The organism is Bartonella sp. AP88HLJMH, from assembly GCF_042195605.1.
GTDB lineage: Bacteria > Pseudomonadota > Alphaproteobacteria > Rhizobiales > Rhizobiaceae > Bartonella.
Window position 1 is genome coordinate 1 of the sequence record NZ_JBHIOR010000015.1, and the last position, 50,550, is coordinate 50,550.

The 50,550-nt window shown below is 35.8% G+C and carries 38 protein-coding genes, 1 tRNA gene and 6 pseudogenes; 33 read left to right on the top strand and 12 right to left on the bottom strand.

The window, feature by feature from the left end; genetic code table 11:
* Positions 1-2: 2 nt before the first annotated feature.
* Together ACFIMA_RS07245 and ACFIMA_RS07250 are read right to left on the bottom strand one after the other, a co-directional pair.
* Positions 3-464, bottom strand: a complete 462-nt coding sequence (locus tag ACFIMA_RS07245) for a hypothetical protein (protein WP_375693292.1) — start codon at positions 462-464, stop codon at positions 3-5.
* Positions 465-567: 103 nt separating this feature from the next.
* Positions 568-1,014: pseudogene (locus tag ACFIMA_RS07250) on the bottom strand (DUF488 family protein).
* Between the two features lie 125 nt (positions 1,015-1,139).
* Between ACFIMA_RS07250 and ACFIMA_RS07255 the strand changes: the two are divergent.
* The 7 genes from ACFIMA_RS07255 to ACFIMA_RS07285 all read left to right on the top strand — a co-directional run bounded on the left by ACFIMA_RS07255 (position 1,140) and on the right by ACFIMA_RS07285 (position 9,761).
* Entirely contained in the window at positions 1,140-2,468 is a 1,329-nt protein-coding gene (locus ACFIMA_RS07255; RefSeq protein WP_375693291.1) for a filamentous hemagglutinin, read from the top strand.
* The gene (locus tag ACFIMA_RS07260; protein WP_375693290.1) at positions 2,465-2,869 is read left to right on the top strand and encodes a hypothetical protein; all 405 of its coding nucleotides are present in this window, start codon (positions 2,465-2,467) and stop codon (positions 2,867-2,869) included. Before ACFIMA_RS07255 ends, ACFIMA_RS07260 begins: the two co-directional genes overlap by 4 nt.
* Positions 2,857-3,021: a hypothetical protein gene (locus ACFIMA_RS07265; RefSeq protein WP_375613522.1), complete on the top strand. Its 165-nt coding sequence runs from the start codon at positions 2,857-2,859 to the stop codon at positions 3,019-3,021. Before ACFIMA_RS07260 ends, ACFIMA_RS07265 begins: the two co-directional genes overlap by 13 nt.
* Positions 3,022-3,046: 25 nt before the next feature.
* Positions 3,047-3,406, top strand: a complete 360-nt coding sequence (locus ACFIMA_RS07270; RefSeq protein WP_375693289.1) for a hypothetical protein — start codon at positions 3,047-3,049, stop codon at positions 3,404-3,406.
* A 684-nt stretch (positions 3,407-4,090) separates the two neighbouring features.
* On the top strand, positions 4,091-5,926 hold the full coding sequence (locus ACFIMA_RS07275; protein WP_375693288.1) for an outer membrane beta-barrel protein: 1,836 nt from the start codon (positions 4,091-4,093) through the stop codon (positions 5,924-5,926).
* 249 nt (positions 5,927-6,175) lie between these two features.
* Positions 6,176-9,091 carry an isoleucine--tRNA ligase gene (gene ileS, locus ACFIMA_RS07280; protein WP_375693287.1) on the top strand — a complete coding sequence of 972 codons (2,916 nt, stop codon included), beginning with the start codon at positions 6,176-6,178 and terminating at the stop codon, positions 9,089-9,091.
* A gap of 178 nt (positions 9,092-9,269) precedes the next feature.
* On the top strand, positions 9,270-9,761 hold the full coding sequence (locus ACFIMA_RS07285) for a hypothetical protein (protein ID WP_375612104.1): 492 nt from the start codon (positions 9,270-9,272) through the stop codon (positions 9,759-9,761).
* A 648-nt stretch (positions 9,762-10,409) separates the two neighbouring features.
* On the opposite strand, the gene ACFIMA_RS07290 is transcribed toward ACFIMA_RS07285, so the two are convergent.
* On the bottom strand, positions 10,410-10,856 hold the full coding sequence (locus ACFIMA_RS07290; protein ID WP_375632591.1) for a nucleoside deaminase: 447 nt from the start codon (positions 10,854-10,856) through the stop codon (positions 10,410-10,412).
* Positions 10,857-11,125: 269 nt separating this feature from the next.
* Here ACFIMA_RS07290 and ACFIMA_RS07295 point away from each other — a divergent pair, with 269 nt between their 5' ends.
* From ACFIMA_RS07295 to lpxK, 8 genes are all read left to right on the top strand, one after another.
* Complete coding sequence (locus ACFIMA_RS07295) at positions 11,126-12,526, top strand: pseudouridine synthase (RefSeq protein ID WP_375693286.1); 1,401 nt, start codon at positions 11,126-11,128, stop codon at positions 12,524-12,526.
* Positions 12,507-13,073 carry a 16S rRNA (guanine(966)-N(2))-methyltransferase RsmD gene (gene rsmD / locus ACFIMA_RS07300; RefSeq protein WP_375632593.1) on the top strand — a complete coding sequence of 189 codons (567 nt, stop codon included), beginning with the start codon at positions 12,507-12,509 and terminating at the stop codon, positions 13,071-13,073. Before ACFIMA_RS07295 ends, rsmD begins: the two co-directional genes overlap by 20 nt.
* A gap of 544 nt (positions 13,074-13,617) precedes the next feature.
* Positions 13,618-14,067: a hypothetical protein gene (locus ACFIMA_RS07305; protein ID WP_375632594.1), complete on the top strand. Its 450-nt coding sequence runs from the start codon at positions 13,618-13,620 to the stop codon at positions 14,065-14,067.
* A gap of 1,196 nt (positions 14,068-15,263) precedes the next feature.
* Positions 15,264-16,595, top strand: a complete 1,332-nt coding sequence (locus ACFIMA_RS07310; RefSeq protein ID WP_375612375.1) for a TldD/PmbA family protein — start codon at positions 15,264-15,266, stop codon at positions 16,593-16,595.
* Positions 16,582-17,388, top strand: a complete 807-nt coding sequence (locus ACFIMA_RS07315) for a 3'(2'),5'-bisphosphate nucleotidase CysQ (RefSeq protein ID WP_375612376.1) — start codon at positions 16,582-16,584, stop codon at positions 17,386-17,388. Before ACFIMA_RS07310 ends, ACFIMA_RS07315 begins: the two co-directional genes overlap by 14 nt.
* Positions 17,389-17,434: 46 nt before the next feature.
* A complete protein-coding gene (locus ACFIMA_RS07320) occupies positions 17,435-17,680 on the top strand; it encodes a DUF4170 domain-containing protein (protein WP_375612377.1) in 246 nt (81 codons plus the stop codon).
* 1,371 nt (positions 17,681-19,051) lie between these two features.
* A complete protein-coding gene (gene waaA, locus ACFIMA_RS07325) occupies positions 19,052-20,374 on the top strand; it encodes a lipid IV(A) 3-deoxy-D-manno-octulosonic acid transferase (RefSeq protein ID WP_375693285.1) in 1,323 nt (440 codons plus the stop codon).
* Positions 20,364-21,404, top strand: coding sequence for a tetraacyldisaccharide 4'-kinase (gene lpxK / locus ACFIMA_RS07330; RefSeq protein ID WP_375693284.1), 1,041 nt, complete (start codon positions 20,364-20,366; stop codon positions 21,402-21,404). The genes waaA and lpxK overlap by 11 nt, the downstream gene beginning before the upstream one ends.
* Before the next feature lie 19 nt (positions 21,405-21,423).
* On the opposite strand, the gene ACFIMA_RS07335 is transcribed toward lpxK, so the two are convergent.
* Both ACFIMA_RS07335 and mutL read right to left on the bottom strand, forming a co-directional pair.
* Positions 21,424-21,660: a DUF2093 domain-containing protein gene (locus ACFIMA_RS07335; protein ID WP_375612380.1), complete on the bottom strand. Its 237-nt coding sequence runs from the start codon at positions 21,658-21,660 to the stop codon at positions 21,424-21,426.
* 109 nt (positions 21,661-21,769) lie between these two features.
* On the bottom strand, positions 21,770-23,623 hold the full coding sequence (gene mutL / locus ACFIMA_RS07340; RefSeq protein ID WP_375613514.1) for a DNA mismatch repair endonuclease MutL: 1,854 nt from the start codon (positions 23,621-23,623) through the stop codon (positions 21,770-21,772).
* 238 nt (positions 23,624-23,861) lie between these two features.
* Between mutL and ACFIMA_RS07345 the strand changes: the two genes are divergently transcribed.
* Positions 23,862-24,950: a 2'-deoxycytidine 5'-triphosphate deaminase gene (locus ACFIMA_RS07345; RefSeq protein ID WP_375677978.1), complete on the top strand. Its 1,089-nt coding sequence runs from the start codon at positions 23,862-23,864 to the stop codon at positions 24,948-24,950.
* A 1,152-nt stretch (positions 24,951-26,102) separates the two neighbouring features.
* Positions 26,103-27,254 carry an FMN-dependent L-lactate dehydrogenase LldD gene (gene lldD, locus ACFIMA_RS07350; protein ID WP_375632491.1) on the top strand — a complete coding sequence of 384 codons (1,152 nt, stop codon included), beginning with the start codon at positions 26,103-26,105 and terminating at the stop codon, positions 27,252-27,254.
* A gap of 1,148 nt (positions 27,255-28,402) precedes the next feature.
* Here lldD and ACFIMA_RS07355 read toward each other — a convergent pair.
* Positions 28,403-28,528, bottom strand: coding sequence for a hypothetical protein (locus ACFIMA_RS07355; protein WP_375612384.1), 126 nt, complete (start codon positions 28,526-28,528; stop codon positions 28,403-28,405).
* Between the two features lie 342 nt (positions 28,529-28,870).
* On the opposite strand from ACFIMA_RS07355, the gene ACFIMA_RS07360 reads away from it, so the two are divergent.
* Positions 28,871-29,200, top strand: coding sequence for a hypothetical protein (locus ACFIMA_RS07360; RefSeq protein WP_375672074.1), 330 nt, complete (start codon positions 28,871-28,873; stop codon positions 29,198-29,200).
* A 730-nt stretch (positions 29,201-29,930) separates the two neighbouring features.
* Positions 29,931-30,364 (top strand): annotated as a pseudogene (locus tag ACFIMA_RS07365) (integrase); the annotation flags it as partial.
* Positions 30,365-31,001: 637 nt separating this feature from the next.
* On the opposite strand, the gene ACFIMA_RS07370 reads toward ACFIMA_RS07365, so the two are convergent.
* A complete protein-coding gene (locus ACFIMA_RS07370) occupies positions 31,002-31,229 on the bottom strand; it encodes a hypothetical protein (protein WP_375612386.1) in 228 nt (75 codons plus the stop codon).
* Positions 31,226-31,888: a lysozyme gene (locus ACFIMA_RS07375; protein WP_375612387.1), complete on the bottom strand. Its 663-nt coding sequence runs from the start codon at positions 31,886-31,888 to the stop codon at positions 31,226-31,228. The genes ACFIMA_RS07370 and ACFIMA_RS07375 overlap by 4 nt, the downstream gene beginning before the upstream one ends.
* Positions 31,889-32,914: 1,026 nt before the next feature.
* On the opposite strand from ACFIMA_RS07375, the pseudogene ACFIMA_RS07380 reads away from it, so the two are divergent.
* Positions 32,915-33,116 (top strand): annotated as a pseudogene (locus ACFIMA_RS07380) (helix-turn-helix transcriptional regulator).
* 91 nt (positions 33,117-33,207) lie between these two features.
* Here the strand turns inward: ACFIMA_RS07380 and ACFIMA_RS07385 are convergent.
* Positions 33,208-33,280 (bottom strand) — tRNA-Thr (locus ACFIMA_RS07385).
* A 454-nt stretch (positions 33,281-33,734) separates the two neighbouring features.
* Between ACFIMA_RS07385 and ACFIMA_RS07390 the strand changes: the two genes are divergently transcribed.
* Positions 33,735-33,911 carry a SlyX family protein gene (locus ACFIMA_RS07390; protein WP_375612388.1) on the top strand — a complete coding sequence of 59 codons (177 nt, stop codon included), beginning with the start codon at positions 33,735-33,737 and terminating at the stop codon, positions 33,909-33,911.
* A 528-nt stretch (positions 33,912-34,439) separates the two neighbouring features.
* Here ACFIMA_RS07390 and ACFIMA_RS07395 read toward each other — a convergent pair.
* Positions 34,440-34,778, bottom strand: a complete 339-nt coding sequence (locus ACFIMA_RS07395) for a hypothetical protein (protein WP_375613811.1) — start codon at positions 34,776-34,778, stop codon at positions 34,440-34,442.
* A gap of 164 nt (positions 34,779-34,942) precedes the next feature.
* Between ACFIMA_RS07395 and ACFIMA_RS07400 the strand changes: the two genes are divergently transcribed.
* The 7 genes from ACFIMA_RS07400 (at position 34,943) to ACFIMA_RS07430 (ending at position 40,823) form a co-directional block, all read left to right on the top strand.
* Positions 34,943-36,370, top strand: a complete 1,428-nt coding sequence (locus ACFIMA_RS07400) for an amino acid permease (protein ID WP_375653033.1) — start codon at positions 34,943-34,945, stop codon at positions 36,368-36,370.
* 40 nt (positions 36,371-36,410) lie between these two features.
* Complete coding sequence (locus tag ACFIMA_RS07405) at positions 36,411-37,091, top strand: energy-coupling factor ABC transporter ATP-binding protein (RefSeq protein ID WP_375612389.1); 681 nt, start codon at positions 36,411-36,413, stop codon at positions 37,089-37,091.
* Entirely contained in the window at positions 37,088-37,744 is a 657-nt protein-coding gene (locus tag ACFIMA_RS07410) for an energy-coupling factor transporter transmembrane component T family protein (protein WP_375653021.1), read from the top strand. The genes ACFIMA_RS07405 and ACFIMA_RS07410 overlap by 4 nt, the downstream gene beginning before the upstream one ends.
* Positions 37,745-38,302, top strand: a complete 558-nt coding sequence (locus tag ACFIMA_RS07415) for a biotin transporter BioY (protein ID WP_375653025.1) — start codon at positions 37,745-37,747, stop codon at positions 38,300-38,302.
* A gap of 257 nt (positions 38,303-38,559) precedes the next feature.
* Positions 38,560-39,126 carry a biotin transporter BioY gene (locus ACFIMA_RS07420; RefSeq protein WP_375693283.1) on the top strand — a complete coding sequence of 189 codons (567 nt, stop codon included), beginning with the start codon at positions 38,560-38,562 and terminating at the stop codon, positions 39,124-39,126.
* Between the two features lie 780 nt (positions 39,127-39,906).
* Positions 39,907-40,044 carry a hypothetical protein gene (locus ACFIMA_RS07425; protein ID WP_375693282.1) on the top strand — a complete coding sequence of 46 codons (138 nt, stop codon included), beginning with the start codon at positions 39,907-39,909 and terminating at the stop codon, positions 40,042-40,044.
* 323 nt (positions 40,045-40,367) lie between these two features.
* The gene (locus ACFIMA_RS07430; RefSeq protein WP_375693281.1) at positions 40,368-40,823 is read left to right on the top strand and encodes a hypothetical protein; all 456 of its coding nucleotides are present in this window, start codon (positions 40,368-40,370) and stop codon (positions 40,821-40,823) included.
* Between the two features lie 383 nt (positions 40,824-41,206).
* On the opposite strand, the pseudogene ACFIMA_RS07435 reads toward ACFIMA_RS07430, so the two are convergent.
* A pseudogene (locus ACFIMA_RS07435) lies at positions 41,207-41,690 on the bottom strand (hypothetical protein).
* 1,096 nt (positions 41,691-42,786) lie between these two features.
* On the opposite strand from ACFIMA_RS07435, the gene ACFIMA_RS07440 reads away from it, so the two are divergent.
* From ACFIMA_RS07440 to ACFIMA_RS07460, 5 genes and pseudogenes are all read left to right on the top strand, one after another.
* A complete protein-coding gene (locus ACFIMA_RS07440; protein WP_375693280.1) occupies positions 42,787-44,694 on the top strand; it encodes a DUF637 domain-containing protein in 1,908 nt (635 codons plus the stop codon).
* A 64-nt stretch (positions 44,695-44,758) separates the two neighbouring features.
* The gene (locus ACFIMA_RS07445) at positions 44,759-45,328 is read left to right on the top strand and encodes an SMI1/KNR4 family protein (protein WP_375693279.1); all 570 of its coding nucleotides are present in this window, start codon (positions 44,759-44,761) and stop codon (positions 45,326-45,328) included.
* Between the two features lie 105 nt (positions 45,329-45,433).
* Positions 45,434-47,984: pseudogene (locus ACFIMA_RS07450) on the top strand (DUF6990 domain-containing protein).
* A gap of 86 nt (positions 47,985-48,070) precedes the next feature.
* Entirely contained in the window at positions 48,071-48,421 is a 351-nt protein-coding gene (locus ACFIMA_RS07455; protein ID WP_375618707.1) for an HNH/ENDO VII family nuclease, read from the top strand.
* Between the two features lie 270 nt (positions 48,422-48,691).
* Complete coding sequence (locus ACFIMA_RS07460; protein WP_375679327.1) at positions 48,692-49,162, top strand: SMI1/KNR4 family protein; 471 nt, start codon at positions 48,692-48,694, stop codon at positions 49,160-49,162.
* A 960-nt stretch (positions 49,163-50,122) separates the two neighbouring features.
* On the opposite strand, the pseudogene ACFIMA_RS07465 reads toward ACFIMA_RS07460, so the two are convergent.
* Positions 50,123-50,498: pseudogene (locus ACFIMA_RS07465) on the bottom strand (type ISP restriction/modification enzyme); the annotation flags it as partial.
* Positions 50,499-50,550 lie beyond the last annotated feature (52 nt).

Sequence of the window (50,550 nt, forward strand, 5' to 3'; positions counted from 1 at the left end):
GTTCAGAATTCTATACTTAATTTTTTAGTAGTTTCTAATTGATTATGCCATTGCATGCTTTGTAAATACTGATGCAATAACCAATCGAAAGAGCCTTTTGTAAGTCTGTTTATTTTCTTGGAGATGCCATTTTGCGCTTGTTTAATAGCCCAGCGTATATTTGCTCTGATGGAAATCAATGGACTGTCATAAATTTTAGCTTTTCCACTAATAAATGTACCACCGAAAACTTGTGCATCCCCAAAAACTTTGGCATAATCATAGACTTTTGCATCATCACTTATCCAGCAATTGCCATCATGACTTAGATTGTCTTCTTTTTGTATAAAAGCGCCAAGATCACCTGCCTTTACATCTCCAAAGTCTCTCAAAGCACGGATGTAGTAAAGTGTAATGTATCCACCAACCTCAATTGTTTCATCAGTCAGTTCATATTTCTTTTCCTTGATTTGCGCAGAATTCACCCGTAGCGTGAATCATGCATCACTTAAAAGTTATTAGGAATGGGTAGGGGGCTGGGAGGCATATGGGCACTCCCATTTTTTAAAAATATGCAAATTTATTTTTTTAGATGTGCTTAATTTCATATTTCCAATCAGGCAATGGAATGAGAGCTAATGCGAGTTGTCCTCTATGACACATGCATACATTAGCTTCAAAACAGGTGATTGCAACGCGCTTTTTGTTTAAAAAAATTTGATATAATTTGTTTATTGCACAAGAATTATCCTTGAGAGTTGTATTTTGATAATCTTCAAAAAGGCGATCATAATCTTTTGTATTTTCAAATTTCTTCGTTTTTCAGAGGCAATTCCAAGTTCAGGCATATGCCATATATTCAATATCAATGTTGTTTACAACTTTCTCTAATTGTCTTTTTGAAAATCCGTATTTTCTGCTTATTGGATTTTTACGAATATCATACAAAAGTTTAATATTATTTTTGATAAGTTGATTGAAATAGTCCTCAAAGGATTTTCTTTCATAGCCAATGGTAAAAAACAAAGCTCTCATCTTTAGCAGGCTGTATGATGATATGTTTGATGTTACACACGTTTAATTTCCTTAGTAAATAGGTGGGGGCTCTATGAGCGCCTCTTTCCAAAAGGGATAAATCCTCCAGCGATTATCATAGTGTTGTGGGGCAATCAGGCATCAAAGCTGGTGATGGCGGCTTTAATATCATTGTTAAAGACAAAACAACGCTGACCGGAGGCATCATTGCCAGCACCGCGTCGGCAGATAAAAACAGCCTGACCACAGGAAGCATTAGCACCAGTGATATCAGCAACAGTGCCCATGCTAAAGCCAGCAGCCATGGGTTTAGCATTTCTGGGAATGACACGATAAAGAACATTGCCAAGAATGTTTTAAATCACGGCAAAGCCAAGGATGCAGTAGAAGGGGAAACCAAATCTGCTATCAGTGATGGGACTATCATCCTTACTGATACAACTGGACAGAGGGCGATGGGGCAAGATGCTGGACAAATCATTGGCTCTCTCAACCGCAACACCGCAGCAGCACACCAAGCAGTAGGACAGCTAGATGTCGCACCGCTTGAGGGGGTAGTGCATAATCGCGTAGATATGATCAATAATTTATCGGATGAAGGATTGGGATACTGGGACAAAATACGCGAATTCGCATATCTCAAAGAGCATCCTGAGGGTGAGGTTGCGCATGATGAAAATGGTAATGTCCTCTATTTAACCGATGAAAATGGAAAACCTATAAAAGGCAGCTATGGAAGAAAAATACCTCTGTATCACTATTTAACACCAGAAGAAGAAAAACATTTACAAAAAGGTTCTGATGGCAAGGTTCATATGTTTTACAATGGTATTTTTACCTCACCAGATGATGCTGCGCGTTATACTGTCCAGTTTGCTGACAATGATCATGGTCCCCTTTATTTTACATACTTCCCAGAAGCTGAAGACTGGGAAGTGGAAGTAGGGATAGCGATTTTTCAGAAGTTTCTGGAAGGTAGATTTTTTTTTGGATTGACCAATTCAACCAAGAAATTCCAGGATATAATGTATCTTTATGGCAATACAGGATTGCATGATGATGCCCATAGTCGTGGTACCATAACAGCAGGAAATGGATCATATAATTTAGTAAAGCATGGTGTTCTCGGTATAGCAAAGGAAACAATGGTTAATTTCTTTGGTCCAGCTTATAATACTCAAGACATGGCAGATACGTTATATATCTTAAAGGATGGCAAGCAAACCACTGTCGGCTTGGAAAACCATACAGATGATTTTGTTGGTGTAGTATTTGGTGAAAATCCCGCTACTTTTGACAAGAGACCCCTTGGTAGTAACGTAGTGAAAGAGGCAAAGAAAGTACTATTTGGTTATCCCAGCCCTCATGTTTGTTATAGTCATGCAAGTAAGGCATGTCAAAGCGATTATGGGGATCCTAATCGTATATACATCCCTTCAAGGAGGAACAAATGAAATACATATTAAAACTATTAAGCGGGCTCGTTCTGTTAAGCGTGATTGGATGCAGTATCGATAAACCTGCTCCAGGGTATATGTATATGTGGGAAAAACCAGGAGCAGATTTTACAGAGGTAGCAAAAGCATTATTAGAATGTGGTATGCCAACTCCTTATGATAAGGATCCAGAAAGCAGAAAGCTCAACTACAATGCAAATGCAACCATTGATGCTTGCATGCTCCAAGCGGGATTTCGCTATAAATATGATGTGGGGGGAGGCTGGTGTGGAAATCATAAAGCCGAAAACTTGCCCATTTGTCGTCCAGGTGCTATCATATCACAGCGCAGTGTCAAGAAGCGCTTAAACAGCCCTTATTGTAAAAAATATAAAAATGCACCTGAATGCAAACCTTAAGTCTTTCTTGTGATGATCAACAATCCGCCATCCTTGCCTTCGCTTGGAATGGCGGGATTATTTCCTCAACCAATCATCTCAATATTGTTCACCGTTGTTTTAATGAAGCGATGACAGAAAATATCAACAGGCTTATGAGCTTTTTATCGTAAATAAATCCATTAAAAGAGGGGAATAATGAAGAAAATCTTAAAACTGTTGAGTTGTATAGCTCTGTTAAGTATCACTGGATGTGTTAACACAATTCCCTCACTTTCTCCAGCATTATGGAGAAATAAAATACTTTTAGAATGTGGAGTACCGGACCTTAATAAGGTTGTGGCGCTAGATTTGAATCAATTTGCCAGTATTGAAATGTGTATGGCGCAATCAGGTTTTCGTCCTAACTTTACAATACAAGATTGGTGTGAGAACCATCAATCGGATAATCTTCCCATATGTCGTCCTGGTGCTGTTATGCCTCAGCGAAGTGTTGAGAGACGCTTAAATAGCCCTCATTGTAAAAAGCATTCAGAACAACTTGAATGCAAACCTTAGGTCTTGCTTCAGCAGAGAAAGCCTTATCCGTCCTTACGAAAATTTCGCTTGTAACGTGCAAGCAAGTGATTTTAATTAATACAACATGGAACAGATTTTAAATGATAGAATCCTACAGAATTAGTTTTTTCATTCAACATGAAAACAATAAGTTATCTTTATAAATCAATGTGATGTAGCAGGATGAAGATGTTTATGCAAAGAATCTAAAAGTTTTTTTGCGAGTGTTTGAATAATTTCTTTGTTTTTCTGAATTTTAGATACAAAATACTATTGCTAAAGTACTAAAAGTAGATCATGCTGGTAAATAGATGAAACTTTGATGGCGCTTGGTTTTAAAAAAGGCAATATTTGATTTCACTGTTTGCGCTGGTATTGATTTTGCAATAACAGATAATAGTTTATTGTATGCAAAATACTGTTATTTAGATTTTGGTAAAAGAAATTTATAAAGAATATTATCATTAACAGTTATGCGAAACTTTAATGAAAATGAATCCAACTTTAATACACATAATTTTAGTGTGATTTAGTTTACAAATTCTTATTGAATGCAAAATTAAAAGTTTAAGAAGCCTTATTTGCAAAAATTCTTTATTTTTTTGTGAGTGTGTCATTTTTGCTACAGATATTTCAGAAAAGATGCTCTATATGAATTTCATTTTGGATATTTGGAGAGATTTTATGAATACAAAACGTTTAATAACAGCGTCTATTTTTTCTTTAATTTCAGCGTCTACAGCACTAGCTGCTGATGTTATGATTCCTCATCAGCCAGCATCATCGACTGCTTCTACCATTGTTGCACCTACTTTTTCATGGACAGGTCTTTATTTAGGTGTCCAAGCTGGTGGTTTTTCGAGCAAAGCTGATATGGCTCTTGTTGGTCAAGAAAAGAGTTTACCACTGGATAAAGAGTTCTCTCCTAAACTTTCAGGTTTTGCAGGTGGTTTTTATGCAGGTTCTAATATTGATCTCGGTGACAATTTTATTTTTGGTATCGATACGGATTTAATGGTATCTGGAAAAAAACACACAAAGACCATTACCATAGGTGCAGCTGATAACGCTACAGTAGAAAATGCAGTCGTAAGATCCCGCAGATCCGCAAGCCTACAAACACCTCAAGCACCACAAGCAGCAACATCAGAAGAAACACAAAGAATTGCCTCAGGAACTGCAGGTGCAGGAGCTACAACAGGAGGGACTCTAACAGCAGTATCCGCTTCAGAAAAATCTGCTGGAACGCGATCCAGTCAAGCACCAGCTAAACCAGTAACTGCAATTCAACCGTCACGAGCAGGAGCAGCACAATCAAATCAAGCAGCAACAACTGGAGATTCTAGCAATGTTAATGCAACACAAACAGTGGCTGTGGAGGTAAAAAATCCAGGAGTTTCAACAATATCATCACAAACACCAGCTGCATCGCCAGTAGCACAATCAGCCTCCTCTAGACAGACGGTTAGATTAGTGCAATTGCCATCGTCTTCATTGGGAAGATCAAATACAGGAGGGACATCGGTAGGTGTGGTAAGTCGATCACAGCCAGTTGCATCTAAATCTTCCTCCCCCGACGCAGGGGGTAGAACACCAGAGCGGTCAGCATCGCTCTCATTGGCAAGATCAGCTATAGGAGGTCAGTTATCAGGGGGAAGGGCAAGTGAAGGAACAGTGTCTGAAAAACCAGTTGCTATAAAAACCGCGTCTTCTACCTCATCAACAGTATCAGGCGTAAGTCAGCCAGCAGTAAAAGCACCTACACCGGTACAATCTGTATCACAACCATCAGCAGTAGAAAGAACAGTACCGAGTTCATCACTTGTACTCGCGAGATCAGGATCATCCAATGGTTCAGAAACAAAAGTTTCTAATGGAACAAGCGGAGCCCAACAGGGAGGTCATCATAGTTCTTCCCATGGTAGTGGAAATGCTAATGCACATGGTGCACCTCATGCAGGTGGGCATAGCTCTGGTGCTCATCCGAATGGTACTAATCCACATGCTTCTCGTTCTCATGGTGGACAGAATATGTCTGGACACGGTGCACAAAGTACACAAGCGGTGGATAAGAACGCTTCCAGTGTATATGGTATAGAACAAATAAAAAAGATGGCTTCTGAACTTGGTCTTGATCAAGAGGATGCAGTTGAAACTTTAAGTCATACTTTCAAGCAAAATTGGGGTGGTGCTACACGGGTACGTATTGGTTTTGCTGCTGATCGCTTTATGCCTTATCTTGCTGGTGGTATTGCTTATGGGCAATTCCAAGACACTGTATCAATATCTGTTAAGGATGAGGATGGAAGAGTCGTTTCTTCTAAGAACTTAGCTGATGAAACAAAAACCATGATTGGTTACACACTTGGTGGTGGCGTTGATTTCTCGCTTCTAGATAATGTGATTGTACGTGCTGAATATCGTTACTCTGATTTTGGTAAAAAGAAATTTGCAAAGGAAAAACTTGAAGTTAACTACAAAACCAATGATTTCCGTGTTGGTGTAGCTTATAAATTCTAATTTTTTAAAGAGTAAATTTCTAAGAGGCTCCACTGTCAGTGGAGCCTTTATTTTTTTTTAAGATCACTTTTTGGTTTCTTTTCTTGTGAATTTCATGATAAAGCCCATAGATTGTGATGATATATTTTCTTGATCGCTGCTTAATACGAATGATAAGCTCGGATTTCCCTATAGATAAAAACCAGAGTTGCAGGGTTCAGGGAAGTTATGCAAAAATGAAATTGTAAAAGTGGACAGGGATATTTCACAATGACTGTGAAAAATGAAACAATAGATTATTCAAAAACTCTTTATCTCCCACAGACAAATTTTCCTATGCGTGCAGGGCTTCCGCAAAAAGAGCTTGAATTGATGGCGCGTTGGGAAAATATGGGGCTTTATGCGCAATTGCGTCAACAAGCAAAAGATCGTCCATTTTATATTCTTCATGATGGTCCGCCTTATGCAAATGGTCATATTCATATCGGGCATGCTTTAAACAAAGTTCTAAAGGATGTGGTTGTTCGTTCATTCCAAATGCGCGGTTTTAATGCAAATTATGTACCTGGTTGGGATTGCCATGGGCTTCCAATTGAATGGAAAATTGAAGAAAAATATCGAGCACAAGGAAAAAATAAGGATGAGGTACCTCTTAACGAGTTTCGTCAAGAATGCCGTGAATTTGCACAGCATTGGGTAACCATTCAAAGTGAAGAATTTAAACGCCTTGGTGTCGTGGGAGATTTTAACACGCCTTATACTACAATGGCTTTTCATGCAGAAGCACGCATTGCCAGTGAATTGATAAAATTTGCTATGTCAGATCAGATTTATCGTGGTTCCAAGCCGGTGATGTGGTCTGTTGTGGAGCGTACGGCTTTGGCAGAGGCTGAGATTGAATATCATGATCATGAATCAGAGGTGCTTTGGGTTAAGTTTCCTGTTTTTGAAGCAAATTCTGATGATTTATATGGTGCTCATGTCGTCATTTGGACAACAACACCGTGGACGATTCCAAGCAATCGTGCAGTGAGTTATTCTTCGCAAATTTCTTATAGTATTTACGAAGTTGAAAGTGCTGAAAATGATTTTGGTCCTCAAGTGGGAGAAAAGCTTCTCTTTGCAAACGCTTTAGCGATGAGTTGTGGAGAAAAAGCCAAACTTGTTTTGAAGCATTTGCGTGTTATTTCTTCTGAAGAGTTGAAAGCTCTTGTTCTTTCTCATCCACTCAAAGGTTTAGCTGGAGGGTATAATTATAAAATTCCATTGCTTGATGGTTCGCACGTAACAGAGAGTGCTGGTACAGGTTTTGTCCATACAGCACCAAGCCATGGGCGTGAGGACTTTGAAATTTGGAATGATTATAAGTCCTTACTGGAGCAAGCGGGGATTGATTCATCTATACCGTTTCCTGTTGATGATGCAGGGTTCTATACGAAAGATGTTCCAGGTTTAGGACCAGATCGTGAAGGAGGACCTGCACGTGTTATTGATGATAATGGAAAAATGGGTGATGCCAATAAAGAGGTCATTAATGCTTTAATTAAAGCAGATCGATTGTTTGCACGGGGGCGTTTAAAGCATTCCTATCCCCATAGTTGGCGTTCAAAAAAACCCGTTATTTTTCGCAATACACCACAATGGTTTATTTCAATGGATAAAGATTTTGGGGATGGTTCAACTTTACGTAGTCGGGCTTTGGAAGCTGTTTCAAAAACGCGTTTTGTGCCGTCTTCTGGACAAAACCGCCTAGCTTCTATGATAGAAGATCGTCCTGATTGGGTTCTTTCTCGTCAGCGTTCTTGGGGTGTTCCTATTTGTATTTTTGCGAATGAGGATGGTGTTATTCTAAAAGATGAAGGTGTGAACGAGCGTATTTTACGGGCTTTTGAAGCAGAAGGGGCAGATGCATGGTTTGCTGAAGGAGCACGTGAACGTTTTTTAGGTGAGCGTGCACATGAGCCTTGGGTACAGGTTTATGATATTTTGGATGTTTGGTTTGATTCTGGAGCCAGCCATAGCTTTGTGTTAGAAGATCGGGTTGATTTGAAATGGCCTGCTGATGTTTATTTTGAAGGTTCAGATCAACATCGCGGATGGTTCCAATCTTCTCTTTTGGAAAGCTGTGGTACGCGTGCTTGTTCTCCCTATAAAGCCGTGATCACACACGGTTTTACTTTGGATGAGAATGGTAAGAAAATGTCTAAATCTTTAGGCAATACGGTTGTTCCGCAAGAGATCATTAAAACATCTGGAGCTGATATTTTTCGTCTCTGGGTTATGACAACCGATTATTGGGAAGATCAGCGTTTAGGCAAAAAAATACTTCAAACAAATGTGGATTCATATCGTAAACTACGCAATGCAATTCGTTGGATGCTAGGAACTTTAGCACATGATGATGGAGAAGAAGTATCTTATGGTGCACTGCCGGATCTTGAAAAATTTATATTGCATAGGCTTTTTGAACTTGATCAGTTGATTAATCGCGCTTACGATGAATTTGATTTTAAAAAGATTATGCGTGCATTATTGGATTTTTCAATCATTGAGTTATCGGCATTTTATTTTGATATCCGCAAGGATTCTCTTTATTGTGATGCGCCTTCATCAAAAAAACGCAAGGCCTCCTTGCAGGTTGTCCGTGAGATTTTTGAGCGTATGGTCACATGGCTTGCTCCAATGTTGCCTTTTACTATGGAGGAAGCTTGGTTAGAGCGTTATCCAGAAAGCCAATCGGTGCATTTGGAACAATTTCGCTCTGTACCAGAAGAATGGCAAAACCAATCTTTGGCTGAGCGTTGGAAAAAAATTCGGCAGGTCCGTAAAGTTGTGACAGGTGCTTTAGAGCTTGAACGTGCTAATAAGCGTATTGGATCCTCTTTGGAAGCTGCGCCTATTGTTTTTATTTCCAATCTGGTTTTACGAGAGGCATTAGAAAATGTGGATATGGCGGAGATCTGTATTACCAGTGCGCTCACAATTACGCAGGACACGATACCTTCTGATGCTTTTACTTTGAATGATGTTGAAGGTGTTGGTGTATATCCAGAGAAGGCATTAGGAAAAAAATGTGCTCGATCATGGCGTTATACACAAGATGTTGGAAGTGATCCAGCTTATCCGGATGTATCTGCTCGTGATGCAGCTGCTTTGCGGGAATTGCAGATTCTTGGCAAGATTTAAAGTTTTAGATCAAAGGAAAGAAATGCAAGTAAATTTCTCATATTGATGAATATAGTTTTTTGTGGTACGAAAAAAATTCCGTTGTTTTATCTGCAGGGGGGGAAATTTGTGTATGGACCGTTCTCTCATAAATAACGGGAATATTAATCAGCCATACACCTAGGAAATGGAATAGGCAGTGAGAAAACGTGAAATAAAAATATTTCCAATAGGAATTTTAGGGATGTGCTTTGTTTTAACGGGATGCAATTTATCCGCTCCTACCTATGGTACCAATAAACCAGTTTCAATACAGTTTTTTGAAGATGTTGCTAATATCACTTCATTAACACCAACAAATAACAGCAGCCAGATTGTTATGAAACCTCATCCAAAACTTGTAATACCAAGCCCTAGTTCACGCAGATTTTTGCCGGTACCACAACAAGATAGATCTGTCAATGAAATGGCAGCATCGAAGAAGCATCAAGGAAATACTCCTTTTCCTCACAAAGGATCGTCAGTTAATGGCGTTGGTTCAGAAAATCCTTCACAGTTGAATGCGAAGCAACGACAGGAATATTTACGTCGTCAGAGAGCACAAGTTGGAAGTTCAAAATACCGTCGCTATCTCACTGAACCACCTTTAAGTTATCGCCAACCGGCAAAAACCGCACCTATTGGTCGATAGGGAAAAGACAAAACATTTAAAGTAAAGTATTTTTCCAATTACTTATGATACCAAGCTCTCATTCGCGCGCAGTTATAATGCTGCTGTAGGAGGGGGGGATTCTCATGAAATAGCAATATGACAACAGCATCGAGAGATTCCTTATGCGTTTCCTTAACACGAAACATTTCTCAAGCTCATTTTACAACATTGCTCATGTGGCTAGTATAACGTAAAATCTATTGTGCTCCAATACTTTATGCTTAGGAAGGAGAAAGTGGATACCATCATTTTATTTTACAGACTCCAATGTTGCGATAATTCTTGCATTTGAGAGCTTTCATAAGAGACATTTTTAGTCTTTTCTAAAACGTTCTTTATCCAGACGATAATTCCGCTTATGATGTGCAAGAAAGTGATTTTTACTGTTTCAATGTAATTTGAAATGAGAGCATATTTACGATATTTTGGACTTTATATTTTATATACAAAATAATGAATTATTCTTTTGAATGAATGTATCATCTAATAGAAACAATATGCAGAATTAAAAGAGAGAAAAAATGCTTCGAAATAGCTTTTGCTATATATATATCAGAAGAATTAACAGTCTTTTTTGAGAAGTAGGATAGTTTTTAAAGAGTGAAAGTTATGGAAGAAGAATTATTTTTAGTATCGCTTTTGTATAAAAAAGTCTTTAAGTAATTGAGCTGCTTCTTTTTCCTTGAAACCAGAATAAATTTCAGGTTTGTGATGGCAGGTTGGTTGCTGATAAAAACGTGGGCCATTTTCTATAGCACCTCCTTTGGGATCATTTGTTGCATAATAGAGACGTCGTATGCGTGCAAATGAAATGGCAGCGGCACACATAGCACAAGGTTCAAGTGTTACATAAAGATCGCAATCAGGAAGCCTTTCGTTTTGCAATGTTTCGCAAGCCATACGGATTGCGCGTATTTCTGCGTGTCCTGTAGGGTCATATGCAGATTTTATAAAGTTACCAGCGCGTGCAATGATAGCTTTTCCACGTGTAATGACAGCACCTACGGGAACTTCATCTTTTTTTGCAGCCTCTTGCGCTTCTAAAAGGGCTATTTCCATGGGCGTCAAAGTCATAATATTCTTTCTACTGAAGGTATAGAAAATCTAAAGGTTATCTCGATAAGGAATGCTATGGAATGAATAATTTATTACGCTTTTATAATGAAAAGAATACCTCTATTTTTTTAAGAGTTTAAAACAAACTTGCAAGTCGACAGATACATTATTGTCGTTAAAGGATAGAAAATGATAAATGATTATGCTACTTCCTTTTTCAGGATAAGCGGTATGGTGCATGTGAATAATTTTCTGAACATACTTGCAAAGATTGGTTTGAAACGCAAATGAATGAAAATAATGAGAGTGAACGAATTGCTAAAAGGTTAGCGCGTGCTGGTATTGCTTCGCGTCGAGATGCAGAAATGATGATTGTTGCAGGTCGTATTTCTGTGAATGGTAAAGTCGTGACAACGCCTGCTTTTAATGTTAGCCGCTCTGATGTTATTAAAGTTGATGGCAAACCTTTACCTCCTATAGAACGAACGCGTTTATGGCTTTACCATAAGCCAGCAGGTCTTGTCACCACGAACCGTGATCCTGAAGGCAGACCTACAGTTTTTAGTAATTTACCAAAAGGAATGCCGCGTGTTCTTTCTGTTGGAAGGCTTGACATTAACACGGAAGGGCTTTTGCTTTTAACCAATGATGGTGGCTTAGCGCGTGTATTAGAGCTTCCTGTAACGGGGTGGGTCCGCAAATATCGTGTCCGTGCTCATGGAAGAGTCAAGCAGAGCGCGTTGGATAACCTTAAAAATGGTATTGCGATTAATGGTATTTTTTATGGTTCGATTGAAGCATCAATTGAACGCGAACAAGGGTCGAATGTATGGCTTTCTGTCGCTTTGCGAGAAGGAAAAAATCGTGAAATAAAGAATGTTTTAGGGGCATTGGGATTATCAGTTAATCGATTAATACGTGTATCTTATGGTCCATTTCATCTCTCTGATTTAGAAGAAGGAGCCGTGCAAGAGTTAAAAGGGCGGATGTTACGAGATCAGTTGGGGGAGCGTTTAATTATGCAAGCCAATGCAGATTTTGATGCTCCTATTCTTAAGCCATTTTCAAATTCTGCAGTTGTTGCAGAAAAGCAAAGCCAGAAAGATCTTTCTGTTGCAAATGATGGTTGGGTTTTCTCAAGTGAAAGGGCGATACGACGCCGACCAAGAGATGGTTCTGTTGAACATAGTCGCGCAGGATTAAGTACAAAGTCTCATGAGAATGTAAAGAAGGAGAAAAGTGAAGAAGGAAAAGCAGAGCGTTTTCTACCGCGTTCTCGCCGTGCTAATGTTTGGATGGCTCCTGGTGCACGTCCGCAAAGTGCACGTAGAAAGCCTTCTTATAGTGAGGAGAAATCGCATGGTCATAAGAGCGATTTGGATGGTAGAAAATCATTTCATCGAGGCAAGGAAAAACTAAAAGAAGATCCGTCATACAAAGAGAAGAGGGAAAGTTTTGTTCAAAAACATGGCAAAATATCTTATGACGAGACGCATCCCTTTGGTAAGAAAGATCGCTTTTTAAAGGATAAAGAGAAAATGATAAAAGGTGATCATGATGAACATTCTTTTGAGAGAAAGAAAAAGGTAAAATCGTTTGGTGGTGCTATGAAAAAATCTAAACCACATAGGGACGCTGCAAAAACTTCGAAGCGATTTGGAGGTCCACGTGCGGATCATAGGCGGTAAATTTGCTGGGCGTGTTTTGTTTTCGCCTGTTAATCAGTCGATTCGCCCAACGAGTGATCGTACACGTGAAAGCCTTTTTAATATTCTTTCTAGCCGTGAAGAACAATTTTGGACCAATAAACGCATCCTTGATCTTTTTGCTGGGACTGGTGCTTTAGGCATCGAAGCACTTTCACGTGGAGCAAAGGCTGCTGTTTTTGTTGAAAACTCGGTTGAGGGGCGTGGGGTAATTCAAAAAAATATCGAAGCCTTTGAATTACAGTCGATAGGACGGATTTTGCGTCGTGATGCGACCAAACTTGGCAATATTGGCACAATGCTGCCATTTGATGTTATCTGCGCTGATCCTCCCTATAGCCGTTGTTTAGGTGAACGTGCTTTTGTAGAAGCTTTGCGAGGAGGGTGGGCAAAAGCTGATACACTCTTCATACTTGAAGAAAAGAAAGATACAATGATTTATTTACCTAACGTCTTTTATCTAGACGATGAGCGTTTTTATGGTGAGACAGCAATACGTCTCTATAAATTACGATCGCTTACATCTTGAGAAAGTTCTTGTTTTTATCCGATAGGATGAAAAAATGCTTTTACACAGTTTTCTTCATTTTATATGGTTTTTAAAAGGTCAAGTAGAAAATCAATAAAAGATTCTAATGTTAAAGGAATTGATGAATTTTTATTAGCTTTACTACAGAAGGATGTTTTTTCTCCAATAGGATATATATTCCTCGATAATAGTTATGATCTTTTTTGTTTAATTTTTTTCTGCTATACCTTAATCATCACATTTCATCAGCAGTTGAAAGCTTTAAGCTGTGCAGTTTGCATTTATATCTTATATGATGCGTAACTTCTATTTTTGTTATTGTATAAATTTAAAAAAGATATTTTGTTTAGTATTGAAAATATTGTTCATTTATCCTGAGTATTTGTCTGTTTAGTTTAGTAGTATCCCTTGTTGATTTAATCATTACATATTAAGTAAATCTGAGAGTATTAAGTATCTTATCGTTGTGCAGCTTTAAGGGTACTTTTTTATAATACTCTTTATCACTAAAGATAAGTGATTTGTAAAAAAGAGGGAGATTATCGTGTTTAATTGGATATATAGTGAAGAGATTAGTACAGAAGCAAGTGCTGAGCAAATTTGGGCTATATGGGAAGATGTGGCATCATGGCCTTCTTGGGATCACGAACTTGAGTGGGTAGAACTTTCTGGTCCTTTCAAAGAAGGCGCTATAGGACGCATGAAACCTAAAAAGGGACCTACAGTAACTTTTACACTTGATAAAGTTATAAAAAATGTTTGTTTTTCTGATTATGCTAAACTTCCTTTTACACGTATGAGTTTTAATCATGAATATATTTGTTCAACAAAATCGGGTTCTTCAAATAACAAAATTCGTCATACTGTAACCATGTCTGGTTTACTTGCTCCTTTATTTGGAATGATTATTGGATCAAAAATTAAGTTACATCTTCGGGATGCAATGATTGAAATGAGTAGACGTGCTCTTACTGAAAACAAAAGCATTTTGTAAGAGGATGCATTTATAAAGAAGTTAATACCTTAAAAAAGGTACAGAACTCTTAGCCTTGTTAGAATGAAATCAGTTATGAGTATATAGCAAATTGATGAGCGAGCTATGATTTGGTTTTAGTTAGCTGTTGAAATCGAGTTAAATCATCTGAGAAAATTAATTTTGCACCAAAGATCTTATGAAATTCATTGAATTTTTTTATATATAAAAGCTTATAAGATGCTTTCTTCATTGAAAATGAGAAAGGTTCAGAAGTTCATTACTTCTCTTATGATGTAGGTCCATATCGTCATAATATTTGCCTGTTTCTAATGTTGCAATATTTTTTGCATTTAAAATCTTCATAAGAGGCATTTTGATTTCTTCTTAAATAGTTTTCATTCATACGCCCCTTACTTATGATTTGCTCGCAAATAGTTGTGATTGACTCAACATGAATAGGTTCGAAACAGAGAGAATTTTATGATATTAGGCTTTTTTATACAAATTACAAAACAATAAATTATAAGTATAAATCAAACTGTTAATTTTATTGAAAGATTACAAGATAATTTCTTGATTACTTTTAAATATAAAAAATGAGTTCTTTATGATATTACGTCTATTAGGGTAAAGAAGTTTATGACTGCTCATTTTGTTGAAACCATAATAGAAGGAAATATTTTTTACTCTGTTTAAGTTTTGTTTCATTTACAAGAGTGCCGTCTCATTATGAGAGAGTTTATAGAAGCAAAGAAGTGTATACAAATATAAGGCATTTTCTTGATTCTTGCTTGGAAATTAAAGAATGCTATAGGAAAGAGATGAGGTAAGTTTTTTACTACCCAGAGGAAGGAAGACCTGTGATTTAGATCATTTTATGCTTTTCGAATTTTTGAGGATTTTGGCTTAAATTCAAGTGTTATAGCTAAGACTTTTGTTAATTGCCAATTGTTCTGTTGATTTGATTGTCAGTGGAGATTTGGCTCCTAAAATGATAAGGGCCCATGAGAAATCTTGAAACTAAAGAGATTTTACGGCATATTACGTTTTTTCATAAAGAAGCTAAAAGGGAAATGATTTAATGCATTAAAAGAAAAAGAATGCATGAATGTGCATAATCTTATGAATCAATACACAAGAGTTATATTCTGATTTGTATAAATTTGTCAGAATGCTTATCAATGTAAATAATAAAATATTTTAGGGAGTCTATAATGACTGACAAAAACCAGATTGAGAAAGCTGTTTCGCTGGTTGAAGCAGCAAAGCGTTCTGGAGCAGATGCTGCTGATGCTGTTATTGTTCATGCTCATTCTACCAGTGTATCAGTTCGTTTTGGGAAAGTCGAATCGACAGAAGCAGCAGAGAGCAATGATTTTACTCTAAGGGTTTTTGTTGGAAAAAAAGTAGCAAGTGTTTCTGCTAATTTAGGATCTTATCCGCAAGAACTTGCGGAACGTGCTGTTGCGATGGCTAAAGCTTCTCCCGATAGTTTATTTGAAGGTTTGGCAGATAAAGAGTGTTTGGTTAAGTATCCTAAAGATCTTGATCTTTTTGATGATTTTGTACCCAGCAGTCATTTTTTAACAGAAGATGCTTTAAAAACGGAGGCAGCAGCTCTTGATGTTAAAGGTGTAAGCAATTCTGGTGGCGCTGCAACAGCTTATGGCCGTAGTGGGTTTATTCTTGTGACCAGCGATGGTTTTTGTGGAGCCTATCGCTCAAGTTGTTTTTCACGTTCTTGTAGTGCTCTTGCAGGTGAAGGAACACAGATGGAGCGGGATTATGATTATACAACAGCCTTACATTTTTCTGATTTAGAGGCAGCAGAAACTGTGGGAAAGAATGCAGGGCTTGGTGCTGTTCGACGTTTGGGTGCAGTTCGTGCGGCGACTGGGAGCGTTGATGTTATTTTTAATCCGCGTACGGCTCGTGGAATTGCAGGGCATATCGCATCTATGGTCAATGGAGCCTCTGTGGCTCGAAAAACGAGTCTTTTACAGAATTTCCTAGGCAAGGAAGTGATGAAGCCTAATGTTAATGTAACCGATCAACCTTTGCGATTACGTGGAAATGCTTCTCATCCTTTTGATGGAGAAGGGGTAGAGGGGCAAACACTCAATATTATTGAAAATGGTATTTTAAAAAATTGGCTTCTTTCATCATCTACAGCACGTGAATTGGGACTTAAAACAAATGGACACGGTATGCGTTCGGCATCATTAGTGCAGCCGACCAGTACAAATTTTGCTATTGAACCGGGTTTAGTATCACCTTGCGATATGATAAAAGATTTGCGAAATGGATTTTATGTGACCGAATTATTCGGTCATGGCATTGATTTTATTACTGGTCAGTATAGTCGTGGGGCTTCCGGTTTTTGGATTGAAAATGGTGAAATTGCTTATCCGGTAAGTGAAGTAACGCTAGGTTCTGATTTGCTTCATATGTTAGCACATTTAACACCTGCCAATGATATTGATCGGCGTTATAGTACAGCTGCTCCAACATTGTTAATTGAAGGGATGACACTTGCAGGAAAATAACACGCATCATTCTTCTGATTTAAATCTTTTGCGTGATGTTTGTCGAGAGGCAGGAGATTTAGCAATGCGGTATTTTGGATGCACGTTGGATGTCTGGATTAAAGAAGGTAATTCCCCGGTTAGTGAAGCAGATTTTGCTGTTGATCATTTCTTGAAAGAGAGGCTTCTTGGAGCTCGTCCAAATTATGGATGGATTTCAGAAGAAACAAAAGATAATCGAGAAAAACAAGATTATTATGAGCGCTCTTTTGTTGTTGATCCTATTGATGGAACGCGTGGTTTTCTTTCTGGCAATCCTTATTGGTGTATTTCGGTTGCCATTATTGAGAATGGGCGTCCTATTGTGGGCGTTCTACAATGTCCGGCTCAAGGAGATGTTTATACAGCTGTAACAGGTGGAGGGGCAACATTAAATGGGATAAAACTTCCTCGTTTAGCCTTTGAGGTTCATCGAAAATATAAAATTTCACTTGATAAATCGCTCGCACAAAAATTACCAGATGATTTTCTCAATCAAGTCAGTCTTTACCATTATCTTCCTTCTCTTGCTTATCGTATTGTTCTTGTTGCTCAAGATGAAATTGATATCGTATTAGTTCGTCCAAATTGTCATGAATGGGATATTGCCGCTGCTGATCTTATTTTGCAGGAGTGTGGAGGGTGTTTTTTATCGCTTGATGCCCCTTTACTATCTTATGGAATTGAACCTTACCAGTATGGACTTTTAATTGCTGGTAAAAATAATTGCTGTCAAGATATGATAGATGTTGTTCGTCAAACAAAGTTAGTTTAATCACGTAAAAGCGCGCTAAGATAATCTAAATGATATGGAGGCACATATGACTGAAACCAAAGAAAAAAAACAATATTTACATCTTGTATTTGGTGGGGAATTAAAAAATCTTAACAGTAATCAATTTAAGAATCCTGATGAGTTAGATGTGGTTGGTATTTTCTCAGATTATCAATCCGCTCAAGAAGCATGGCAGGCAAAAGCACAAAGCAGTGTAGATAATGCATTACAACGTTATTACATTGTAGATTTGCATCAGTTTCTTGATGCTGAGTTAGGCGATGCAGAATAAAGCTTGAATATTTGGTCATTATAACCTGTAGATTGCTTCATGCTTTTGTTTAGTCGTCCTTTTCATAGGTACGTTCTTCGGGTAAAATAGAATGCCGTAAAAAAGAATATGCTTGTTGTTTAAAATTCATATGTTTTTTTAAGAAACATCTCCCAAAGCACCCAAGCCCATTTCATAATAGTGTCCGTGCAAGGTATAAAATCCATTATTGCACTACCATCTTTACGCTTAATAAAAATGCAAGACAGTTTCTATCAACCTATTTACAACAGCAATATTATCATGACAGCTATCACTCGAAGTTTATGATTATATTGTGAATAGTCACTCTGCTTTTGAATGGGGTATGAGACACTAATGCGTTAAGATTAATAAAAAGAGTAGCATTATTAATGATAGCAATTACTACTCTGTTGAGATCATTAGCACTCGTTACTTATCTATTGGAATTTTTTCAACGAGTTATTACTATAAGCTTAGAAACCATGAAAGTCGTTAGAAACTTTACCAAAATTAGAAACTTAGAGAAACTGAATAGATTTATGAAGTTAACTTACCTCATAAGGATTTCTTGAGTACTCATTTAAAACTACAATCTATAAGTTAATCATTTTGTGTTGATTATATACAATCTTAAAAGGAATAATATATCATTGCGACCTCCTGAAAAGAGAGGATTTAAAATTTTGAAAACTCTTATTTAAATTGCTTTAAGACTTTTAAGAAATTCTCTATTAAACAAGATTAGATTTTTCTGGATTACCTTTAAGAGATTATATCACAATTTAAAATGAGAACTCTATACTATTCAAAAGTTTTTTAAGGTTAGTTTGACATATTCATTTTATTGAAATGAAATAATAGAGATTGAGCTTTCTTTTAAACACATTTTATTTGTTGTATTTATATTCGGTTGTAATGTCTATATGGGTTATTTTTTGAAAAATTGATAATACCTAACATATGTAAAAATAAGCTTTTTCTCTAAAATACCAACGTGCAAAATTCAAAGTCTCATTAAAATCATAAGAAGTATTTATTCAGTGAGTTGAAAAAATTGATACAATCTATGTCATAGGTTTATCATTTATATTTTAAAAATTATAATCGACTGAAATGTAGTTTTGTTATTTTTGAATAAGATTTTTTATAGGGTGCAGAATGAAGTGATAAAATCGATATAAGTTACAAAATTTAATTAAAAGAGATTTAAATAATGTGTATATGTATTGAATTGTCTCATGGATTAAGCTTTTTTTATTTAAGATATGGATGATATTAAAAAATATGGATGCAACCAATAGTGTTGATGAATTTTTTAACAAAATAAGTATATAGATATCTTAAAATAGCTGGATGAGGTGATTTTAAATGGTAGAATTAAAGGCACATACGGCTCTTTTAAGCTATCGAATGATTGGTTTTTGCTTATGTCCTGTTATTCCTTTTTATTTGTTCTTTCGTGCTATTCGTGGAAAAGAAGAGTGGTGTCGCAAAAAAGAGCGTTTAGGTAAAAGTTCTCATATACGCCCCCAAGGTTCGTTAGTTTGGTTGCATGCAGCAAGTGTTGGAGAAACACTTGCACTTGTTCCACTTATAAATTATATTTTATCATTGGAAATCAATGTATTATTGACAACTGGGACGGTGACATCTTCTACTCTTGTGAAAAAATATTTTGGTAATAGGTTGATTCATCAATATGCTCCTTTGGATTTAGATTTTGCAGTGCGCCGTTTTATTCGTCATTGGAAGCCTGATCTCGTCTTAATTTGTGAATCAGAAATTTGGCCTCTTCGTATTAAAGAACTTGCAAAAATGCGTATTCCGCAGATTTTGGTTAATGCCCATATGTCTGAACGTTCTTTTAAAGCTTGGCAAAAACGACGTGTTCTTGCCAAACATATTTTTAAGGATATTGATTTGGCGATTGGTCAAAATGAAAGAGATGTAGCTTATTACCATACACTTGGCGTAAAATCTGTTACATTTTCTGGTAATCTCAAGGCTGATGTTTTTCTGGTTGAAAATCAAGAATTGCTTGCACGTTATCGTAATGCTATCGGCAATCGCCCAGTTTGGGCAGCGGTTTCAACGCATGAAGGGGAAGAGGAGATTGCTTTTGAGGTCCATAAAATTGTTAAAAATTATTTGCCAGATTTATTAACAATTATTGTGCCTCGTCATCCAGAACGTTCAGAAGATCTTATCAGAAAATGCGATAATAAGGGGTTAAGTTTTATTCGTAGAAGTAGAGATGCTGTTCCAAACATGAATACCGATATTTTATGGGGAGATACCATTGGAGAAATGGGACTTTTTCTTCGCTTATCGAAAGTTTCTTTCGTTGGTAAATCGTTATGTGGAAATGGTGGACACAATCCATTGGAATTGGCTTTGCTTGGTTCCGCTATTTTGACAGGGCCTCATGTTTCAAATTTTCAAGAGATGTTCAAACAATTTCTAACGCGTGATGCAGCATATATGGTTCAAGATACAAAACAGCTTGCTATTCAGGTGTATAAGCTTTTAACAAATGAAACATTGCGGCAAGAAATGGTTGATAAGGCTCATGAAGTGGCAACAGGTATGGCAGGTGCATTTGAGCGCACATTAAAGATTTTAGATCCATTTTTACAACCCCTTGTAATACAAACAGGTTTACGTCAGCGTCAGGGTAGATATGCATATTAGCGCCCCTCGTTTTTGGTGGAAAAATAAAAGCTTTTTGCGTTTTGTGTTAGCTCCAGTTTCATGGGGGTATGGTTATTTTTCAAGTCGTTTTATGACAAGACAGCCTCCCGTGATTGATCTGCCAGTTTTGTGTATTGGAAATTTTACATGTGGTGGTGCGGGTAAAACGCCGGTTGTTATTGCTTTTACAAAAGTGGCTAAAGAACTTGGTTTCGTACCTGGTATTATATCTCGTGGTTATGGTGGATCAGTTAAAGGGGTACATCTTGTAAATGAAAAATATGATACTCCATATAGTGTTGGAGATGAGGCACTTTTACTTGCACGGCATGCTTTGGTAGCTGTATCACCTAATCGTTATGCAGCGGCACAACGGCTTAAACAAGAGGGATGTAATCTTATTTTAATGGATGACGGATTTCAAAGTCGCCGTCTTTATATGGATTATGCGTTACTCGTTGTTGATGCGATGCGCGGTTTTGGTAATGGAGCTGTCTTTCCAGCAGGACCTTTGCGCGTACCATTAAAAACGCAGTTTTCTTTTATGGATAGTGTTTTATTGATTGGTTACTCCAATGCGCCTGATAATGTCGCTTTTCTTGTTTCGCGTACTGGAAAGCCTTTATATCGTGCTCATCTTAAAGCCAGTGCCTCTGATGAGGTTTCAGGAAAATCATTTTTGGCATTTGCTGGTATTGGCAATCCAGATAAATTTTTTAAATCTATTAAAGAATTGTCTGGTGATGTGGTGCAAACTTATATATATCCAGACCACTATTTTTTCACAGATAAAAATTTAAAAAGCCTTATACAAAAGGCTAAAATGCACAATTTATGGCTAGCAACAACAGCTAAAGATTATACCCGTATACAGACAATTCACATGCAAAAAGATTTGAAAAATCTTATTATCTTTGATGTGAATGTCGATTTTGTTCAAAAAGACTTCTGTCGTATGGTCCTTGAAGAGGTCATAACCCGCTTTAGAAAACGTTCCCTTGAATTTTCTTGTCTAAAAGGCAAAGGCTAAATTTATAGCTTTTGAGGGGTTATTTTTCTTTTGTTTTTAACAATTGCTTGAGATATGGGTTGCACTCAAGTTCGCGCTGATAGGAGATTTCACAACTAGCATATGCTTCTTGGCGGTGATGATTCCAATATTTTAAATCATCTATAGGGATTTTTTGCCCGCTAACAGCACAAATGGTATAGGTACCATATTCTATAATGTCATATCCGTTATTAGAATAATAAATTTTTGCTTCGCGTTCACCATTGGGAAACATTACAACTCCTTTTTACTTGATACAAGAGATTCAAGAAAAGTGCCATAAAATATATTATAAAGTCGAGAGTTAATTTTAAAATATTTTTCTTGTAAAAATGAAGAAGGGCTTATTTTCTGCCAAAAAGCCGTTCTATATCTGCTAATTTGAGTTCAATATAAGTAGGGCGTCCATGATTACATGTACTTGTATTAGGTATTGCCTCCATTTGTCGTAATAGTGTGTTCATTTCTTCGGGGCGTAAAAGGCGCCCTGACCGTATTGAGCCGTGACAGGCCATCGTTGCTGCAACATAATCAAGCATTGCTTTTAAATTATTTGTTGTATCATACTCAGCAGCCTCATCTGCGAGATCTTTAATAAGGGCTTGAACATTGATCTCTCCTAACATGGAAGGTGTTTCACGCACAACAATTGCTCCTGGTCCAAATGGTTCTATTCCTAATCCAAATTTTTGCAAAGCATCTTTATGCGTTAAAAGGCATGTTGCATCCTCTTCAGAGAGTTCTACAATTTCAGGAATAAGTAATAACTGTGAAGGAAGTGGTTTGGAATAAAGTGCATTTTTGAGTGCTTCATAAACCAATCGTTCGTGAGCTGCATGCTGATCGACAATGATCAAACTATCTTGTGTTTGGGCGATAATATAGTTTTTATGGATTTGTGCTCTGGCCGCTCCTAATGGATAAGATAACTCTTCTGATGAAGATGTCGTGCTTGGAATGTATGCATCCCCACTTGGTGTATTTAAGCCCTCCATAATAGGAGCGGCATCTTCTTTTAAATCAAAAGAGTGAGTACTATCCAATGGTTTTTGGACCATTGAAGCACTGGTAAAATGATGAGGTTGTGAACTGTAAGAAGAGAACTGGTGCGTGTTCTTAAAACTGCCTAATGGTTGTTGTGCTAATGATTGTTGTGTTTGAAATGCAGCAAGCATTGCTTCAGAACGGGTTGAAGTAGGACGAATACCAGATTGCTGCAATGCTTCACGAATAGCTCCAACAATCAAACCACGAATTAATCCTGGATCACGGAATCGTACATCAGCTTTGGCTGGGTGAACATTAACATCTACCTCAGCAGGTGGGAGGTCAATAAAAAGAATAGCGACAGGATAACGATCTCGTGTCATGACATCAGCATAAGCGCCTCGGATAGCGCCCCATAGAAATTTATCACGCACGGGACGTCCATTAACATAAGCAAATTGATGAAGGCTGTTATTTCGGTTGAAAGATGGCAAACAGGCAAAACCTGTTAAGCGCACCGCTTCGCGTTCAGCATTCAGCGCAATGCTATTAGGGGCGAATTCTTTTCCCATAATCTGCGTAATACGTTGTAATTGTCCTTGAATATTATTTTCTGTAGCAGACAATTCCATAGATGTTCTGTCTAGTCCTGAAAGAGAAAAGCGGATATGTGGAAATGCGATAGCAATTCGCTTAATCATATCGCTAATAGCATTTGTTTCAGCCCGATCAGTTTTCATAAATTTTAATCGTGCTGGCGTGACAAAGAAAAGATCACGAACTTCAACAATTGTTCCAAGATTCGCAGCAGCTGGTTTGGGTCCTACAATTTTTCCTGCAGTAACGGAAATTTCAGCAGCGCTCTCAGCATCTTTTGTTCGTGAAATGAGTTTAAGTTTAGCAACAGAACCAATAGAGGGGAGGGCTTCTCCTCTAAATCCAAGGAAGCAGATATTGTGTACGTCATCGGTAATCTTTGAGGTACAATGGCGAGAAACTGCTAAAGTTAATTGATCTGCAGGAATTCCATAACCATTATCACTCACCTTTATAAAATTTTTTCCACCATTTGCTGTAATAATTTCAATGCGTGTTGCACCAGCATCAATAGCGTTTTCAACAAGTTCTTTGACAACATTTGCTGGTCGTTCAATAACTTCACCGGCGGCGATTTGATTAATAATATTTTCGCTAAGATGGCGTATAATCATAATAAATTCTAACAGGAATCTTAAGGGTTCTATAGAAAATTATGATAACATCATTTGCGAGACATTCAAGAATAAGAGAGCATGAGAGGTATTATTTTTACAATACCTCCTATTTTATTTTATGTTAACAAGTCGGTTGGAAAAAACATAAAAATAGTTTTTATCACTTTAAAATAGCTTGCACCAGTTTATCATCTAGGTCAAAAAAGAAACAATGTAAAAAGGAAAGGCAATATATATGGCGCGTATAAGTGGTATTTTAGCAGATAGTGATATACAAGCTTTGATCGAGAATAACTTTCTCAAGGCTCAGTATCCATTTGATAGATCTCAAATACAACCAGCAAGTCTTGATCTTCGTTTAGGGGAGAAAGCTTATCGTATACGTGCTTCTTTTATGCCGGGACCTGATACAAAAGTTTTGGATAAGCTTGAACGGTTAAAGTTGCATGAGTTTGATTTACGAGGTGGAGCCGTTTTGGAAACGGGGTGTGTTTATATTGTTCCTCTTTTAGAAAGTTTAGCTTTACCAGAATTCTTATCTGCTGTTGCCAATCCCAAAAGTTCTACAGGACGATTAGATATTTTTACACGTGTCATTACGGATAATGCTCAGGAGTTTGATAAAATTTGTGCTGGTTATCATGGTCCACTTTATTTGGAAATTAGTCCACGCACATTTCCAATTTTGGTGCATACAGGCTCACATTTATCACAGCTTCGGTTTAGAAAAGGGCAAAGTTATTTAAATGAAATAGAGTTGCATACTTTGCAAAGGCAAGAAACACTGATATCGGATGATTTTCCTAATATTAGTGTTGGTGGTATTGGTCTTTCCATTAATTTAAAGGGAAACGAAAACGGGCTTATAGGTTATCGTGGTAAACATCATACAAGTGTTATTGATATTGATAAACGTGCCGTTGCCCACGTTTTAGATTTTTGGGAACCTCTTTTTGATCGTGGTCAAAGGGAGTTGGTTCTTGATCCTGATGAATTTTACATTTTAGTTTCACGAGAGTCTGTTCATGTGCCTCCGCTTTATGCCGCAGAAATGACACCTTTTGATCCTTTAGTTGGCGAGTTTAGGGTGCATTATGCAGGCTTTTTTGATCCAGGATTTGGGCATAAGGAGGCGGGTGGAAAAGGAGCAAGAGCGGTTTTAGAAGTGCGGAGCCATGAAGTTCCTTTTATCTTAGAGCATGGTCAAATTATTGGCCGTTTGGTCTATGAGCATATGCTTAATCGACCATCAACCCTTTATGGACATGATGTTGGATCACATTATCAAGCACAGGGTTTAAAGTTGTCCAAGCATTTTAAATGAGTTGGGAACCACGAATTTTGATAACATGTATGCAGAAAGCGTATTTTAGATAAAAGAAAATTTTGTGCTTCGCAAAACTGGCGTCATGCATTCTATTTTTAATTTCCAAGGTTATCTCATTTCTTGCATTTGAGAGGGTATGAGAGGCATTTTTACTTCTTTTTTCAAGAGGTTCTATCTATACGAACTCCATTTATGATGTGCAAAAGAATAGTTTTGATTATTTCATCGTGACAAAATTTACAATGAAAGAATTTTACTATATTCAATATGTTATTCATATTTATTATTATAATAAATCAATAGGTTAATAAAATTCAATATAACAGTAGCTACTCACTTTTCAAAGTAAATATGCGAGATTGGATGCTGCAATTGACTCAATTTTTCTAGAGTGTAATAACCAGTATATTTTATTCCGTATAAAAATTATCCTTAAGAGTTAATAAATAAGTTTTCACTCCAGTTTAGTAACAATTATTTTCAATAAACATTGTTCTAATTTTAGTAACTCATTTATAGCCTCAAGATATAATATTGCTAGAAAATTATTCAATTAAATATGAAGGTTTCTATTGGTATGAACATTAAAAGTTTTTATGCTTTATATGAATTAGGCACTATATATTTTTATAAACTTTCATGAATAAGTAACAGATCTCAGTTTTGAATATTGATATAAGAAGATTTCTGCATGTATGCGACAGCTTTATTTCCAGTATTAATAAAGGATTTTTTCATCTTTTGGAGGAGATTATGATTTATACTTAATGACACTCTATATTCTTAATAACTGATAATGTAAGGATCTTTGGAGGGAGAAGCGACTTTAAATTATGACTAATTAAGCTACGGAGCAATCGCTTTCGAAGAGGGATTGCTTTAAAGAGAGTATAACATTTTAATTGCACATGAAGAATATATGAGTAGATACGTTATTAATGATACTTCATACTGTGAGATTTTAAATTTGGATAAGAGCAATAAAGACGTTGTTTTTATCAATTAGTTTTTTTAGAAAGTTGCAGTCTCTGTTGCTTCTATCTATTCAATAGAGTGCTTTGGGAGAATAGCGAATAGGTAGGTACATGGATTCGCTTTTATGCGTTTTAGGATGTTTTCTCTTTTCATTTAGGAACAATGGTGCCATCAATGATTATTTCTTCAACACTTGATTATCGTAAGGCAGCAAAGCGTCGTCTTCCTCCCTTTCTTTTTCACTATATTGATGGTGGGGCTTATGCTGAAGAAACGATGCGACGTAATTGTACAGATCTTCAAGCACTTGCATTGCGTCAAAGGATTCTAAGGCAAGTTGGTGAAGTTGATCTTTCAATCAAGCTTTTTGATCAGACACTTGATTTACCGATTGTACTTGCGCCTGTTGGGCTAACGGGCATGTATGCACGTCGTGGAGAGGTAAAAGCAGCGCGTGCCGCAGCGGCAAAAGGGATTCCTTTTACTCTATCCTCTGTTTCAGTTTGTCCTATTGCGGAAGTGCAAGAAGCGGTTGGAGGTGCATTTTGGTTTCAACTTTATGTTCTCAAAGATCGCGGTTTCATGCGTGATGCACTAGAACGGGCTTGGTTGGCTGGTGTACGCACGTTGGTTTTTACAGTTGATATGCCAATTCCTGGTGCACGTTATCGTGATGCGCATTCGGGAATGTCTGGTCCTTATGCTGGTTTACGTCGTTTTTTACAAGCTTTGACTCATCCATATTGGGCTTGGAACGTTGGTGTTATGGGGCGCCCTCATGATCTTGGAAATGTCTCTGCTTATCTCAAAAAGAAAATTGCATTGGATGATTACGTTGGTTGGCTTGGTGCAAATTTTGATCCATCAATTGGTTGGCATGATTTACAATGGATTCGCGATTTTTGGAAAGGAAAAATGATTTTGAAAGGTATTCTTGATCCAGAAGATGCACGAGAAGCAGTAAAATTTGGTGCGGATGGTATTGTTGTTTCTAATCACGGCGGACGTCAGCTTGATGGTGTATTATCAACAACACGAGCGTTGCCTGCAATTGCGGATGCTGTAAAGGATTATTTGACTATTTTAGTGGACTCAGGTGTTCGTTCTGGTCTTGATGTTGTACGCATGATAGCACAAGGTGCGGATGCTGTTATGATTGGCCGTGCTTTTGTTTATGCGCTTGCAGCAGCAGGTAAGAAAGGTGTTATGCATCTCCTTGATCTTTTTGCCAATGAAATGCGGGTAGCTATGACACTGACTGGTACTCAGACAATCAAAGATATTACACGCAAGAGTTTAGTAAATATAGATGTTTTTAAGCAATGAAAGCAATATGTTATACTTCTTTCAGAAAAAGAAAGTCTTTTTATAGAGGAGCATAATTATATATTTTAAAAATATGTTGACAGTTAAAGTTAAATAGAAAAGATCAATAAGCTCCTCTATAAAATCACAGAAAATACTCAGTAACTACAATAATATTAAGTATTAATAATAATAAACACGAAAAAAAACAATAATAACATTGCATACATATTTTATTTACTTTATTAAAAGCTCATTCTACGGATAAAAAGGAACAAGCGCTGATATTAAAGGTAAAACAACTGTTGATATAGAAAAAATAGATATAAATAATGCTGTGAGCATTTTTCCCTCCTATATATAAAAAACATTAAAATATAATATGTTAATTACTTCTTTTCCATATTGGCATAAAACGTAAATTTATAAAATCCATTTAGTTTTATTTTAATATAAATAATATTAGTTATAGCATATAAATAAAATTATTAAAAATGTCAATATGTATTTATTTTAATCTATAATTATAATAAAAAATGTATCTAATAAATAATATTTCTATAATCTATATATTATTTATATTAAGTTCATTGGATAATATATTATATGGATGTGATATTGTTTTTATGGAGTACATTTTTAAGCAATGAAAAAAAATATCCGTACTATCTTTAAAAAAGCTCGTTTACTGAGAGCAAAACTGCGTGAATTAATGTGCTTTTCTTTCTTGTTTTCTCAATGATTTATGATGTTTTTGAACTGGCGAGCATATTAGGAAGCAGTTGAATATTTTTTGTATAGTATGTCATTTCTAACACTATTTATGCGTTCTCGATTGATTTTATAACTTGTTAAAATATCCAGTTCATTTTTATTGCAGATGGGGATGGAGGGGGGCCTAATGATACAAATTGGCATAGAATGTTTTGTTCCATAAGCGATTTAACAATTGCATCTCCAAGCTTCTCCTTTGATACTATGCTCTTCATAGACAACAACAGATTGGTGAGATTGGCATAACTCTAGCACTGATCTATTATCTCAAAGTTGAATTGTTGGCACACTTGTAAGCGTTGGGATAACTTCATGTTTTTTGAATCTCTTTAGCAACATCAAGACAAATCTGAACAGTTTCTTCAGTAGCAAGTAAGAGAACATCTTTTCCTTTTTTAAACAGAGGTTTTGCTGATATCAATTTTTGAAGCATTTTTATGAATATTCATAACAGCACGCTTTCCTAAACCTATATAAATAGGTACAAGATTACTCAGAGTAGAAAGAATTACAGTTTCCATTTGATCGAATTTCTACTCGTAAGTAATTGGATAATATTTACTTTATCGCTGAATAAAAAAGAAAAGTTTTTCTCTCTTTAAATAGAGGATGGATTGTCATCTAGCCAATAGGGATAGTTTGCGAGAAATTTGTTCGATGCAAAACGACTTAACATTGCAGTTACTTTTTATCATTTGAAGCTGTGAAAAGAAGGCTAAGATAGATGAAAGAATGTAAAAAATGATGGATACATTTTAAGATAAAAAATTATCATTCTGTTAATTCCACACCAGTTGCTGCTGATATTGGTAACAAAAGAAATTTGATCAAAAAAATATCAAAATTATTTGAGGACATTCCTCATGGCATGTAGACTAAACCTTTTTGTTGGTATGAGTGATATTTTCTTTGAACAGAAATTGATTCTATCTCCTGAAATCAGCAATAATCTCTCAGGTTATGTCGTAAACTTTTTAGGGATGTTACAACGCCACTATCGTCCTTTTATGAAAAATTTAGCATTTCAGATGAGCAGTTGTGAGGAATTTCAACGTTTAATACAGCAAGATCCAGAAACTCTCACGGATTTAGAACGGGCTTCAAGATTTTTATATTTACAGCGATTAAGTTTTAGAGGGAATGTAAATCGTACGATGAGAGTAGAAAACCATCGTAGCGCGCGGGGGGCTTAAGCCCTTCCAATTTGAATGCGTGCTAAAACTTATTTTCCACTGTTTAGCAGGTGTTAGCATTGAACATTTAGACTGGTCTGATTTTATTGTGCGTTATGATCGCCTAAAAATCTTGTTTTATCTTTCACCACTTTAATTGTGGTTTTGAAGGTTATTAAAGAAAGGATTTTTATAAGCGGGAGGATTATCAGCCGATGTCTAAGCTGCTTGCATAATAAGAGGGAGTTTTTTGTCTTTAAACAATATGCTAGAAATTCAAAAAACTTTAGTTAACTTTATACACCATCTTATACAGACTGCTCTGCAAATAACACAATTGCTGGTAAGGAATGGGGCATCACCAATTTTGATTTCTAAAAAAGAAACAATACGTATTAAATAGTCTTTAACTTTACAGACTTTTTGAGAATCCTTTCAGAATCTTTTGAAAAAAGTGAACTGATAGAAGATATTTCTATCAAAATATAAAAACTTTTCTAACAAGTTAGGAATAAATCTAAAAATATACATTAAATATAAAAACAGTACGATATGTAGGCAATCTGGGCTTTAGAAACAAGAATCAGAGCGTATAAAGATGCATAGAGGTGAGATTGAGACATATCATTTTTATGATTCAATAAAAAATAAAAATTAAAGAAAAAATTTTATATCAAAAATTTAAGGTGGTTTAAAAGGTGGACAGGCAATGCATGGAAGGATGAGCGAGAAGGTGAATTAGGGGAGAGCGATTTATAGATTATCAGTATCTTTGTAAAAGTATCTTCTCAAGATAAATATTGTGATGAAATAAGATTGTAGTTGAATGTTCGAAAAGATAATACGCACTCTTAATTTTTCCGTTATACACATCACAATAAAAGCCGTGAAAGGCACGGTCTTATTACAAACTTTCTCTAAAAGCAGTACATGAGTTTGCAAGATATTACCGTAATATTTTAAAAGAAGGATTTTATTTCAGAAAAAAATTATCTTAAAATAGTAAAGCAATATTTTTCAAGAAATTGCTAAGCGACTTTTGAAAGTAAAAAAGCTAAGTTAAAAAATAAAAGCAAAAATGGTTGCTGGTTTTCTCGACTGGAGTTGCATGTCATTTCCCACATAGGGAATTTACCTATAGACAAATTAACAGCCAAGATCATTCACAATGTTTTCCCGCCACTTTAGCATGAAAAAGCAGATACAGTGCGAAAGTATTTGCCTTATCGTCAACACCATTATTATAATTAGGAAGCTGAAGCAACGTCATTTACAAATCACATAAAAGCCTTACCATTATTCATTATATAGCTCCGTAGATTTCTTTTCTTCAAGCATGCCAGCTCCTAGATGTTATTTTTGTTGAAAACAGAGCCTTTGTGTATGATCAGTTCTTTGAACGACGATAGTAGTGCAATCCATAAAATCTTTTCTCATCTTCTTTTGATAGGATAACAAAGATGCCCTTAGAATACATCAATAGACTCAATCATTTTACACAAACATAATCTGTTGAATCCTTTAGTTTCAATTCAGACACCTCAGTTACTCTAATTAAATCTAATCGACCACCAGAGTGTTTTAATCCTTTAAGTGCTTTTACTTTTAATCTGAATGTATCCACCTCTTTCAAATCTTTTCATTGATTGATGTTTCAGAGGAATTATATTTTTATCACTTTATTTTCCGTTTATCTCTCCAACCACATAAACGTTCACCTTGTTCGTTATGTTTTAAAATATCTCTCGCCAAATTTGGACTAATGACATTGATATCTTGTCGATTCAAATAAATTGGCAGCCATCCAATACAAGAAGTTCGTTCATTGGTCGCGCAACCAGCTAGAAAGCTTAGTGCGCACATCAGCATCACTTTTCTTATTAATTTCATTTTCTACCTCAAGCCGTGTTGTCGCTATCTTGAAATCTTCTTTTGTTTGCTTTTGCTTCTCAACTTTTTTCCCAAGAAAAAAGGCTTTGACTAAAGCTATAAGAAAAGCTGCTATGAGCGCTGACGTCATTGTCAGATATTTTTTTATCCATAAAATCATAGACGGTGTTCCTGAAAACGTTTAGCAATGTATATCATAGCCGTACAAGCGGCTAAAACCATAATGCCTGCTAGAACCCATTGAACAGGACCATTTCCTGCAAAAAGACCTCCAAGCCCTGAAAAAGAACCTATGATTGGTGCAAGAGCTTCTACTTTGCAAATACCTGTTACGCCTTCTGGTTCTACTACATGATAATTGGGGGCAACATGAGCTCCTTTTGCCCACAATCCTGCTTCGGTTGCTCGGCGATTGACAAGACCTTGGATACGTTTTCCTCCCACTCTTGTCCATTTTTGCAATTCGGTTGGTATCGCTTCATATTCACCTTTATTAAGCTTTTTTAAAAGTGTAGAACTACGAAATGCTGTGATTCCTACATTATAGCAAAATGATACTAATGCCGCGAATTGTTCATCGTTTAAAGGAACGGTAACGGCTTTTTCAACAACAGCTTCATACTCCCTCAAGTCCTGACAAAGGATTTTTTCAGCTTCTTTTTCCGTAATTTGCATATCTTTGTGAACACTTGGGGCACCAGCAGCACTTGTATGTCCATAACCAATTGTCCAGACACCACCAGAATCTTCATAAGCTGATAAACGCAAGCCTTCCAATTGCTTAATCAATACAAGCCCTTCTTTTGATATTTTTCGCATTATTTTTACCTATAAAAAACTACACAAAGCAGGATATGAATTAAAAACTTACATCTACTCATTTTTAAGAACAGAACAGCGAAAGGGCATAATAAATTCAAAACATCCATAGTGGATTATTTTAAGATCTATATCATTTTTTTGAATAAAGATTATGCTAAATACTATTCATTTTGCAGCAATTTATCTCCATCTAAAGACAATAACTTTATAATAATTCCATTTATAATCAGATAGATTTCACTCATAAATTCTTACAGTTGATCCAGAATGATTTAGAAGAACTTTACTTGAAAAAACTTCAATAATTCCAATGACAAAAAGCATTTTTAACAAAAAATAAGAGACATAATAATTAATGAAATAATTAGGTGTTGATTTTTAAGTAATTTCAAAAGTCATAAATTGCACCACAGAATTTTTTTATAAAAACAAAAAAACATTATAATTTAACATTATATATCTAAAAATTATCTTAGAATCAATAAAACATATACATAACGTGTTATACATATTTAATAAAAAAATCTATAGTTAATTTAATTATTCTTTGTTTTTTCCCCTAATTGCTTAATTTCATTAAAAAATACCTTTATGAAGGATTTTAAATAAACTGTTACATAAAAAACATAATGGATATTTCTCCTCTCTTACAGTCTGTTTCCAACTGAAACAATATATTAGTGGAGCATATTCAATATATAGACCAATGATATTTGATAGTTTTTTTAAGAATATTGTACTGTAATAAATTTGAACAATTAGTTCGGTTTCATATATTTTCTTTTTCATATGAAGCATTTGGTAGGGCGTTCGGGTCCAATGGTATCATCTTTGTCTGGTGTTGTATTGGCTACGTTTCCAGCAGCCTCTTAAACAAATCAATCAAGCTATTGAAATCTTTTTAGAGGCAATAGCACAAGAGACACAAAAGATTTTGACAAAAAGCTGCTTGACAATATAGGAAGCTCTCTCCTCCTAGCATCCCAGCCCATTCACATAACATAAAAATAAAAAGGCAATGAGATGATATTTGATGATGGCAATAGATATGTAACAATACGTGAGTGTGCACAGCTTTTTAGTATATCCACAACAACGATTCGCAATTGGGTGCTTCAGAGGGGGGCCGGAGCCATATAAGCTAGGGAGAGCAGTGAGGTGGAGAAAGAAAGAGATTTTAGCATTTACTCCAGAGAAAAATACGGAGCAAATAACAACAGATTAGATAAAATTGTATAAACCCTAGAAGGTGGTCTTCAAACAGATAATTAAATAAAAAAATATATATATTTCAATATGTTTAAGAAATAAAACGGTGCCGCATGCCGGATTCGAACCAGCGACCCCATCATTACGAATGATGTGCTCTACCAACTGAGCTAATGCGGCATAGGTTTGTAAGTCAATGAGACAAAACTAATTTGAGGGTAATAGCTAAAAGTACGTATAAAAGCAAGAATGCATTTTTTCAATAATTTATACATATGATAATAATTTGAAGGAGAATTATGTAAAAGTCAGAGGAAAGTATTCTTTGACCTTAATGCTATAAAATGCTTTTCAATTTACGATAGCACTTAAATTAAGAAGCTGGGAATGTAGATCTTTAGGATGAAAAATGGTGTCAAGATAACTTAGTAAAGATAAAAACATTTTCTGATTCTTAAGAAAGAAATTTGTTGCATAGAGTGATTGGGAAAATAAAGATCATCATAAACCTTTTATAATGTGCAAATAGATGAGTAGAATTAGTTGAGAAGTTACTTCTCATTTTTATGGGAAGAAAAAGGGAGGAGGATTAATAAAATTAATCACGTTTTTTATTTAAGAGGGAGTAAAAATCATGTCGGATGAAGATCGGCTGATAGAACTAGAAATGAAGCTAGCTTACCAAGAAAAATTCATTGAGGAACTTTCTCGAGAGGTAACTAATCAATGGAAAAGTTTGGATGAGATATCTAAAAAAGTTGATATTTTAGCGAGACGATTTTCAGATTTAAAAGAACTAGAGTGTTACTGAAGCTGTTATCTTACCATTTTCTCAATAGGGAGAAGGTGCGAAATATTTTTTATCACAATTGCAATTATTTACAGAGGAGTTTTTATTTCACGCATTTTGTTAGACTTGTAGAATAATTTTTATAAGCTTCTTCATTAATTTTAATAAGTTCCAATCTTATAAGGAGAGCTGATATTAGAAGACGTTTTTTTATATGGGGTTTCTAGTACGAAAATTAAGAAAAGTTTTTGTAGAGTATTAAAGAAACAGCCATAGAAAAATATATGAACTGCAATATTTTAAGTTTTTTCTGTACAGAGTTTTCTTATAGGTGGGAGGTAGATTTATTCGCTAATTTTTTTAAATTGATACAAATAAAGTGATGTTATTGTTATCTATAGAAATCATAAGTGAGCGCCTATATTTATAATGAAGCGTTTTAATTTTTTCTGATGATCAAGTGATCTTCAGTTGTTTTAATAGAGTGAGGGGTTTTAAGCGACATCGATTATGTTATAGTACAGAGAGCTCTAGAAGTTTTTTTCAAGATCAAATGTACTCTTCGTTATATGCATATGATATTTTGTGAAAAGGCTTTTGTTTTTCGTAATTTAAGATACAAAATACTATTGCTAAAGCACCAAAGATAGACCATGCGGGTAAATAAGTGAGAGTAATGCAAATTGAGGACAGAAAATCAGGCATTACCTTGCATAGAGATTGATTAAGGTGATAGATATCTGTTTGCAGAAGGCTTGTTAAAATTTTATTAAAGGGGGTTGTTGTCCAATGTGATGTGATTACAGAGTGTGCGTTATCAATGACCAATGCTATAATGGTTAGTGTAACGAAAATGAAGGACATTAATTTAAATAAAGGGTGGAGCATATTTTTTCTTAAAACTTCAACGGGACATACGTATAATGCACAAAAAAATAAGGAGTTGCATTATGATAAGAAAATAAGTTTACGTTTGTTTTGTGTTTTTTGAAAGAGGTGCCTAATTTTTCAATAAAAGTTGAGGTTAAGTTCAACAAAAGTAGTGAGGCATGATGTCTGAAAAAAAGCACGAGGAATTGAAGCGTAGCCTTCAAAATCGCCATATTCAAATGATTGCTTTGGGTGGGGTTATTGGGACAGGACTTTTTTATGGGTCAACCGAGGCAATTCAATTAGCTGGTCCCTCAGTTATTTTATCTTATCTTGTCGGCGGGCTTATTATGTATTTCATTATGCGAATGCTTGGTGAAATGTCAGTAGAAGAACCGTCTTCAGGAGCATTTAGTTTTTTTGCTTATAAATATTGGGGGAGATTAGCTGGTTTCATAACAGGTTGGAATTATTGGTTTCTTTATATTCTTGTGAGTATGGCTGAACTTACAGTGATAGGGTTTTACCTTGATCATTGGATTTTGATTGATCATTGGAAGACATCTTTCATTGTTCTTTTATTTGTTACATTTGTTAATTTGTTTAATGTTCGTTTTTATGGAGAATTTGAATTTGTTTGCGCTTTGATCAAAGTGGCTGCTGTTATTGGTATGATTATTTTTGGAATTTTTCTCATTGTCACTGGACTAGGGGAAAATCAAGCGAATATTCATTATCTTTGGGACCATGGTGGTTTTTTCCCTTATGGAGCAGTAGGGGTTGTTTTAGCAACTTCTGTAGTAATGTTTTCTTTTGGAGGAACGGAGCTTATTGGTATTGCTGCTGGAGAGGCATCTAATCCACAAAAAACAATTCCAGCGGCTATTCGTCAAGTTATGTGGAGGATTATAATTTTTTATATTGGATCTATCAGCATTATTATGATAATCAGCCCTTGGAATATGATTGGAAAAAATGGTAGTCCTTTTGTCACAATTTTCGAGACTATAGGAATTCCTGCTGCTGGTCATATTTTGAATTTTGTGGTGATTATGGCTGCTATTTCTGTTTACAATAGTGGCATTTATTCTAATGGCCGTATGCTTTATAGTTTAGCTGTACAAAAAAATGCACCACATATTTTTAGTAAACTGAGTGCTGCTCGTGTTCCTTATATTGCTATCCTTTTTTCATCATTATGTACGGCGTTGATTGTCGTTGTTAATGCTCTTATTCCTGATAATAGTTTCATGCGGATCATGGCTCTTGCAACTGCAGCAGCAGTGATTACTTGGGCTATTATTGTTATTGTTCATTTGAAATTTCGCAATGCCCATAAGAACAGAAAGGGCGATTTTATTTATGCGTTTGGTTTATATCCTTACGCTAACTATCTTTGCCTCTGCTTTCTTGCTTTATTATTTTGCATTATGTTTGTCAGTGGTTTTGGGAAAAATGGATTGATGACTCGACTTTTTGATATGATAGGAATAAGCGTGCCTTTCCTTGAAGCATATATTCCTGTACAGATGCCTGATATGAGTTTGGCAGTCATTATTATTCCTCTATGGTGCTTGTTATTACTTTTAGGTTATAAACTGAAGCGATAGAGAAAGAAGAGCTAATAAAAGGGATTGATTGGAATAAGCCTTGGGGATTATAAAATTTGATGAGGTAACACAAGTTTTTGGTGATTTGTGTGTTTTAAGAAATATTACTGTACAGCTTACCGAAAGACGAGTTGCTATTATAGGTGCGAATGGTTCTGGAAAAAGTACATTTGTTCGCCTTATTAATGGGCTCCAATTACCATCTCATGGTTTTGTAAGCGTTGATGGGCTTGATACCAAACGCGATGCAAAAGCAGTAAAGCGTAAAGTTGGATTTGTTTTTCAAAATCCCGATAATCAGATTGTTTTACCATTAGTTGAAGAGGACTTATCCTTTGGTCTCAAAAATTTAAAGCTTAATAAAGATGAAATTAAGGAGCGTGTAGATGAAATTTTACAGCGCTATGAACTTCAAGATTTCAGAAATCACGCTGTCCATTTATTAAGTGGTGGGCAAAAACAACTCGTTGCTATTTCTAGTGTAGTTGCAATGAAACCAGACTACATTATTTTTGATGAGCCGACGACATTACTTGATTTGCGAAATAAGCATCGCGTTACGCAAGTGATAGAAGAATTACCACAAACGGCAATAGTTGTATCGCATGATTTAGAGTTTTTGAAAAAGTTTGATAGAGTGCTGGTTTTTGATAAGGGGGAGATAGCAATTGATGAAGTACCTTTTGTTGCTATAAAGGAGTATATAAGAAGAATGTCATGATCGGTTTATATATTCCGAGGGATACATTTATTCATAGGTTAAGTCCTGGAGTTAAGTTATTATTTCTTACGGCCTGTGGAACTTTTATAATAATGGTTTCTTCCATAGCGCTTCTTGGTTTATTTTTGTTGTTTGTCATCTTATTCTATAGAGTCGCCAAGATCCCTTTCAAAACTGTGATAAAGCAATTTAAATCGATGGGATTGCTTTTAGTTCTTCTATTTGTATTTCAAACTATTTTTAGCGGTTGGCTTACGGGGGTTGAGGTCATATTACGTCTTGTTATCCTCTTTTCTTTATCATCAGTTATTTCATTCACAACAAAAGTGTCAGATATGGTGGATGCAATTGAAGCAGGCCTCCAGCCCTTTCGTTGTTTTGGTATAAATCCATCAAAAGTGAGTATGGTTATCTCTATGGCGATCAGGTTTATTCCTCTTTTGAGTGAAAAGTTTAATGAGGTACATGAAGCACAGCAAGCACGAGGACTTAATACTAACATTGTCGCTCTTGCGATACCTTTAATTATACGGACTATAAGAATGGCGTCAGAAGTGGCTGAAGCATTGGACGCGCGTTCTTATGATGCTGATACTATTGATACAGCATCTCGTAATAATCAGAGTTTTTATAGTAAAAAAAAGAAGAATTAAATGAATACAAAAGATTTAGTTTATATTGCTTTATTCGCCGCTATTTATGCTATTTTGGGCCTTTTTCCTTCTATTTATCTTCCTTTTCTTCTAGGGGTACCTATTACAGCTCAATCGATGGGACCGATGCTAGCAGGGTCTATTCTTGGGGCAAAAAGGGGTGCTTTAGCGTCACTCCTTTTTCTTGTTCTTGTTGCGATTGGATTGCCTCTGTTGCCTGGTGGTCGTGGTGGAATCAGTGTCTTTTCAGGAATTGCAAGTGGTTATTTAATAGGTTTTCCATTTGCCGCATTTTTTATTGGTTTAATGGTAGAATTGTTTTGGCAGCGGTTAAATTTTATAACATTATTTATAATAAATACTCTCGGTGGCATTGGGATAGTTTATTCTTTTGGTGTTCCATGGACAGCTTATATGACCAAAGTTTCTTTACTGAATATTTTAATGGCTTCATCAGTTTTTTTGATAGGCGATTGTTTAAAAGCGTTGATTGCATCCTTTATTGCACTTGCGATTAAAAGATCTGTTCCTCTCATTCATTCAAAGCATAATAACTAAAATAAATGTATTATTTTGTTATATTGTTATTATATAATATTCATATATCACTATTATTGAATTTAACTATAGTAATTTATGATGTAATTAAACATTGTAGAATCTAATATGATTCATATAAGTGATGTTATTAAAATAAATTATTATAGTATTTTTCTCTATATCTAAGGCATTTAAAGTGTACTTTTATAAATCTGATACTTTTTATTAATTGTACAACAATAACGAAAGCTTTTCCCTAGTGAAGGAATAATTCAGTGAATACAAAAGATTTGGTTTATATTGCTTTATTTGCCTCTATTTACGCTGTTTTGAGTCTTTTTCCTCCTCTTTATCTTCCTTTTTTGCTGGGTGTCCCTATTACAGCTCAGTCTATGGCTCCGATGTTAGCAGGCTCTATACTTGGAGCAAAAAGGGGAGCGTTAGCATCACTTCTTTTCCTTGTTCTTATTGCGATTGGGTTACCTCTATTGCCTAGTGGTCGTGGTGGAATTAGTGTTTTTTCAGGAGTTACGAGTGGTTATCTGATTAGTTTTCCATTTGCTGCATTTTTTATTGGCTTTATGGTAGAATTATTTTGGCACCGGTTAAATTTTATAATATTATTTGTGATAAATACTGTGGGTGGCATTGGGATAGTCTATTCTTTTGGAATACCATGGGTGGCTTATATGACACAGGTCCCTTTGCTGACAGTTTTAATAAGTTCATTAGGTTTTTTGGTTAGTGGTTTCTTGAAAGTGCTGATTGCATCCTTTGTAGCGTTGACCATTAAAAAAACCGTTCCTCTCATTCATTCGGAAAAAGGGGCAGTTCTGTACTGAAGAACAAGTTTTGCCAAATGTATGTAGCTTAAAAAGCACCACGGAATACCATTTTGTTTTGTCTACTTTTTATTGGTATTTTTATCTGCATAGCTCTCAGAGATAGCCATACGAAAATTGAATGTTTCGGCACCAAAATTCATTTTTGCTTTCAGGAGCAGCTCCCAAATAGCCAATTAATATCATTTTATTCAACATGCTTGTAAGTTTTATTCGATTTGCATATTATATGCATAAAGCCTTAGAATAATTTATTATTTTTTTAATATTTTTAGTTAATTAATCACTAATTTTTAAATTATTATTATATTAATTGTACAAAAACATGGATAATTAAGTGTTCATCTAAAACTCTTGATGTATATAATACCCTTATAAATGTGTTAATATAAGTAAATGTATTAATATAAGGTATAAAAATGAGATTTGAATGGAATGAAGCTAAAACAAAAAGTAATCTTAGAAAGCACCGTGTAAAGTTTTGAAATAGCTGCAAGTGTTTTTGCAGCCCCATTCACTATGGTTAAACAAGACCGTATTGAAAACGAGAGTATGGTGAGCAAGCTTTATGGCTCATGGATGGTTTTTTATTAATATTCGTAGCGCATACTGTCCATGACGATAAAGATGGCATAGAGGTAATCCGTATTATTTCAGCACGACGAGCCAACTCGAAAGAAAAGAAACGTTATAAAGAAGAAAGTTCGTTATGAAATTGATGTAGGTAACTTATCACCTTTGACAGATAAACAGAGAGTTGAAGTTGATAAACTGGCTGCAATGCCGGACAGTGCAATTGATCATAGTGATATTCCGTCACTCAATGATGTGTTCTGGAAAAATGCCGTTCGCAATCCATTCTATAAACCACCCAAAACTGTCACAACAGTGCGTGTGGATTCAGACGTACTAGCGTGACTTTAAAAGTCAAGGGAAAGGATATCAAACGCGGATTAACGCCATTTACGTGATGCCATGCTTCGTTCAATGCACTGATTTCTCCTCCACTTAAAAGCAGGGAAGGGGGAGCCCATATTCTAAAAATCTAAGTAGCTCTCACTGCAGAGTTCTCTAAAGTTCGTATTGCTTTTGCAATTAAAATTTTATAGCCTTAATTTTCAGCCAAACGATTCTAAACGACGCAGTATATTTGGGATACACTACACTCCCATAGTCACTAAGATAACTTAGGCAACACCTGCCATCTGATAAGACATAGACATTGTAATTATGTTAACTTTATGAATACCATTAACTTCCTTTCTTATAAATATAAAATAGATCCAGCCTCAGAATTAGTTAATATCAATGATGCTGATAAATTTTTAGAGGAAGGGAGATACGATTTTAACTGTGATAATCAATGTGCTACCTTAATAATCGAAAAGTTTTCTGTGAACTCGAAGATCTGCTATTGGATTTATGTTTTAACGGGAGAAAATAGTCCTTATAATCCTGAAGTGATTGATTCTGAAAACGACTTTCAGAATATTCCTAACCCACGTTCTAAAAATCAGATTGAACAAAGTAAGCAATATTTTGGAATTTTGATTCCTATAGAGTTAACTCTTTTTTCTTCAAATAAAGAGTTAAACAAATTCTTGCAGCTACACTACAAAAAATCTTTTCCCCCGAAAACGATTGATATCTCACCTGATATTGTTGGTAAGGAAGAGTTCGAAAAAAATTGCTTTTAATTAAAGAAATAAAACTGAAATATACACAACCAAAACAATTAGATTTTTTTGCAATTCAATCAGAAGACAACTTGCTAAAGATGGCTAAACTTTTGTTGGGTGAATTTCCCACGGATGATTATACTGAAATAGAATTCGGCTTGGATATCAAATTTAAAGAAAAAAATAATTTAAAAGAATTTTTTTGAACTTTTTTAAAAAATATGAAGTAAATCCCGTATTTAAAAACATAAGTTTTGTTGGAAAGATACATAATAATTTTGATATAATCTTTAATACTGAAACTTTTCAACATAAATTTGCTATTAAAACAAGTAAGAATGATAATGGTATGTATAATGAAGGTCATATAAAAGAAAAATTAAAGCATGAAATCGTAAGTTTTACTGTATCTCTTTAATAGAGCACTGTAGCATGTAAATAGATATATTTATTAAACTGCGTGTACGTAACATAATGAAGAATACACAGACTAAAAAAGTACCAAATTATAATATTTGAATATCCAAGAGCAATATCTAAGTACCAAAGTACGGTATCCAATGAAAAAGAAAACTTGTGCTCCACGTACTTAGAAATGACAGGCAAAGAAACAGTTTCTTTATAACTACTTGGGAAAATTAAAACGACAAGCGCTAAAATTATTAACTTTAGGAGACTGTGCATATACTGATATAACTCACATGTTAAGCTCTTCCAACCTGTTGTATTGCCGCATTTATATTGTGGGTTGTTTTGCAACTCAGAAGGGATATTAGAATTGCATAAAATTGCAAAAACAGTTGTTACGATCACCAAAGAAATAGACGCGAATGTCAAAATACCCTGAATAAAGTCAAGATTTTCTCTTCTTATCTGTAAACATATTTATTTCCTGTGAAAAAATTATGATCTCAATTTCTTAAATTATTTTTTGATATAAAAACACAAACTACCTTTTAGTCTTTTTAGCATTTGCTTTTCTTTTAATAGCAATGTCTTCTATTGCATCCAGTTGCTTTTAATATTTTAGTTAACCTCGTCTATGATTTATCTATAGTTGATGATAGCTTTAAACACAGAGCTCCATAATCCCAAACTCTTGCTTGCATTTTGATACCCAAATCCACCTTTCAACAAAGCCCATAGCACTGGCAATCCTTTCATAAAGATTAAAGAAAAGCTCTGTTATTTCAAAAATACATGAAAGTGACTCATAACTGCCGCAACATTTTTTGTGCTGATGCTGGCTATTCATGTTTAAAAAAACAAATATTTTGAAATTCGTGTATCCTAAAATCCTTAATTTGTATTAATGGATTTATTTACTTTATAAATTTGATACTATAGAGCCATTTTGGCTTCTAGAAATATATTGTACATTAAAAACTTTTTAATCACTCTTTAAATGCATATCCAATCCAAAAATGATCAGCACTTTTCACTATTTTACTATTTTTTAGAAATCTATTTTAAACTCTCCTATCATTAGTTCATGAAGAGTTTTGGCGCGTGAGAGAAGGTCTTTATTCAATCTCTTCGCAATACTCAGAAAAATCTGTTGCTCTTGGAATGATTTTTTTAGACATGCTTTCTACGTTGCTCTGCAAAATGCATTTTAAGGACTCTTTCAAAATCAATAAGGAAATACCTTTGAGTTCAGTTTAATAAGCTTGAGAAGAGGTGTCATAATCCATATCTTTTCGCATGTGGAAGCTACGACAAGAGAACAAGCGAAAAGTATTAGAGATATCATCATTTGAAGCTTTTACAGCAATAAACCTGTGAAGCCATATGCAAGTCTCAAGTGCATTTTCTTCATTCGGTTTTTGTTTTTAATTTTCCATACGACACACGGCTATTTCAGGCTATTACTTTGGGTTGATTAAGATTTGTAAGGAAAGTTGATTGGCTAGCAGTTAAGGCTGAATTTAAAGACTGGGATTATAAAGCCCAAGGGCTGACAGAAGCCGGTGCGGCTCTCGTGGCATTGGCTGTCACGGCGGTTACGGGCGGAGCAGCCTCTGGCGCTGCCAGTGCCATTACCGGTGCTTTGGGGCTTGGCTCGAGCACCGCCATGAATGCGGCGATACAGGCAGGTGTCCAAGCGCTGATTAACAAAAGCGCTGTGGCTCTTGTTAACAATCGCGGCAATATTGCCGGTGCCTTGCATGAGCTTGGCTCTTCAAAGAATGTTCTCAGCATTGTCTCGTCGATGTTAACGGCGGGCTTAACCAGCCAAATAACGGAAATGGCAGGTGTTGGACAATCTTTGCCAAAAACGGCTCCTTTTGTCGATCGTATCGCCAGTGAAGCGGAAAAGAACCTGATCAAAGCCGCCATTGGCACAGGCGTTCAAACGGCTCTTGAGGGTGGCTCTCTTGACAAGAACTTTTTTAACAATCTGCGCATCGCCCTGTCTGATACGGTTGGCAAATCGTTGGCGGAAGAAATCGGTACCGCCAAGGCTGAAGGCAAAATAGACACGGTCACGCAGATCGTTGCCCACGCCGGTCTTGGCTGTTTAAAAGGCGCGGTTGCGAGCGGTGCTTGCACAGCCGGTGCTGTGGGGGGTGCTGTGGGCGAAGCCACTGCTATGCTCCAGTTTCAATTGTGGGTGCAAGGCATTGTGAAAGAGGAAATGGGGGACCTAAACGGTCGCACCCCAACTGCGGAAGAGGAAGCGCGTATAAACGCAAAGATTGATGCGCAGTTTGCTGACTTTAGAGACCACACCATTGATGTTGCACGGGCTGCTGGGGGCGTTGCCGCTGCCATTGCCGGTGGCAATGTTGATGCCGGCGCTGATGCCGCAGGTAATGCCGCTGCAAATAACTACCTCAGCAGTGCGCAACAAGCTCAGATGGAGAAAGAATTAAAGGAGTGTCCTGACCTTTTATGTGAAGCAGCAGTGTCTGCGAAGTGGTCTGCGATTAGTACAGGGCAAGGTATAAGCTTTGGAGCTGGCATAGTAGCTGGTGTACCGGCTGAAATATACGATACGCTTGATGGTTTTTTGCAAATAGCCAAACATCCCGAAGAGACTTTGAAAGCGCTCAAAGATTTTTTCAGCAGTGGTGAGATTTTGGCGACAATTGGTCGGACCCTTGGACAGTCCTATGTAGATCGCATTAATAAAATGGAGGAGGAATATGAGCGAGCCGGTGCTGGTGGATCCTTTAAAGCTGGACTTGAACTTGGAAAATTATTGACTGAAACAGCATCCCTAATGACAGGAGTTGCTGGAGCAGCCAAGGGAGGCATAAAGCTTGGCGAAAAGGCTTGGATTAAATTCATTGCTAGGAAAGATTTTGCTCAATTCGCTTCCAAGAAAAATCTTGCAGAACTTGCAGCTCAAGGAGATTCTGACAAATTTGCGGCGAGGAAAGAACTGACCAAACTTGCTGCTAAAGAAAAAAAGCTTTGGTTAAAAAAGAAACCCACTAAATTTACCGATAGCAAATTTGGACAGACCTACACAGTTTATCGGAGAGACGATTTGTTTGATCCTAACCAAATTGTTAATTGGACAGTAAAGAAGAAAAAGGTGTGGGGTACCAATATTGAAAGGACAAAAACAGGAAGAGCACCTATGGGGTTTGATGGCAAGCCTGTTGAGTTGCATCACCTAAAGCAAACCCCCGATGGACCCCTAGCGGAAATTAGCCATGAATTTCATACAAAATATACTTCTGTTATTCATGCTAATCCAAAAACACATCAATCGCTTATAGAGAGAAAAAAGTTTGAGAAGCAGAGAGAGGAATATTGGAAAGAATACGGCAATGGGCATGGAGAACAAAAAAACAGTAGTTTAGGAGGAATAATCAATATGAAATGGGGCATTATAGGTCTAAATTTTGACAGATGGGGACAGGAGCACCGGCAGTAGTGATCTACGGTTGATGAAAAGAGAAAAAACAGAGATTTATAGAATAATTGATGGAGAATAATTGATGAAAACCTATACCTTAGATGATGTTATACAATTAGTTGATAAATATGAAGGTGATATTGTCAATTTTTGTTCTGAAGAAAATGCGGTTGGTGATCTCGTGATTGAAAATGCGGAGAAAGCTCTCGGTTTACAATTCACATCTTCCTATAAAGTTTTTTTAAAACATTATAAAGGCGGGGACATTGGTGGTTATGAAATCTATAGTCTTTATGAGCATCCTATAGGTGTTCCTTTTGATGATATTGTTTTTCAAAACTTAAATGATAGAAAACGTGGTTTCGCAACACCAAAACAGCTTATCGTTTGTGATGCTGCTTTTGGTGAAACCTTTTATTTTGATTATACGCAGTTTAGGGATGGAGAATGCCCACTTTATGTCATGCTTCCATCTGAAGATTGCGAATATTACGCTAGCAATTTTTATGAATTCCTTTGCAAAAGAATTAAAGAAAGCGTGGGAGTTGAGATACCTGATGGAGACCAACCAATTGAAAAGATTGAGAACACTCCCACTCCGCAACATATACCTTTTTACAAGAGTTTTTGGAAAAAACTATGGAAGAGGTGAAATTGATAGAGGAAATATGGAGCGTTTATAACGCACGTTTTGAGGTTCATTTATGAAAACCTATACCTTAGCTGATGTTGCACAATAGGTTGATAAGTGAGTCTGATGCAAACTAAAGATGTCACAGAGATTTTAAAAAGACTAGGCTGGGAGCCTTATCGTGATAATGTGGGGGATACATTTGCTTATTATTATCTTTCCGATCGTATTGTGCACATCCTTTATGATATTGTAAATTACGGCGTGAATGGGGAAAGTTTCGGTTGTCTGTTAATCTCACCACTGCTGCTTATTGTCTTGGCTGGGAATATGATAATGGCGAAAAATCGCAATATAAAAATACATTAATTTCCGCAAAAGATGACTTTGATATTAAAGCTTCAGATCTTTCTGAAAGCCATATTGAAGAAGCTTTAAATAGGGTAATAGCTTGGGCCCAAGAACAAGATATTGAACAAAAATTACGTGAAGAAGCTGCAGATCATTCTCTTGTCGCAAAGGCTTTGCTTGGTGATGTAGAGACTTTAAAGAGTTCTGAGGTTACATCTCAGTTGTATGTACCAGAATTTTCTGATTACAAAACAATGACGAGGTATGATCGCCTCCTTCTTTTTGCTCAAGCCTATAAAAATGGAGAATTGGACGATATTCTCGCACGCAAAAAGCTCAATCAGCGCTTGATGAATCTTACTGCAGCAAGCCGTATTCTCAAAACGCAAGGGTGGGTTTCTATGGAACCTGGAAAAATGTGGCTCTCTTTGCCGGATCGTTTTATTAAGTTAGTTTTTGGCTTTGTACATCTCCATGATCAGTACAATGTCCATCTTGAATCTGAAATATCTAACGAAGAGATTTCTTTGGCTTGCTGGTATATTCATTTTCATGGACAACGTAATCTTGTACGACCTACAGATATTTATCAGTCTTTTAATACGATTGGAGGGGATAGTATTCTTGATAAGGAATTGATATCTGTGTAGGGACCTTGAATGAGCAAGAATTGATAAAAATCTCTGAGCAGATGATAAAATGGGCACGCGCTCAAGATTTGCAAGCATCAATAGAAAGTAAAACGCTTATTCAAAAATATAACTACAATACAGATATAATTTGGCATTTGGCTTGTTTAGCATTAACAGGTAAGATTGATGTGCTGAAATCTTATCAAAGTTTTTTAGAAGCAGGTACAATTTCTGAATATTTAGAATACCGTGAAGTAGAGAGATATATTAACCATGCCGTTCAATTTGCTGAAGAATATCTGAAAATCCTTAATGAGCGAAAAGCCATAGATGATCGTCTTAGTTTGCAAGATTTGTCTTTTCTTAATACAGTTTCTGAAGACTTAAAAAGGATGGGGTGGACAGTTTATCGCGATAAGAACTATGATCGCAATGCTTATTTTATAACGAAAGATCGTATTATTAATATAGTGTACGACTTTGATAAAAACGGAGAGACACCGCTTGTTACCTTCAAGGTTTTTCTTTCAACACTTGGTTTTTCTACAGCTTATCGATCTATTTTCATCAATACTCCCCAATATACCGTTCTTAAAGAATTAGAAGATGTATATACTGTGTCTGGTAATGAAGTTGATGAAGGTAAACTGAAGCAGATCTGTGCGGATATTTTGTGCTGGGCTGATCGACAAAATGTTAATCAAATCATCTATGATTATGCGGCTTTTCCCCCAGACAGTGAATATGATCTTATAATACGCCATTTTATTGCGCTTATTCTGATTGGAGATGTTGAGAGGCTTAAGTTTTATAAAGAGAATTTTAGAAAGGGAAACTCTTTAAGCTTTGTGGAAGGTATCACGAAATATACGATTGACAACGCTCTTACTCTTGCACGGGGTTATCGAGCGGGTTTTCCAAAAAATGCTCCGATTTTGTCCCTTGATTCCCAAACAGCATCTGTTGCTTCCAAAACTATTGCTGTTGAGGCGACAGAGGAAGCGGATGACACTGATGATCATCTCACCATGGAAAGTGCTCATGCACTTTTAAAAAGCTTAGGCTGGTCAGCCGAGAAAATCAATGAGAATGACCATATGGCAAGCTATCAATTGGCTGATCGTGAAGTAGATATTCTTTATAACGACGAAATTGCCAAAGACTACCCGCAATTTGATAGCGCCTTTATGATTAGTACCGGTATTCTTTCCACCGCTTGTAAATTCATTGATCCTACCCACACGGAAGATATTCCAGATATACAGCTTAATTTTGAAGCCAAGGGATTAGAAATCTTTGAACCAGAAGTCACTACGGATCGTTTAACACAGGCGCTTGATGATGCGCTAGAATGGTCAGTCAAAGAGATTGACCTTTCTAAAAGGCTACGCTCTGATTATGGCACTGCTCCTTGGAAAAAAAGCACTACGTCTAAAGAAAACGATGCACATTATGCTTTACTTCATCTTGGCGCTCTTGCCTTATTGGGTGATGTTGAAACCTTGCAATCTTATCAGCAAAGCTTTACGGCAGGTGATCACCTAGGCTTTGACAAAAGCATCAACAAAGCCCACCTTGAACGTGCATTAGCTTTAGCACAAGAAGTAGCAAAGGTGAAGCAAGTGAGCTACGCTTTGATTGAACGGGTAGCAAAAGATTTTGATGATCACTCAGAGCTTTCTAGCGAGGAATAACCTCGCTCTTGGAAGGAGAGTTTATTAAGTCTATTTAGAACAAGAATAAATTGATTATTTTGAAAAAATCGAGGGGATTGTGAATCATGAAATGGATAAAGAAAAAAAGTATGGGGGCAGCTGAGCCGGTGGAATTTAAAAGTCAAAAAGTTTATCAGGAAGATGAACTGTTTGAGCCTGAAACAGTTTCTTCTTGGAAAGAAGAAGGACAGATAGTAACGGGTACAAATGTGGAAAGAATGGTATCAGGAAGAGCACCTATTGGAGTCGATTTTAGACCTATTATGTTACATCCTGTGACACAAGAACAAGATAGTCCTCTCGTTGAGGTTCTCTACTCATTTTATCAAGGCAGGAGTTTGGTTGCTCCTATGAATCCAAAGACAAATTTTATCAGAAAAGTTATTTGTTGGATTTCAAAAAAAATTCCTAAGTAGGAAAAAAGAAAGAGTAATTATTGCAAATATTGGAGTAATGTCCCTAAAAGGCGCTCTCTAAACTTTAATGATCACCTCCTTTAATTCCATCATATGTTGTAAATGCGAGATGATTGTACAGAGACAGATGAGAAAAGAGCTCCGTCAAGAACATATCTCTTATGATTTTATCAATCTCATCCCAATTCCATTGGCTATAGTAGAAAAAGACTGATCATTAGAAACACTCATTATGAGTAAAAACACGCTGTGACTTATGGAGAAAAATTTATGAAAAGTTATACTTTATCAGATGTTGCACAATATGTTGATATGCATAGTCATGTTATTAATTTTGGTACTCAAGATAATGCACCTGATGAGGTGCGGATTAAAACAGCTGAGAACACTCTTGGTTTACAATTTACCTCTTCCTATAAGAATTTTTTAAAAAATTATGGAGGAGGAGAAATTGGAGGTGAAGAAATATTCAGTATTTATGAAATCTGCGCAGGTATTCCTGCTGGTGATATTGTTTACCGAAATTTGCTCGATAGAAGAGATGGCTTTACGGACCCCAAACAACTTGTTATCTGCACAACTGATTTTGGTGAAACCTTTTATTTTGATTATACGCAGTTTCGGGATGGTGAATGCCCACTCTATCTCAAGTATACATCTGAAGATTCCGAATATTACGCGAGTAATTTTTATGAATTTCTCTGCAAAAGAATTAAAGAGTATGCAGGGGAAGATTCATGAAAACTTATACCTTAGATGATGTTATACAACTAGTTGATAAATAGGATAATTGCGATTTATTGCTTGTTATGAAAACATCTAAAAAGAGATTGATCATTATAAAGATTAGCAAAATCCCTTTTAATAGACCGTGTCAGTGTTGTCAGTTCTTTTTAGAGCCTATATTATTTTTTTAAATGAGTAAAAATTAAAAACTTTATATTTCAATAGGTTAGTATTTTTAAAACATAATTCATATCAAGAGTACAATCTTTAAAGATAACCAATGATGTGAATTGATTAAAACTTGTCAGTTATGTGTCAGTAAATTGAACTGACAAAAGTGATCATTTTAGTGAGTCATTAAAACGTGTCTTATGAAAAGCGTATGAAAGTAAAAACTGATTACGTTATTAAAATCCCTTTTATGAATTTTATCAGTTCATTTGAATAGATAAACTTATGATTTAGAGAATGATTAAAACGTGCTTTATAAAAAGCATATGATCCTTTAAAGCCTTTCAAAAGAAAGGGATTATAATCATAAGAAATGTTATCAAGACTATTGTGGTTATGAGTTTTGAGGTTTTTGAGTATTTTGAGGGTTCCTTTTGACCCCCTTTATATATTTTTTTAATAAACAACCTATATCAAGATACAACCTATAAACACAACCCACGATATATTTTTGAAGGTATTTTGAGGGTTTGAGAAACCTTCAAAGCCTATAAGTAATATAAGAAAATGAATATACATAACTCTCTTTAAACAAAGCTTTTGAAAACAATAAAGCTATCATTTTAGATTACGATATAAGCTTTGCAATCCAAAATACAGTGTTTTAAAAGTCAAATGATTTCTTTTTAGAATAACGCATGATAAATTATCCTTTTAAAGATTGTATGTAAGCTATTTATAAAGGGGGTATAGAGCCTATAGGTATAAGACCTTATACCCCTTTGTGAGTTTAGCATGCCAAGTCTATTCAGTTCCTCTTATTTCTAATTTTGGTAGTTTTTTCACGATTTTCATTGTTTCTAAACTTACGCTAATAACCCTTTGAAACAAATCCAATGGATAAGCAGGATTTCCAACGGTTTTAACAGCATAGTGATTGGCATCATTAACAATGCCACTCTTTTTATCTGTCTTTACACATTGATGCCCCATAATCCATTCAAGAGCGGGCTTGCCATTGACGATATACTCATAAGCTTCAAGAGGGGTATCTGTTATTATAAATAACAGTGGTTTAATTTTTCTCTTTACCTGCTTTTGCGAATTCCATTTCAGTCACGTAATAAAACTTTTCGGAATTAGGGATATCAGTTAATTTGGGGGACTTGGTTTTTCTTGTTTGTTAGCCCCTTCAGCGTTACAGGCGCAAATTACTGTGGATCCTAACGCGA

Bases quoted from the DNA above. Each gene is read 5' to 3' on its own strand.
- ACFIMA_RS07260 (WP_375693290.1), top strand. From the start codon at position 2,465: ATGAAATACATATTAAAACTATTAAGCGGGCTCGTTCTGTTAAGCGTG.
- ACFIMA_RS07265 (WP_375613522.1), top strand. From the start codon at position 2,857: ATGCAAACCTTAAGTCTTTCTTGTGATGATCAACAATCCGCCATCCTT.
- ACFIMA_RS07270 (WP_375693289.1), top strand. From the start codon at position 3,047: ATGAAGAAAATCTTAAAACTGTTGAGTTGTATAGCTCTGTTAAGTATC.
- ACFIMA_RS07275 (WP_375693288.1), top strand. From the start codon at position 4,091: ATGAATACAAAACGTTTAATAACAGCGTCTATTTTTTCTTTAATTTCA.
- ileS (WP_375693287.1), top strand. From the start codon at position 6,176: ATGACTGTGAAAAATGAAACAATAGATTATTCAAAAACTCTTTATCTC.
- ACFIMA_RS07290 (WP_375632591.1), bottom strand. From the start codon at position 10,856: ATGACTTTGACGCCCATGGAAATAGCCCTTTTAGAAGCGCAAGAGGCT.
- ACFIMA_RS07295 (WP_375693286.1), top strand. From the start codon at position 11,126: ATGAATGAAAATAATGAGAGTGAACGAATTGCTAAAAGGTTAGCGCGT.
- ACFIMA_RS07310 (WP_375612375.1), top strand. From the start codon at position 15,264: ATGACTGACAAAAACCAGATTGAGAAAGCTGTTTCGCTGGTTGAAGCA.
- ACFIMA_RS07320 (WP_375612377.1), top strand. From the start codon at position 17,435: ATGACTGAAACCAAAGAAAAAAAACAATATTTACATCTTGTATTTGGT.
- waaA (WP_375693285.1), top strand. From the start codon at position 19,052: ATGGTAGAATTAAAGGCACATACGGCTCTTTTAAGCTATCGAATGATT.
- lpxK (WP_375693284.1), top strand. From the start codon at position 20,364: ATGCATATTAGCGCCCCTCGTTTTTGGTGGAAAAATAAAAGCTTTTTG.
- ACFIMA_RS07335 (WP_375612380.1), bottom strand. From the start codon at position 21,660: ATGTTTCCCAATGGTGAACGCGAAGCAAAAATTTATTATTCTAATAAC.
- mutL (WP_375613514.1), bottom strand. From the start codon at position 23,623: ATGATTATACGCCATCTTAGCGAAAATATTATTAATCAAATCGCCGCC.
- ACFIMA_RS07345 (WP_375677978.1), top strand. From the start codon at position 23,862: ATGGCGCGTATAAGTGGTATTTTAGCAGATAGTGATATACAAGCTTTG.
- lldD (WP_375632491.1), top strand. From the start codon at position 26,103: ATGATTATTTCTTCAACACTTGATTATCGTAAGGCAGCAAAGCGTCGT.
- ACFIMA_RS07355 (WP_375612384.1), bottom strand. From the start codon at position 28,528: ATGGAAACTGTAATTCTTTCTACTCTGAGTAATCTTGTACCTATTTAT.
- ACFIMA_RS07360 (WP_375672074.1), top strand. From the start codon at position 28,871: ATGGCATGTAGACTAAACCTTTTTGTTGGTATGAGTGATATTTTCTTT.
- ACFIMA_RS07370 (WP_375612386.1), bottom strand. From the start codon at position 31,229: ATGATTTTATGGATAAAAAAATATCTGACAATGACGTCAGCGCTCATA.
- ACFIMA_RS07375 (WP_375612387.1), bottom strand. From the start codon at position 31,888: ATGCGAAAAATATCAAAAGAAGGGCTTGTATTGATTAAGCAATTGGAA.
- ACFIMA_RS07390 (WP_375612388.1), top strand. From the start codon at position 33,735: ATGTCGGATGAAGATCGGCTGATAGAACTAGAAATGAAGCTAGCTTAC.
- ACFIMA_RS07395 (WP_375613811.1), bottom strand. From the start codon at position 34,778: ATGCTCCACCCTTTATTTAAATTAATGTCCTTCATTTTCGTTACACTA.
- ACFIMA_RS07400 (WP_375653033.1), top strand. From the start codon at position 34,943: ATGTCTGAAAAAAAGCACGAGGAATTGAAGCGTAGCCTTCAAAATCGC.
- ACFIMA_RS07410 (WP_375653021.1), top strand. From the start codon at position 37,088: ATGATCGGTTTATATATTCCGAGGGATACATTTATTCATAGGTTAAGT.
- ACFIMA_RS07415 (WP_375653025.1), top strand. From the start codon at position 37,745: ATGAATACAAAAGATTTAGTTTATATTGCTTTATTCGCCGCTATTTAT.
- ACFIMA_RS07425 (WP_375693282.1), top strand. From the start codon at position 39,907: ATGCCGGACAGTGCAATTGATCATAGTGATATTCCGTCACTCAATGAT.
- ACFIMA_RS07430 (WP_375693281.1), top strand. From the start codon at position 40,368: ATGAATACCATTAACTTCCTTTCTTATAAATATAAAATAGATCCAGCC.
- ACFIMA_RS07445 (WP_375693279.1), top strand. From the start codon at position 44,759: ATGAAAACCTATACCTTAGATGATGTTATACAATTAGTTGATAAATAT.
- ACFIMA_RS07455 (WP_375618707.1), top strand. From the start codon at position 48,071: ATGAAATGGATAAAGAAAAAAAGTATGGGGGCAGCTGAGCCGGTGGAA.
- ACFIMA_RS07460 (WP_375679327.1), top strand. From the start codon at position 48,692: ATGAAAAGTTATACTTTATCAGATGTTGCACAATATGTTGATATGCAT.